A 54,948-nucleotide genomic window follows, 5' to 3' on the forward strand; every position below is an offset into this window, starting at 1 on the left:
GCCGTGTTTCTCGATCGGTATTTCGACGGCCGGGAACTCGATCGGAGCTTCGAGAACGCCGAACGACGGGTCGTCCCGACGGCGCTTGGCAAGGAGGTCAAAGAGCCGGGAAGCGAGGAGCCGTAGACGGCTCAAAAGACTTACCTACCGTGGCGGTCCCATATACCCATAATGGCTTTTGAGGAGCTACTCGAGGACCCTGTCATCCAGAAGTACCTCAACGAGTTGGTAGGGCCCAAGGGCATGCCCGTTGCCGCGGCCCCGCCGGACGGTGAGGTAACCGACGAGGAGCTTGCGGAGCGACTGGGACTCGAACTCAACGACGTTCGACGCGCCCTCTTTATCCTCTATGAGAACGATCTGGCGTCGTACCGACGCGTCCGGGACGAGGATTCCGGCTGGCTCACCTACCTCTGGACCTTCGAATACGAACACATCCCGGGCAACCTCCACGAGGAGATGGAGCGGCTCCTCGAGGCGCTCGAGGAACGCCGTGAATACGAGCTGAACAACGAGTTTTACCTCTGTCCGGAGTGCTCGATCCGTTTTGAGTTCGGCGAGGCGATGGATCTGGGCTTTTCGTGTCCGGAGTGTGGATCGCAGCTCGAAGCGATGGGTAACGACGAGTTGATCGGGGCCGTCGACGAGCGCATCGGCGAACTGAGAAACGAACTCGGGCTGGCGACATAATGGTCGTCCTCGCATCCAAGGTGTATGTCCACGGCGGGGCCCGGGAACGGGCGCTTGACTCACTCGAATCGCTCGTCGGCAACGCTATCGGCGACCTCGACGTGGAGTTCGAGGTCGGACTCAGACACGATGACTTTCCGACGGTGACCGTCGAGGGTCCCGACGCCGTCGTCGCCAGGAACCTTTTGCGGGAGGAGTGGGGCGAAATCGTGCCCGACCCCGAACCGGGCACCGTCGCGACGGGAACTCTCGAATCGTGGGACGAAGACGGCTTTACGCTTGATGCCGGTGACACGGTACGGATTCCGGCCACGGAGATCGACCTCGGCGGCGGCTCACCGTCACAGATCCGCAAGCGGTTCGGGCTGGTTCAACATCTTCCGATTCGCTATGAGGCGGGTGACACACCTCGAATCGCCGACGTGGAGCGTGATCGGCTGTACGACTGGCAGCGTGCAGAGACCGGGCGGGTCAACGTCAACAGCGCGACCCGGGCCGAAGTCCGTGCCACGGTGAACCGGGCCGGGCACGCCGGGGACATCATCACGGTCGAACGACTCGGCCTGCTCGAACAGAGCATCGTCTGCAAGTCGGGGACGGACCCGCCAGGCCTGCTCGCAAGCATCGGGTCGTACCTCGATTCGGAACTCCTCGCCGTCGTTCCATGAGACGTCTCCTCGCCGCGCTCGCACTGGTCGTTCTGGTCGGTCTGGCGGGCTGTACCGGCGGGGTCGTCGATCAAAACGCGCTCGAAGAACCGGCGACCTACGACTGGGACAGTTCTGCGGAGGTGTCAGTCAACGTTACCGGTGGGAGCTATCAGTCGGTGACCGCCCTCGGGAACCAGTCGAACGTGAGTCTCTTCGGGCCCGGTGAGTTCGGCGGCGAATCCGCAATTCCCGTGTCCGCAGTTCAGTACCAGTACCCGAACGGGACGGTAGTGAACGCCTCCGCGGTCGAGGTGGCCGAACGGGACGACCGTACCGTCCTCGAAGCGCCTCGAAGCGGCGGGAAAATCGCCTACAGAGCGACAGTACAGTCCAATCGCCTCTTCCTTCCGGTGACCGTGAACGGCAGTTACGCCGTCACGCTGCCCGAAGGGACGGACGTGAGCTTGCCAGTCATCGGCCGGGCGACGCCGGGTGATTACGAGGCCGACCGAACTGGTGAGCGGGTAACTCTCACCTGGTCGAACCCGGAGACCCAGGTCATTACTGTCGAGTATTATCAGGAGCGGAACCTCTACATCTTCGCCGGCCTGGTTGGCCTGCTTGGACTGGTCGCTGCCGCTGGCATGCTGTACTTCCGAACGCAGTTGCGGCAACTCGCGCGTCGCACCGGCGAGATCGGACCGGAAGACGGCCTAGAGTGACCGAGTATGACAGCGGAGACCGTTTCCGAATCGAAGACCGTCGCCCTGTTGACCGTCGGCGACGAGCTATTGGCGGGTGAGACGGAGAACACGAACGCGTCCTGGCTCGCACGGCGACTGCAGGATCGTGGTGCGAGCCTCCGACGGATCGTCGTCGTCCCCGACGAACTGACGGCGATCGCAGAAACGCTCTGCTCGCTTGTGGCCGAGCACGACGCGGTGATCGTCACTGGTGGGTTGGGACCGACCCACGACGACGTGACGATGGAAGCCGTTGCACAGGCCTTCGACAGTGAGATGGAACCACATTCGGACGCGATCGAGTGGTTCGAGCATGAAACCGAGTATGCTATCCCGGACCTGGTCGAGGGCACGACCCATCTGCCGGCCGGCGCCGAGTTCCTTCCGAACCCGGAGGGAGTGGCCCCCGGTGCGAAAATCGAGTCTGTGTACGTGCTGCCCGGTGTCCCGCGCGAAATGAAGGCGATGTTCGAACTGATCGCGCCGACGTTCGACGGACCGACGGCCACGACGAAAGTACTCACGTCCGAGAAGCCCGAAAGCCAACTGGTCGATGTCCTCGCCGAGACGACCCGACGGTTCGACGTGCAGGTCGGGAGCTATCCCGACGAGATGGTCACGATCCGGATTCAGGGGACCAACACGAAAGCGGTGGAGTCGGCGGCCGCGTGGCTCGATTCGCAGCTGTAACACAGTCTTGCAGGCTGCTGGGATCGGCGAGATTTTGAGGGTGCCTCCCCGACTAGTGGCCATGCGAACGATCGGTTTCGTCGTGAATCCAATCGCCGGAATGGGTGGTCGCGTCGGTCTCAAAGGAACCGACGGCAACGTCGAAGAAGCCCGGGAACGTGGGGCTGAACAGCGTGCGCCGGAACGTGGTGAGGTCGTGCTGAAGGCCCTCGCGGAGCAGGCCGATTCGGTGTCAGTGCTGACGTGGGGGGCCGAAATGGGGGCCGAAGAGGCCGCCCGGGTCGGTGTCGACGTCGAAGTCCTGGGAGAGCCTGCGGGCGAGGAGACGTCCCGGGCCGATACGATCGCGGCTGTCGAGGCCTTTCTCGACCGGGACGTAGATCTCGTTCTCTTCGTCGGTGGTGACGGCACTGCCGTGGACGTGTACGAAACCATCGCGGAGACGGACGGGGAGACACCGATGCTTGGCGCACCCGCTGGCGTCAAGGTGTACTCCTCGGTCTTTGCCGTCTCGCCGGAAGCGGCGGGGAAAATCGCGGCCTCGTTCGACCGAACCGAGACCCGCGAGGTCAACGACATCGACGAGGACGCGTACCGTGAGGGCGAGGTCCGGGCCGAACTCAGGGGATTGGCGACGGTGCCGGTCGCCGAGCAACTCCAGTCCTCGAAGCAGATCCTGGGTGGCGACGTCCAGGGACTCGCTACTGGGATCGCCGAGGAGGCCGACCCCGAAACGACCTACGTCCTGGGCCCTGGTGGGACCCTGGACGTCGTCAAATCTGCGTTCGGGATCGATGGAACCCCCCTGGGGGTCGATGTAATCCGGGATGGCGAACTCCTGGTCGCCGACGCTTCGGAGGACCAGATCCTGGATGCGCTTGGAGCGAAAAACGAGATCGTGGTTTCGCCGATCGGGGGGCAAGGGTTCATCTTCGGCCGTGGGAACGATCAGATCTCCCCGGCAGTCATCCGACAAGCCGACGTGACCGTCGTCGCGTCCGGTGAGAAAATGCAGTCGACGGACGTGTTGCGAGTCGACACCGGTGACACAGACCTGGACGAGTCCCTGCGGGGCTGGATACGCGTCCGGGTCGGTCGCGTCGAGGAACGGATGGTAAAGGTCGTCTAGGCGGATCAGCACCTGTTCCCGAACTATGGGTCAAGTATAAGGTCGCCAGCAAATGTATAAGGTGTATGGATACCAGGAAGGTCCAGCGACTCGGTCCCTCCACGCTCGCGATGACGCTCCCGGCGAAGTGGGCCCGGGAGAACGGGGTCGAGAAGGGCGATGAAGTCACGGTGCGGACGAGTGCCGAAGGAACACTCTCTGTCACCCCTGAATCGGCTCGGGGCGAGGAGACCGAGGCGACGATCACGGTCGGTGATTTCGACGCCGACGCCGTCGAACGAGCGATCATCGGCCAGTACGTCCTCGGTCGACGGGTCATCCACGTGACGGCCGAAGACACCCTCGAAGGCCCGCACATCAACGCAGTCTACGACGCGGAATCCCAGCTCATGGGACTGGGTGTAATCGAGGAGACACCCGAGCGAATCACCATTCGGTGTTCGGTCGACCCGGAAGACTTCGACCTCGCGAATCTGTTGACACGACTGGAGAACACCGGTCGAACCATGCGCAACGAGGCGATGAAGGCGCTGGCCAGGAACAACCACGAACTCGCCGAGCGGGCGCTGAACCGGGAGCGCCAGGCGAACAAGATCTTCGTCCTCCTCCTGCGACTGATCTTTACTGCCTACCGAAATCCCTCGCTGGCCCGCACGATGGGGCTCTCGGATGGCTTCCCTCTCATCGCCTACCGCTCGGTGGCGAAGAACCTGGAACTCATCGCCGACAACGCGGAGAACATGGCCGAGATCGTGTTGGACGCCGACGACGACCGGCTGGGGCTGGACGATCCGACGGTCCGACGCATTCGGGATCACACCGAACGGGTGGACGAACTCACGGAGATGGCCGTGGAGGCGATCGTTTCCCGGGACTTCGAGACCGCCAGGGAGGCCCAGGCCAAGTTTATGGAGCTCTCGGAACGCGAACTGGGTATCATGCGGGACCTCCCCGAACTGTCGAAAAAGCGCCTGTTGCAGATCCGCGAGGTGCTCGTGGCGCTGCAGCAGACGGCTGAACACGCCGTCAGAATCGTCGAAATCGCCTCGAACCTGGCGCTCAACGAGCCTTCCGAGTTCACGACCATCTCCTGACCCGTTCCGTCGACGGTTCTGAAAGGGTTTTACGCACTGAACGGGTACTCACAATCGATGAGCGACTTCACGGAGGACGAAAAGCGGATCTTGTCCTACCTCCGGGAGAAGGCCAGCCGGGGGCAGGAGTACTTCCGGGCCCGGAGCATAGCCGATTCACTGGGCCTCTCCTCGAAACAGGTCGGCGTTCGCCTGGCCCGACTGGGGGAGAAAGCCGAGGACGTACGGATCGAGAAGTGGGGTCGATCGCGGTCGACGACCTGGCGAGTCGAACGCGCTTGATCCCCGGAAGGGGGACGTTTTTGGGACCCGGCGTACAAGGACCCGTATGACCGCTCGGGTCGAACGGGAGTTTACCGTTTCCGCGTCGCCGGACGCCGTCTGGGAGTTCATCTCCGATCCCGGGAACCGGGCCCGGGCCATCAGCGTCGTCGATCGATTCGAGACCAGCGGTGAGACGACAACCTGGTTCATCGAACTGCCGATCCCGATGGTTCGAAAGACCTTCCGCGTGCGGACCCGGACCGTGGAGCTCACCCCGCCCGAGTACGTCCGCTTCGAGGGCAACTCCTCGGTGTTCGACGTGCTGGGTGAACACCGGATCGTGCCTGGCGAGGATGAAACGACCATCGTCAACACGTTCACGGTGGACGGCCACGCGCCCGGTGTCGAGGCCTTTTTCAAGCGTAACCTGGATGGGGAGATCCGCAATCTGGAGTCCGCACTGAAATCACATCTCGAGGAATGAAATTCGCCGCGCTCCAGATCGAAGTCGAGGGCGGTGACCCCGCAGGGAATCTCGAACGAGCGGAGCGAGCCATCGAAACCGCCGTCGACCGTGGCGCCGACTTGCTCTCGTTGCCGGAGCTCTGGAACGTGGGCTACTTCGCCACCGAGGCGTACGAACGCTTCGCGGAGCCACTTTCCGGGCCGACGCTCGACCGGATTGGGACGCTTGCCGACCGACACGACGTGGCAATCGTGGCTGGGAGCATCATCGAAGATTTGGAACAGACCGCTGGACAGACTCCGGCCGAAACTGGACTCGCCAATACCACGGTCCTGTTCGACGAGTCGGGCGAGCGACAGGCCACCTACCGCAAACACCACCTCTTCGGGTACGAATCGAAGGAAGCGGCACTTTTGACTCCCGGCGATTCCCTCGGCATCGCCGAGATTGGAGGGTTGACCGTCGGACTCACCACCTGCTATGATCTCCGATTCCCGGAACTCTACCGGAGACTCCTGGACGCCGGGGTAACGTTCGTCGTCGTTCCCAGTGCGTGGCCGTATCCTCGTGTCGAACACTGGATGACATTGACCCGTGCGCGTGCCGTAGAGAATTTGACCTATCTCGCTGGAGTGAACGGTGTGGGGGCGGCTGGCGGTCAGGAGTTGATCGGTCGCTCGCGTGTCATTGGCCCGTGGGGCACGATTCGTGGGAGTGCCGGGACCGAACCGGACATACTCCTCGTCGACCTGGACCCAAAACGCGTTCAAACGGTCCGGAACCGGTTTCCAGCCCTCGAAGATCGGCGGGATATGTGAAAGCGGCTCGAACAGGTTTATAACGACGGAGGTCCCAGTGTCCACTGCCGGTCACCGACGCTTTTCTCGTCGACGACCGGTATGCCCGCCACAGCCCGTCCTCCCCCCTCCCCGGGCCACAACGGGCTTCCCCTCCGCCTTCGGCTTCAGGATGGTCGATCCGAGGCGATCGTATTGATCTCGCCTTTCACAGCCGCCGCGTCGAAGTCGTGATCCGGGCGAATGTTGACGAAGTCGAGGAAGTCCACGGCTTGGAGCACGACTTCGATTCCGTACTCGGTTACGGCTCCATCGACCGCGTCGGCAGCTCCGACGAGGGGTTCCAGTGTCCCGAGTGCACACGCCAGATCGTAGGCCCGTGCCTGGGGGATCCCTCGTTTCCGGACGGCTGTCGCGTCGATGAAGTACACCTCGTCATCGAGAACGAGGACGTTCTCCGCCCGAAGATCGCCGTGTGTCAACTCGTTGTGATGCATGGCCGAGAGGGCCGCAAAGAGATCCGGAAGGACTTCTCGCACCCGGGCAGGTGAGAGCTCATCCAGCGTTTGGAACCCATCCAGATAGTCCAGAACGACGACCCCCACATCTCCGACTTCGAAGGCTTCGATTGGGGCCGGCGCGTTGACACCCGCCGCCCGCATCTGTCTCGTCGCGTCGAGTTCGTGACGCGCCATCGCACCCGGGTCCTCGAAGTGCTCGAAAAAGCCCTCGCTCCCGCTCGAAAACGCGCCGATGTTCCGCGCGCCGGTGAAAACAGCGTGCACGAACGCGTTCCGGGGTGTGATGATCTTGACGAACCACTGCCGGTCGACCACACAGGGGATCGACAGCCAGTTTTCGGCCTCGAGGAATTCGATCCTGACGTATTCCCGATCGTAGCGACTGGCGAGTTCCTGGCCGACCGCTTCCAGGGTATCCCAGCCGACAGTTCCTCGAACCAATTCGCGAACGCTCACGGACGAACTGACGAGGTGGGTTCCTAAAACGGTTTCCTGGAGCGGACTACTCGGACCCCCGCTGTTCGAGGATCCGTTCGATGATGGCCCCCGTCGAGAGGATTTCCTCGTCGTATCGCGGTTCACGACCCGTGACACGGTCGACCCGGCAGTCGATTCCCCGTTCGGCGAGTGCCTCGCGAATCCCGTCGGCGTCGTGGTGTTGATCGAACCCAAGCGCGATCACGTCGGGGTCAATCTCCTCGATCGGGGCAAAGATGTCGGTCTCGTGGCCGACGTGGGCGACGTCGACCGTTTCGAGGGCTGCGATCACGTCCCGCCGCTGCCGGTTCGACAACACCGGCGGTTCCTTGTGAGTGACGTTCTGTCGGCGGGCGACGATGACGTGAAGCTCATCGCCCATGGCCTTTGCTTCCTGAAGATAGTGGAGATGACCGGGATGGACGATATCGAACGTTCCCTGAGCGACGACTCGTGTCATGCTATGGCAATTTCCCCCTCATTGATAATCACGGCGTGGTCCGGCTGCTCGGCCGCCCCAGTCGTGATTTCGATACCGGAGCGGTATCGGACATGACGCGGTCTTGTAGGCGGGCCTTGCTAAGCGTACCGATTGAAGCGTGGAACCTCGAGCCCGATGTCCTTCCAGTCGGAGCCGCCAAACTGTCTCGGGGCCAGGATATCATGACATAGTATTAAGAAATAGCTGCGCCAAGATTGAGTCGTGGTATGATACCAATTCAACTCCGGTTCGCCGTCGAACCGTACGTACCGCTCCTATTGACCGCTCTCACGAGGGTTTTTCTGTTCCTGGTCGTCTTCGGGCTGCTGTATTGGCTGGGTAAACCCATCGTGACTCGGATGGTCCGATCGGCACTCGAGCAACGCGGGTTCGAAGAGACCCTCATCTCCCTCGCGGTTAGCGTGGCCAGCGGGGTCACAGTGGTATTCGCGATCGCGATCGCCGCGACCGTGGCCGGTTTCGGTGTCGTGCTCGCCGCGTTCGCGACTCTGGCTGGCGCCCTCGCCCTGGCTGTTGGGTTTGCGGCCCGGGATCTCATCGCCAACTTCGTCGCGGGGATTTTCATCCTCCAGGACAAGCCGTTCGTCGTCGGGGACTGGATCGAGTGGAACGACAAAAGTGCCGTCGTTCGGGACATCGAGCTCCGGGTGACGAAACTGGACACCTTCGATAACGAGCTGGTCACGGTCCCGAACAGCGAACTCGCTGGGAACGCCGTCTTCAACAACGTGGCGAACGACCGGCGCCGAATCGCAGTCGGTTTCGGGATCGGGTATGGCGACGATATTCAGGAAGCCCGTGCAGCTATCCTGGAGGAAGCTGCACAGATCGACGCCGTTCTCCAGGATCCGGAACCCAGTGCTCCGGTCGTAGAACTCGGAGACTCAGCCGTCGTTTTGTCGGGGCGGGTCTGGATCGATCCGCAGGAACACGGGTACGGTGGGGTGCGAGCGCAGTTCGTCGAGGCGGTCAAGGAGCGGTTCGACGAGGCGGGGATCGACATGCCCTATCCGACGAACGAACTTACCGGCGAGATCGACGTCAACGACGTCGGGGCTCCAGCCCCGAGTGACTGATCGAGTTTCGGTCCTCGTGGGGCATGTGATCGACCAGAGTAGTTCCCAGAGGGCGATCAAGAAAGCACGCACGAGAATTGCGCGGTAATAGATGTGCTCTCTGTCTGCCCCCTTCCTGGCCGAACGTTTCACTTCCCGGAAATTTTTGTACCCATCCTGCCGTTTCTTCCTGTAGAACGTGCCACATGATGACTCGCGGTTGCTGACGTGGATAAGAGAGTCCGGCCCCGTCCTGTTTGGAGCGCTCGCCGCGCTTGGACTCTTCCTTTTTGCCGTACAGTTGCTTGGGGCCTCGACCGAAGCCGCGGCGGGCCCCCTGGAACGACTCTTCAGACGAATCGTCAGCGGTGACGGTTCGGCACTCGGCGTGAGCTGGCTTGCAACGTACGTGGTGACAAACGGGTCGATCGTCGCTGCGATCTCGGTGTCACTCTTCGACGTATCAATTATTAGCAGTACGGAACTGTTTCTGATGGTGATTGGGTCGCGATTGGGGAGTGCGGCGATCGTCCTGTTTGTCGGGGCGATGGATTATTTCCAGAAACATCGGTATTCGCTGGGTCATGCAACGGAACTGGGGCTTTTGACCTTCATCGTCACGCACTCAATATACCTCCCGGCGACGGTGTTGGGCTACCTCGTATTGCCATCGCTGGAACACTCGGTCGGCGGTCTCATCGTCGGGAGCGTCACCGGATTTCAGTTGTTGGTCGTCTTTCAGCCCATTACTCGCGCCGTCGTTTCGTCGCTCGGCGTCTGGCCGGGGCTCGCTATCGCTGTCGGGGTCCTCTTTGCGAGTCTCACGTTGTTCGATCGGACACTCGGTCGGGTCAATACCACGTGGCTCCGTGAGGGACTTTTCGGTCGGTTTCGGAACCGCTGGGTGGCCTTCGGCATCGGCCTGTTGGTTACTGCTGTTACTACCAGCGTGGCGTTCTCCCTGGGTGTGATCGTCCCTCTGTACAATCGAGGCTACGTGAAACGCAGGGAGATCGTGCCGTATATCCTCGGTGCGAATATTGGGACGTTTGCCGACACCCTCGCGGTAGCTATTTTGCTGGAATCACCGGTGGCGCTACTGGTCATCATGACCGTTTTGGGTGCGGGAAGCCTCCTAATCACTGGGTTCCTGGTGTGGTATCCAGCGTACTACCGGCCCGTCGCGAATGTCCAAAACCATCTTGAAACTGATCGACGGGTGCTCGGAGCGTTTTTACTTGCTTTACTCCTCGTGCCCGTTTTGCTGGTGGTTCTGCCGATGTAGCTCAACGTTCGAGGCCCGAGTTACTTCTTGGGCCGGTTCGAATTGGGAGCTATGACCAGTATTGAACGCGTGCTCGTGGCTTTCGATGGGACACAACTTTCCCGGTAGGCCCTCGAGCATGCCCTCGACGTGTATCCCGAGGCATCGATTAGAGTGCTTCACGTGATCGATTACGTAGAAGAGAGTTACAGTGCCAAACTGTTGGTCGGGTCCGAACGGTTGCGCGAGCGGGCCCATGAACGCTCCGAGCGGTTACTCGAACAGGCAGAAGAAATCGCGAACGTAAAGAATCGGTCCATTAGCACCACGACTACAATTGGGCCGGCTCCCCGGGAGATTATCGAGTTCGCAGACAGCCACGACATCGATGTCATCGTTCTCGGGAGTCACGGTCGATCGGGCCTTTCACGGGTGCTTCTCGGATCGGTAGCTGATACGGTGACACGCCGTGCCTCGTCGGCAGTCTGTGTCGTTCGATAATTTGTGTTGCCGCTTCGATTTAGCGGATCCGGGCCGGCCCCAGTAATTTCAGGGGTCAGGCCGGTTCGGGCGTCGATTCGCCCGTCTGTTCCTCGGCCGTCGTGTTTAGTCGGTACAGGCTCTGCCTTGCATCTCGCAGGTACACGTCCTCGGTGATGTAGTTACACTCGTCGAGTCTGTCAAGGGCATAGCGGACCGTCCGGGCGGAGAGGTTCGTCTCCTCGACCAGGGCTTTCTGCGTGAGCGGGGCGTCGTACTCCAGGACCGTGTAGACCAGCTTTGCGCTCGGCGGGAGGTCGTTCAGACAGGGTTCGGGTGCCATATTCGGACAAAATTGCCGGTTATGGGTAAGCAGCGAGCCCAATTGTGTGGGCACCTCAGGAGCGATCCACATCGACTCCCGTGATCTCGAATCGAGCGCCGCCGGATTCGCTCTCGGTGACGGTTAGCGTCCAGTCATGTGCGTTCGTGACTTGCTCGACGATACTCAATCCGAGGCCGGTCCCGTCAGCCGCAGTCGAATACCCGATTTCGGTGATCGACTCTCGCTCGGGCGGTGGAATGCCTCGACCGTCGTCAGCGACGTAGAACCCGTCCTCGAGATTTCCGACGGTCACCGTGACAGCGGGTCCAGCGTGTTCGACGGCGTTCCCCAGGAGGTTCTCGAACAACTGTCGAAGCCGGCTGCGATCGGCGGCGATCGTTTTGTGTGTCGTAACCTCGATCGATGCCTCCCTGGTTTCGATGGTGTCCCAGCTCTGTTTGACTACCGTCTCGATATCGATGGCCTGCATCTCCCCGACGGAGTCGCCTCGACGAGCGAGTTCCAGGAGGTCCTCGATCAGGTCGTTCATGCGGGTCAGTGACTGTTCGATCGGATCGAGGTGATCGCTCTCACAGTCCGCTTCGAGTAGTTCCAGTCGGCCCTCCGCGACCATGAGTGGGTTCTTTAGGTCGTGGCTCACGACCGATGCGAAGCGTTCGAGTCGTTTCTCGCGGGTTTTTCGTTCCGTGATGTCTCTTGCGACGCTCAAAATCGCCTGTTCGCCCCTGTAAGTGATCAGGCTGGAACTGATTTCGACGGGAATCTCCCGGCCCGACTTCGTCCGGTGTTTCGTCTCGAAAACCTGTTGTTCGTCCTCGGGCATCCCCTCGATCAACGCGGCGATCTCATCGTCGGACAGTCCCGCGTCGATGTCTTCGGGTGACATGTCCCGAAGTTCGGTTTCGGTATAGCCGAGTGTCTCCACTGCGGTGTCGTTCGCGGTGATGAACTGGCCGTCCTGGCTGATTACCCAGACGCTGTCGTTCATCCCGTTGATCAGTTCCTCGTACTCGTCCCGAGCTTGCTCCAGTGCTCGTTCTCGCTCTTTCTGGGCCGAAATGTCCGTGTACCACACGTAGGAACCCTCGATCCCCGCCTCGTCCGCCCCGTACGGAATCAGTTGAAAGAGAAACTCCCGTGGCCCAGCTTTCGTCAGTCGAGTCACTTCCCCCGTGATCGATTCCCCGGATTCGGCTCGTTCTCTCCGCTCGACGTGGGTCTCGATCTCGTCTTCGGGGATGAGAACCTCGTTGACGGGTTCACCGATCAGATCTTCACGTGGATACCCGAACACGTCCTCGAATGCCGAATTCACGTCGGTAAAGCGATGTGTGTCGTCCTCGGCTGGCCGTGAGGCCGCAATCGGTGTCGGGGCGTTCTCGAAAAGGGCCGTCCGTCGGTCACGTTCCTCTCGCAACCTCTCCTGGATGGTTGCAGCGTGAATCGCGTGGCCGATGTCAGTTCCGAGTTCGGAAAGCAATTCTCGGGCCGGTCCTTCGAACGGCCACTGGAAGTCCGAATAGAGCACGAGCACGCCATACGTTCTGGATTCGGTGGCCAGCGGAACTGCCGCCATTGCCTCGAATCCCCGTTTTGAGGCGGCGGTCTCCCACGGTCCACCCGGATCAACTCCACCGGTTCGAACTTCGATCGTCCCTGTCCCGATAGCATCCTGGACGAGGCCCGCTCCGCTCGGGATCGACTCGGCGTCCGGGTCTGTCTCGGGAATCTGGATCGATTGACAGTCCCCACCGCTCGAACGGGGGCGGAGCTCGCGGGCATTCTCGACTGTCTCACCGGTCCAGACCACGTCGAACGGACTGTCGGCAGCCATCGATTCACAGATCCCCTCACTGATTTCCCGACGGGTTTGGGCTCGAATTAGCTGCTGATTGATTTCCCGTCGGATGGCTCGCAACCTGTCGAGTCGCTGTCGGTTGTCTTCGGCTCGTCGCTCGGCGACGGCGTTTTCGATCCGAGTGGCGAGTAACCCGTAATCGTCCGTGCCTGAACGTTTTTGCACGTAGGTGTTCGGCCCGGCTGTGAACGCCTCTTCGGCGACTGCTTCGGTCCCGTCATCGGTGTACAGGACGAAGGGAAGTTCGTCGTCCACGTTTCTGATGTCACGAAGCAACGCAAGTCCGTTCGATTCGGAGAGAGCATACACAGAGACCACACAGTCAAATTCGGTCCGTGAGAGTGCGTCCAGCGCTTCGGAGACGGTTGTCGCGATTGCAGTCTCGAAGGATGTGTCCGTCTGGGCGAGGCCAGCCACAGTTCGAGTCGCTAGATCACGGTTAGCGACGAGAAGGACACGGATGGGGTGAGACGTGTCATCCATTTTCTGGTAGCTGGTAGGTTCTGCTGGTATGCCTGTAGTACTTTCCCCAAACCGGGGGCTAGCGTGGAACAAGAAAAACTCCCGGAAGAGGGGGGAATCCCGGGAGCATGGCAGGCAAATGGGGGAGAGGGGGTGGGCTCGTCTGGGCGTTGAGCCCGTTCTTAACTAACCGTTCATTCAGCCATAAGTTTTCTGTTCACCCTGGGTTCCTCCTCTATCTGGTTCGCGGGCTTGTTCACATCGCAAGGCAATGTGAAATTGGCAATTGACTTTGGTTTGTTAGCCACAATGGAGGTGAGTGAGTACCTCCTCCTTTCATTCAGTCAGGAATGATTGATCGGCACCTTCTATTGGACGGGGCCCCGGCCGCTGAAAACAGTGAGACGGAGGTCTGTCGGGGGCCCACTCGACAGGCAACCCAGCGATTGGAGGGAGCAATCCATGCTCGGTAGCCTCCTCGTCATGCGGGGTGGCGGAATGGTCGGTCCGGGTGGGTTCTGGGTCCCAGTGGTTCTGCTCGTCGTTCTGGGGCTCTTTGCCTACGAATACCTGCGGTCCCCGAAACACGGGCGGGGTATGGCTCGGGACAAACAGCACTCGCGGCGTGGGCACTCGACAGGGGCACCCAAGACGGACGAAGAGCGGATCGAGGACCTCAAGGACCGATTCGTGGCTGGCGAACTCTCAAAAGAGGAGTACGAAAAACGCCTCGAAGTCCTTTACGACAGTTAGGCGGCCGAACGTACCCGAATATGTTCGTCGGACATCCTTTTCGGTCTGAGGCCCTCTGACCAGTATGGAACGATCTGACTGGGGTGGCGACCTGACAAAGACCACGACCGTGGCAGTTCGCTGTACCGGCCACGTTCGCGATGCCGTGGGGGCACACGAACTCACCTACTCCTTTGCCGGCGAGACACTCGGAGATTTTCTGGCTGCCTTTTTCGAGGCGTATGACGTCGAGGAGTTGGTGTTGGCAACGACTCCCGAAGAAGAGACCACCGATGGATGGGCGGACCCGCCGGAAGAACTCCCCGGGACCTGGAGTCGGAATCCACCGGGCGAACGAACCCGTCGGTTCGCCCGGATCACGATCAACGGGACGTTCAACGTCCACCTGGACGGGTTCCGGACGAAACTGGAAGACGGGGATCGGGTGGCGATGATGAATCCCTTCGTCTTTTGCTTCTAAGCCGAACCTCACTCGACTTCGACGGTGTCCATTCGGTTCCGAACTCGTTCGTCACTCGGGGGCGTTTTCCCGTGGTCGGCTTCGGCGTGTCGTTTCACCTGTGAGATGATCTCCGCTGGGTCTGCTGCCCGGATCAGGAACACACAATCGGGGGCCTGACACTCGAACTGATATGCCATGGTCGGGTTTTGGGGCGATAAGCGGTTACTTCTGCTCCCGAACATCTTCGACGGAACGACTTCCAAGGGCTGTTTTGGCTTTGTATGCTGTTCACGAAACCGCTTCGAGGCGACTCACGGGACTGTTACCCGGTGCCAAACCCAATCACATTCCCATCGGGCTTACCCACAAACTGGCCCAAACTGTTGATATGAAGCGCCCAGATTGTGTCGACGAGATGGCCCCGCACACACAGATGGTCTTCGAGACCCTCGCCAAAGAATCGCCCATGACCCAAGCGGAGCTCCTCGAAGCGACCCGGCTCCCATTTCGGGTTGGATGTGATGCGATTTCCGAACTGACCGAAGCGGACCTGATCACAGCGGAAATTCATGCACATGGAAGACGCCGTCTTTATCAGGTGCAGACGACCGATACTCGATCCGCCGACGAGCAAGTCGTGAGTGCCTGAAATACACAGTTGACGGCCGAAAACCACCCGGCTGTCAGATTTGTTCGGACACCAGTTTGGACCGCAAAACTCCTCGTTTTCCAGGGAAGTCCCACTCTTCTTCCGCACGTAGACTTTAGTATCGCCCGGCTGTTGGTATCTTAGGGCATACGCTAATGGCAAACGATACCCACAAGTTCGGAACGAGTGACTGGTGGCCGGAGCAGTTGAACCTGGAGATTCTGGATCAGAACGCACAGTCGGTCGACCCCTATGGCGAGGATTTCGATTACGGCGAGGCCTTTGCGGAACTCGATTTCCAGGCCGTGAAAGACGACCTCGAAGCGGTCATGAAAAACTCCCAGGAGTGGTGGCCGGCGGATTACGGTCACTATGGCCCGCTTTTCATCCGGATGGCGTGGCACAGCGCCGGCACCTATCGGACCTCCGACGGTCGTGGCGGCGCGGCCGGCGGCCGACAGCGGCTGCCACCGGTCGATAGCTGGCCGGACAACGTGAACCTCGATAAAGCTCGCCGGTTGCTCTGGCCGGTAAAACAGAAGTACGGTCGTAACCTTTCCTGGGCGGATCTGATCGTCCTGGCCGGCAACGTCGCCCTCGAATCGATGGGATTCGAGACCTTCGGATTCGCCGGGGGGCGCAAAGACGATTACCAGCCCGACGAAGCCGTCGACTGGGGACCGGAGGAGGAGTGGGAGGCGACCTCCGAGGAGCGGTTCGACGAGGAGGGGGACCTCAAGTGGCCCCTCGGGAACACCGTGATGGGGCTCATCTACGTGAACCCCGAGGGTCCAGACGGGGAACCTGACCCCGAGGCTTCTGCCAAGAACATCCGCGATTCGTTTGCGAAGATGGCGATGAACGACGAGGAGACCGTCGCACTCATCGCCGGCGGACACACCTTCGGGAAAGTTCACGGGGCAGCCGATCCAGAGGAGCACATCGGTCCCGAGCCTGCAGCGGCCCCAATCGAGAAACAGGGCATGGGGTGGGAGAACGACTACGGCGAGGGCAAGGGCCCGGACACGATCACGAGTGGCATCGAAGGTCCATGGAACACCACACCGACGCAGTGGGACATGAGCTACGTCGACAATCTGCTGGATTACACGTGGTGGCCGGAGAAGGGGCCCGGCGGCTCGTGGCAGTGGACCACCCAGAACGGCGAGCTAGATGATTCTGCACCGGGGGTCGCAGATCCCTCGGACACGGAGGACGTGATGATGCTGACGACCGACGTCGCGCTCAAGCGGGACCCCGAGTACCGGGCCGTCCTCGAACGCTTCCAGGAGAACCCCAAGCGTTTCCAGGAGGCCTTCGCGAAAGCGTGGTACAAGCTTATCCACCGCGACATGGGCCCACCGGAACGGTTCCTCGGACCGGAGGTTCCCGAGCCGGTGATGATCTGGCAGGATCCCACACCAGCGGCCGACTATGACCTGATCGGAGACCAGGAGATAAACGAGCTCAAAGCCGAACTCCTGGACTCGGAGCTCTCCATCTCTCAGCTGGTCAAAACCGCCTGGGCGTCGGCAGCGACGTACCGCGACAGCGACAAGCGAGGTGGCGCGGACGGCGCTCGCATCCGTCTCGAACCCCAGAAGAACTGGGAGGTCAACGAACCGGCGGCCCTGGAAACTGTCCTCCAGACTCTCGAAGGGATCCGGACGGATTTCAACGACTCGCGGTCGGACGATGTTCGGGTGTCGCTGGCCGATCTAATCGTCCTTGGCGGCAACACGGCCATCGAGCAGGCGGCTGCGAATGCCGGCTATGATCTGACCGTTCCGTTCGAACCAGGTCGGACCGACGCGTCACCGGAACAGACCGACGTCGAGTCCTTCGAGGCGCTTCGACCGACCGCCGATGGGTTCCGAAACTATCACGGGGACGGTGCCGAACGTAAACCCGAAGAACTGCTGATAGACCGGGCAGATCTGCTAAACCTGGCGGCCGACGAGATGACGGTCCTGGTGGGCGGCATGCGTGCGCTGGGGGCAAATTACGAGGATTCGGACCTGGGTGTCTTCACTGACGAACCGAGAACGTTGACGAACGATTTCTTCGTGAACCTGCTCAGCATGGATTACGAGTGGGTGCCCGTCTCCGAATCCGAGACCGAGTTCGAACTCCGTGACCGCGAAACGGGTGCGGTCGAGTGGCGTGGGTCTCGGGTGGACCTGATTTTCGGTTCAAATGCACGACTCCGGGCAATCGCGGAAGTGTATGGCAGTGACGACGGCGAGGGGAAATTCGTAGAGGACTTCGTGGACACCTGGCACAACGTGATGACCCTCGATCGGTTCGACCTGCAGTAGGCTCATTGACCTCCTCCCACGTTCACAAGACCTTCGGTCTTGTGTAGCCCACCAGAACGCGAAGCGTTCTGGGGACGGCTAAAGCCGTGGGATTCCCACGGTACCGCACCGCTGGAGTATTCCGAAATAGCCGGTTTTCGTGGCTAACGCAGCCCTTTAAATGTCGTGAGAGAGTTGCTCTCGTATGCCAAACCAGGGAGATTCCGACCTGTTCCAGTACGAGAAGGACCCCTCGTTGCCGAGCAACGAAGTCGTCCAGGGCGCCGAACGAGCACCGCACCGGGCGATGTTTCGGGCTATGGACTACGACGACGAGGACCTCGCGTCGCCGATGATCGGCATCGCGAATCCGGCCGCTGACATCACGCCGTGTAACGTCCACCTCGATGCCGTCGCCGAGAGCGCTCGGGAAGGCATCGATTCGGCGGGCGGAATGGCGATCGAGTTCGGGACAATCACCATCTCGGACGCCATCTCGATGGGCACAGAGGGGATGAAGGCATCGCTGATCTCCCGTGAGTTGATCGCGGATTCCGTCGAACTGGTCGCCTTCGGTGAGCGAATGGACGGCCTGGTCACGCTTGGTGGCTGTGATAAGAACATGCCGGGCATGATGATGGCCGCGATCAGAACGGATCTTCCAGCGGTCTTTCTCTATGGCGGCTCGATCATGCCGGGCGAACACGACGGTCGGGAAATCACGATCCAAAACATGTTCGAGAGCGTGGGTGCGGTCAGCTCCGGCGAGATGGAACCGGAGGAACTGGACCGAATGGAACGAGTGGCCTGTCCGGGACCGGGCTCGTGTGGCGGGATGTTCACCGCCAACACGATGGCCTCGATCGCGGAGACGCTGGGATTTGCACCGCTGGGGTCCGCCTCGCCACCAGCCGAACACGATTCCCGGTACCAGGAAGCCGACCGTGCCGGACGACTGGCCGTGGAGGTCGTCTCGGAACGCCGTCGACCCTCCGACTTTCTCACCCGGGAATCCTTCGAAAACGCCATCGCACTCCAGGTTGCGGTCGGTGGGTCGACCAACGCCGTGCTGCACTTGCTCGCGATGGCCGCCGAGGCCGGTGTGGATCTCGACATCGAGACGTTCAACGAGGTGAGCGCTCGCACACCGAAGATCGCTCACCTCCAGCCAGGTGGGAGTCGCGTCATGAACGACTTGCACGAAATCGGTGGCGTGCCAGTGGTACTATCAGCCCTTCACGAGGCCGGACTGCTCCACGGTGACGCCATGACCGTGACGGGTCGGAGCCTCGCGGCGGAACTCGATCGGATCGATCCACCGTCGATCGACACACTCGACGTTTCCTTCTTGCACCCCGTCGAGAATCCGATTCACGAGCGGGGAGCGATTCGAATTCTCACGGGCAACCTCGCGCCGGACGGTGCGGTCATCAAAATCACCGGGAAGGACCACCTCGCCCACGAGGGTCCGGTCCGGGTTTTCGAGTCGGAGGAACCGGCCATGGAGTACGTCGAGGCGGGTCGCGTCGAATCTGGGGACGTCATCTGCATCCGCAACGAGGGACCGCGAGGCGGCCCGGGAATGCGTGAAATGCTCGGGGTTACCTCGGCCGTCGCCGGCCAGGGCCACGCCGAAGACGTCGCCCTGTTTACTGACGGTCGGTTCTCCGGCGCAACCCGGGGACTCTCGATCGGGCACGTGGCACCCGAGGCGTTCGTCGGGGGCCCGATCGCCGCGCTCGAAGACGGTGATCAGGTCCGGATCGACATCGACGAACTCGAACTATCGGTGGACCTGACACCGGCGGAGATCGAGGACCGACTCGACGATCACGATCCGGAGCCGACCTACGAGAACGGCGTCCTGGCGAAGTACCATCGCGACTTCGGGTCGGCGGCCAACGGAGCCGTCTCGAATCCTGGCGTCCAGTGGGAATAGCCGTCGAGACTAGCGTGGCCCGGGTTTCGCCACCAGTTTGAACGTGTTGTACCGTTCTTCGGCCTCGAGGACGTCGAAGAACTCGGAGACGACCTCGGCGGCACTTTCTGCGGAGTAAAGCTTCTCGCGTGGCGGAATGTCATCTGTCGCGGCGTTCTGGCTCCAGTCGATGACGAACAGTTTCCCCCCAGGTTCGAGTACCTCCTGAAAGGTTTCGAGTGCCTTCTCGAGGTCGATTTCGTGAAGGGAGAGGATCGAGAAGATCACATCGGCCTGCTCGATTTCGATCTCAGAAGCGCGTGAGTGGACGAGTTCGACGTTCTCCGGCACGCCTTTCTCCCGGTAGAACTCGTGCATTCCTTCCTGGAAGTCCACGGCATAGACTTTCCGGGCACGAGTCGCCATGTCGTCCGTGAAAAACCCAGTTCCCGAACCGATATCGACTACCGTGTCTCCGTCGTCAATAGCACCTAATAGCTCCTCCTGGGACACGATTCGACACCTGGTTTTGTCCTCTAACTGTGCTGCTTTTTCTGAATCGAGGATATGCTCGTCCATCGCGGTCACTGTGTCGTCTACCGGCGTCTCGTATTTCACCCTTGAGGAGTCGGCACGACCGGCCCGGCGAATGAAACTCGACACGAACGGACTCACCAGGGTAGTTGAATTCCCACTGCCGCCGCCACGATGACGAGACTGAGCCCGCTGACTATCGCTCCGTACGCGGCGGTGACGATCACGGCCAATCGCGATGCTGCCTGTTGGTCTCCGGATCGGGCCCCAGTAACAGGGCCCCAGCCGATGAGACAGACGCCAACCGCAACGACGAGCCCGATCATCCCGGCACCAGGGAGGATTTGCTCTAGTGCCCACACTCCAGCGGCACCCCCCAGGAGAAACGCCACGAGCCCGATGTGGACGACGCGCCGGGCACCCAGTCGAACCGCCAGGGTTCGTTTGCCGGTTCGGCGATCACCGTCGATATCCGGAAGCGTCGTCGCGACATTCATCCCGAAGGTAAGTGGGACGAGGGTCCCGAGAATGGGCAGGATGTTCCGCGTGACAGCCCCGTCTTGAAGGAGGAATCCGAACAGGGGGACCAGAACTCCGGCCAAGACGACGACTGTCAGTTCTCCGAGCCCCCTGGCGACGAATCTGGCTGGTGGCGAGGAGTAGGCCCACCCCAAAGCGATGGCGAGAAAGACGACGCCGAGTAGCAGGGGCCTGCACGCAATCATGGCAAGCACGCAAGTCAACCCAAGGGCTACCAACACGGCGGCACGGCCCAGCCACCTCGCGAACTCGTCGGGGATATCGTATTCCACGAGCGCTCCACTGCCGCCTGTGAGCAGTGAGGGGGCCGCCGTCTGATCGGTCTCGCGGTCGTGATACTCGTTGTAAAAGTGAGTCTGCAATTGGATCGTCAAGACGACCGCCAGCCCGATGAAAAACGGGACGGCGGCTAGTGCCCGTGGGTCCCGGGCGGCCCCCAGCGCACCGACGAGATAGAGTGGGATCGTCCCGAGCAGAAAATACGGGCGAGCCATGGCGATTGCTGCCCGGACGGAAATACGGGTCCGTGTCCACAGGTCCGTGGCGGTCCCGGTTGACGAGTTCGACACTGTGGAACACTGTTCGCTATTGACTGTATTGATCCTTTCACTGGCGGTCGGAGGGATGCTACGGGGCTTGACTCCAACAGGTAACGATACGGGCAATTGGTTACCAAGCGCGATCCAAACGGAAGATTTCAGCCGGGGGAACCGGTTTCAGTGCGGGAACCCAACACCACGTATGCCTGACTCGAACCGCGAATGGGTGTTTGTCCAGCGGCCGTCTGGTGAACCTGGCATGAACAGCTTCGAACTCCGAGAGGGTGAGGTACCGGAAACTCAACCCGGCGAACTCCTCGTCCACGTTCACTATCTCTCCGTCGATCCCTACATGCGGGGGCGAATGCGAGACACCGAGTCGTACGCTGAACCCTGGAACATTGGCGAGCCGATGGAAGGCGCCGTCGTGGGCGAAGTCATCGAGAGTAACAGCGACGCATACGACGTCGGTGACCTCGTGACTGGCATGGGAACCTGGGCGGACTACAGCGTTCTCGACGCCCAGAGTGTCACTTCTGTCGATTCTTCGGTCGCGGACTTGCCGGCGTACCTCGGGGTACTCGGAATGCCCGGTCGGACCGCGTACTTCGGGCTACTTGAGGTCGGTGACCCCAAACCCGGAGATACCGTCGTCGTCTCCGGTGCCGCTGGCGCAGTCGGGTCCGTCGTCGGCCAAATCGCGAACTTAAACGGGTGTCACACCGTCGGCTTTGCGGGTTCCGACGAGAAAGTAAAGTGGCTCACCGAGGCCCTCGGTTTCGACGCTGCAATCAATTACAAGGCGGTCGATGATTACCGTGCAGCACTCGATGAAGCAGCCCCTGACGGGGTCGACGTCTACTTCGACAACGTCGGCGGGCCGATTACGGACGCAGTATTCACGAAACTGAATCTCGATGCCCGTGTCGCGGTCTGCGGACAGATCGCTCACTACAACGACGAGGGCGTGCCGACTGGCCCGCGAAAACTTCCGCAGCTCATCCCCGTGCGTGCGAAAGTCCAAGGTTTGCTCGTCCACGACTATCTGAATCGGTTCGAAACGGCCGACGAGCAACTCCTCGAGTGGGTAGCCGCCGGCGAAATCGACCACCGGGAAAGTATCGTTGATGGGCTCGAAAACGCACCGAACGCCTTCCTCGGGCTTTTCTCCGGGGAAAACATCGGCAAACAGGTCGTCGCGGTTTCCGAACCCGCGAGCCGGTAATTAATCATGCTTCGCGTGGGTTTTCGCAAAGCCCACTGTGCACGGCGGCATTAATTACTCGATCGACGGAGCGGATTGAGGGGCTGAAATTTTGAGTTGACGCGGGCTGGTTGTGTCCACCTGTTCGCGATGCCCTGTTACCGTGCTCTTTGTGATCTCACAGACGAAATTGACGGGCCAAAGAAGGGGGGGGGGGAGTTTAGACTGGATTTCGAATCGCTCGAATCCCCTATGGGACTGGTATGCAAGCGGGCCCGCTCCCCGTTTAGACAAATACCTAACATTTCCTAACATTCATATAATTTGTCCAATACTATTCTCACGGGAGGAAGTGATATGAAAGCATTTGTCATGACGGAGATCGGGGAGACAGACATCATCGAAAAAGAGCGGCCGGAACCGGGGCCGATGGACGCGATTTTGAAGCCGACCAAGGGGCTCATCTGCACGTCGGACACCCACACCGTTCACGGTGCGATCGGCGAGCGCGAAGATCTCACACTCGGCCACGAGATCGTCGGCGTCGTCGACGAAGTCGGGGAGGAGGTCACGGACTTCGAACCGGGGGACCGGGTCGCCGTGGGTGCGATCACACCCGACTGGAACTCGGAGGCCGCCCAGGCCGGGCATCCATCCCAGTCGAACCAGGCACTCGGCGGGTGGAAGTTTGCTAACGTCAAGGACGGCACGTTCGCGGAGTACGTCCACGTCAACGACGCCGATGGCAATCTTGCGCACATTCCCGACGGCGTCACGGATCACGAGGCGGTATACACCACGGACATGATGTCCACCGGGTTCAGGGGCGCCGAAAACGCCGATATCCCGATTGGCGGTACCGTTGCTGTCTTCGCGCAGGGCCCTGTTGGTCTCATGGCCACCAAAGGGGCCGTGCTCCAGGGCGCAGGCGAGATTATTGCCGTGGAAACCGTTCCGGAGCGACAAGAACTGGCCCGTGAATACGGTGCCGACCATGTCGTCGACTTCGCAGAAGAGGATGCGGTCGAGGCCATCATGGAATTGACTGATGGCAAAGGCGTCGACTCGGCCATCGAGGCTCTTGGGGCTGACCAGACCTTCCAGGACGCCATCAAGGTCACGAAGCCTGGAGGCACCGTCTCGAACATTGGATACCACGGCGATGGGGAGTTCCGCCACGTCCCGCGTGAGGAGTGGGGCGTCGGCATGGCCGAGATATCGATCGTCACCGACCTCTGTCCCGGGGGCCGCCTCCGCCTCAAGCGCCTTCTCCGACTTCTCGATCAGGGCGTTGTCGATCCCACGAAGATGACGACCCACGAGTTCGACTTCGACGACATCGAGGAGGCATTTTGGATCATGGACGGGAAAGAGGACAACGTCATCAAGCCCCTCGTCAACTTCGAGTGAAACTGTAAGGGGCGGCTCGTACGGGTAATCATACTACGTTTTTGACAAACCCGATGGTCATGTGTGGCCACGTATCGGGACGTATTTGAACCGCGCAAAACGCTCGCTTCGCTCACGTTTCTCTACTTTAAATCCTTCGTGCGTTTCGCTCAGGCCAAAACAACGGCCTTCGCTGTAATGCTCGCGGTTACACCGCTCGCAAAATCGAGACACTCACTTCGTTCGTGTCTCGCATGCTCCGACAGGGATTTGAACCCGATGGCAAATCCTCCCTGTTGGTCGGATTTGCGCGGCTCAAATCCCTTTCTATCGCATTTTCTCACTACGTTCGAAAAGTGCTCCGACAGGGATTTGAACCCTGGTCATTGCCTCGAGAGGGCAATATGATTGGCCGGACTACACTATCGGAGCGTGTGCACTCAACCATATTCCCCTGCTGTGTTTAACGGTTATGTTTCGAGTGAGCCGTGTGAGGGGCTACCGGGGCCCGGTGGCTCGGGTGTCTTCGCGAGTTCACTCCGTAGCGAGCCCATAGTAACCCGGCTCGTCGTCCGCACGCGGTTCCGCGACGACCAGATCGTCCGCGTGCACCATGATCCACGGGATCGCCCAGTCGAGGAGAATCGCCTCGGTCTCCTGGTCGATCTCCGCGTCCGGATCGAGTTCTTGGAGGAGTCGGGCGATCTCGTAGACCGTGTACATCTGATCTGCCGCCAGCAGATCAGCAGGTTCGTAGAAAGTCGCGGGGTGAATAGTCTCGAAGTCGGTTTTTGGCACCGGCATACAGAGTGAGCCGGCGCTCTCGCTTGTAAGATTGGCGGTCGTTACTCGACCCGAGAGCTGACCTTCTCGAAGTTCTCGGCGACGTCGTCCCAGTCGATTACCTCGAAGAAGGCATCGACGAAGTCGCCGCGGGCGGGCCCGTAGTCGAAGTAGTAGGAGTGCTCCCACACGTCGAGGGCCAGGATGGGGTGAGCACCCCACAGCGCGCCGTCGTTGTGCTTCTGGACGGCCAGGTTGCGAAGCTGTTTTGCGACTGGGTCATAGACCAGCAGCGCCCAGCCACCGGCTGAATACCCGGCTGCCTCTTCGAATTCCTGCCGCCAGGCCTCATACGAGCCGAAGTCCTCCTCGATTCGCTCTCGCAGTGCGCCTTCGGGTTCGCCGCCACCGTTCGGGGACATGTTGTCCCAGAACATGGTGTGGAGATAGTGGCCCGAGCCGTTGTGGCTCACCGATCTGAGGGCTGCCTGCGTGCCGTGGGTCTCTCCGGTTTCGCGGGCCTCGGCGAGGGCCTCCTCGGCACTGTCCAGGCCGTTGACATAGCCCTGATGGTGGGTATCGTGGTGCCACTCGAGTACCTGTTCGGAGATATGTGGTTCGAGGGCGTCGTAGTCGTAAGGCAACTCCGGCAGTTCGGGGTGCGAACGCTCGCTCATTGGGAATACACCACATGAGTCAATGGTTGGAATCCGGATAAACGTTTGTGAGGGGGCACACAGGGACCCTTTACAAACTGGCATGGAGCCCTTGGTGGGTGCAATTCACCCGCCGCGGGCCCGTTCGAACATCTCGATCGTCTGTTCGCGGCGCTCGGCGTGGTCTACGATCGGATCCGGATAGTCGGGGGCCAACTCGTCCCGACGGTCCGTGTCGACGTCCGGCCAGGAATGAATGGTTTCGGGATCAACGTTCTGAAGCTCCGGTACGTAGGTTTTGATGTACTCGGCATCGGGGTCGTGACGCTCGCCCTGGGTCATCGGGTTGAAGATCCGGAAGTACGGCTGGGCGTCGGTTCCGGTCGAGGCAGCCCACTGCCACCCCCCGACGTCGTTTGCGGTCTCGTGATCCAGGAGTTGTTTGCGGAACCAGGCATACCCTTCTCGCCAATCGATCTGAAGGTCTTTCGTCAGAAACGAGGCGACGATCATCCGTAACCGGTTATGCATGAACGATTCTGCCTGTAACTGACGCATGCCGGCGTCGACGATCGGATAGCCCGTTTCGCCCTGGGTCCAGGCCCGAAACGCCGCCGGGTCCGCCCGCCACTCGATCGGGTGCTCGAAGTCCTTGAAGTTCTCCGTGACCGTCTCGGGATGGGCGTCGAGTACCTGTATGTAGAAATCCCGCCATGCAAGCTGACGGCGATACTCCTCGACAGAATCGATGGCTGTCTCTGTGGGCGCCGTCGCATCTGCCTCGTCGACGGCGTTCCGGAGTTCCCGAATCCCGAGCAGACCAAAGGCGAGGTCCTGGGAGAGTCGCGAGGTGCCGTCTGCGGCCGGGAGATCGCGGGTTTCGGCATACTCGTAAATCGGACCGTCCAGAAATCGCTCCATTCGATCTTCTGCAGCCTGCCGACCAGCGGGGAGTGGGAGGCTGTCGACTGGCGAGGCCTGTATCTCGTCAATATCACGCGCCTGCCGGTCGGAAAATACCTCCGGCGACGGCTGGGGAGCGGGTGCGGGAACGTCCCGATCGATCCACTTCTTGTAGTAATACGAAAACACCGAGTAGTGATCCCCAGCCGAAGTCAGGATCGAACCGGGTTCGTAGAGGGTCATGTCCGAAATTTCGAGTGTCGACACCTCCTCGGGAAGACGGTCTCGAACGGTCCCGTCTCGCTTTGTCGCCAATTTGGAGTAATCCGTGTTCCAGACGACTCGGTCGGCCTCCGTCTCCGCGGCCAATTCGGGGAGCGCAGTCCGAGGATCGCCCTGGCGGATTTCCAGATCAGTCCCGAGCGTGCGATAGGTTTGCTGTAACGACGCCAGTGATGCATGATAGAACCCACGTCGAGCGGGGCCGGCATACGTCTGGACTGCTGGATCGACGACAACGACAGGAATGACCTGGCCGTACTCACTCGCCGCCTCCAGGCCACGATTGTCGACGGTGCGGAGATCGCGACGATGCCAGAACAGCGTGGGTCCCGAGTCGGTCATACCGACCCCTCGCAGGCCTGGATCCTCAACGTTTGGCTCGGGGAAGGAGGAAAGTCAGTGGGGTGCCGTAAAACGGCAGGGTGTCAGGGGTGCCAAAAAGGCGGGGTTGAGGGTGTCGTGTAGCCTAGCGGTCGCGAAGGGTGAACCACCAATCTTTCGCGTCGTAGCCCTTCTCCGCTGCTTCCTCCAGGCGGGCCGCGGCGTCCTCGTCAGTTCCGGGCGGCGGCAGAAGGACCTTGTCACCGAAGAGGTCGTTCTCGGGCCAGTCGGCCGGGGTCGCGACGCCTTCGGCGTCGCTGAACTGCAGCGCTTCGAGCGAGCGGATGATCTCGTCGATGTTGCGGCCGATCTCCTTGGGGTAGTAGAGGATCTGACGGATGACGCCCTCAGGGTCGACGAGGAACACGGCCCGAACCGTGCTGGTCCCGTCGCCGGGGTGAATCATGCCCAGTTCGGTGCCGACCGTCCCGGTCTCGTCCGCGATGATCGGGAAGCCGATGTCGATGTCGAGTTCCTCCTCGATCCAGTCGGTCCACTTGATGTGTGAGTGGATGCGATCGACCGAGAGGCCGATGAGGTTCGCGTTGAGCTCCTCGAACTCCTCGCGGCGCTGTTCGAATGCGGCGAACTCGGTCGTACAGACCGGGGTGAAGTCTCCCGGGTGGCTGAACAGGACGAACCACTCGTCCTCGTAGTCGTCAGGGAGTCGCTTGGCCCCGTGGGTCGTTTCGACCGTCAGGTCGGGGAATCGGTCCCCGATCAGGGAAAGCCGTGGGGTGTCGGATTCGGTGTCTTCTGCCATTGCAATCCATCGTTGCAGGTGGACAATGAAAAACTTTGCTAATCACAATGCAAGTTTTGGGATCTAGCAGATTATTTTGGTTTGCCACGGCCATCAGGCTCACAACCGGACCACAAGAACTGTCTGACAGGCCACCGAGATCGAGCCATGTTCGATATCGAGCCGATCGGCACCGTTCACACGCCGATCGAGACCTCACAGGAGGCGCCGAGCCAGGGATTGAAAGACGACATCGAGGGGACCATCGAGATCGACCCGGCGTACGAACGGGCGCTGCAGGGAATCGAGGTCGGAGACGAAATCGTCGTCGTCTGGTTCGCCGACGAGGCGGACCGATCGTTGCTCGAACTCGACAAGGTTCCGGGTCGAGGGGTGTTCAACTCCCGATCTCCCGCACGCCCCAACCCCATCGTCATTACGCCCTGTACGGTGACCGAGGTGTCAGGAACCGAAATCGGGGTTCGTGGGGTCGACATGATCGACGGGTCTCCCGTGCTGGATCTCAAATCGACGCTCCATCGGGACCTCAACCAGCCCTGATCAGGCCCGTGCGCTGAGTGCGACGAACGAGCCCTCGCCCGTTCCCTCTCGAACGGGATCAGGCTCGTCCAATTGGTCCGGCAGGTCGAAGATCGTCTGTCGGGTCTCGAAGTGATCGAAGCCGGCCGTCTGGAGCGCCGATTCGATCTCTTCGGTGGTATAAAAGGTCGCGTCGCGGTAGAACGGACTCTCGTCTTTGATCGCCTGGTATTGCTTGCCGACCTTGCTTTCCCGGTCGATGAACCCGAGGAGCAACTGTCCACCGTCGGTGAGGACCCGGTTCGCCTCAGCCAGTGCGGCCGGAAGGTCCTCGAAGAAACACACGGTCGTAACCATGAGCACGGACTGGATGCTATTACTGGCAATCGGGAGCTGTTCGCCAACGCCACGCAGACACTTGATCCCCCGAGCGACGGCGTGTTCGAGCATCTCGGGCGCCGGCTCGACGCCGTACGTTACGTCCAGGGGCCCAGCAAATTGACCAGTCCCAACCCCCACCTCTAGGGACCGGGTGCCCGGCTCCCAGAGCGCCTCGAGGGCAGCCACCTCTGATTGATAGGCCGCTTCGAAGGTCTCGAACCAGGCCTCGTACTGCTCAGTGTGTTCGCGAAACGGGGCCGTCCTCATCTTATCGGGCTACCGAACCCAATGACAAAATCTTGTTGCCAATTTGCCAACCCGTCACAATGCTTATTTTCGCGCTGGGCCTTCGCTCGTCCATGACTGATCCATTCGTCGTCATTGGTGGGGACGCTGCCGGAATGAGTGCGGCCAGCAAGGCGAGACGGGAGGCTCCGGACCGGGATATCGTCGTCTTCGAACGCGACGAGTGGGTCTCGTATGGGGCCTGTGGGCTGCCCTACTATGTCAAGGGCGAAATCGACTCGCTCGACGAACTGGTCTCCGTGACGCCAACGGAATTCCGGGAGGAACGGAACATCGATCTTCGGACCAATCACGAGGCGACGGCGATCGATCCCGAGAACCAGGTCGTAATCGTCGATGGGCCGGACGGAGTCATCGAGCAGCCCTATGGCGAGTTACTGATTGCGACCGGGGCCAGTGCGATCGTCCCCCCGATCGACGGGATCGAACTGGCTGGGGTCTATACGCTTCACGACATGGCGCACGGGAAAGCGATCAAAGACCGCCTCGAATCCGACGACAGCGTCGACCGAGTCGGAATCGTTGGTGGTGGGTACGTCGGCATCGAGATGGCAGAAGCCTTCCACGCCCACGGGCTCGATGTCCACCTCTTCGAGATGCTGGAACACGTGCTGGCCCCGTTTGGTGAAACGGTGGGGACGCGTGTCGAAGAACACCTTCGGGAGCAAACCGTCTCGCTTTACCTCGATACGACCGTCGAGGGATTCGAAGGGGCGGAATCTGTCACGGCGGTCGAGACACCGGATGGTTCGGTCCCGGTAGACATGGTACTGGTTGGCGCTGGCGTGACTCCCAATACCGCGCTGGCCGACTCGGCCGGGATCGAAATCGGCGAGAGCGGGGCAATTGCAACCGACGAGCACGGGCGCACCTCGGTGCCGAACGTCTACGCAGCCGGTGATTGTGCGGAGATGACCCATACGGTGACGGGCGAACCGACACACGTTCCACTCGCCCTGACGGCAAATCGGGCTGGCCGAGCCGTGGGCCAGACGGTAGCAGACGATCCGGCTCCGGTCGGAGAGATCGCCGGAACGGCGTCGGTCAAAGCCTTCGACCTGCAGGCAGCCCGGACCGGGCTGTTGGACGAGACGCGAGCGGCGGAGGCCGGGTTCGATTTGGTCTCCCGGACGATCACCACACGGTCCAGGGCGGGGTACTACCCCGGCGGGTTTCCGATCGACGTGACGCTTACAGCGGATCGCTTGACGGGGCGTGTTCTCGGCGCGAGTATGGTGGGGGAGGAAGGAGTTCCAAAGCGTATCGACACCGTCGCGACTGCCCTGCATGCGGGCATGACCGTCGAGGAACTGGAATCTCTCGATCTCTCCTATGCGCCGCCGTTCGGACCGACCTGGGATCCCGTCCTCACGGCTGCGAAGGTCCTCTCGGGATCGATCGAAAACTGAGTCGCTGTGTGTAATATTGGATGTACCGAGCAAGACTTTTGACCCTCGACCGAGAAGGTCCGATTGAATGGTCGAGGCGTTGAACCGTCATCTCGAGCGGGACCTCGAGTGTGAGACCCTCCTCGAGTGTCTCTACGATCTCAACGAACTGGATCGGCACTGTTTCCGTGTCCTATCGAAGGCCGAGGACCCGCTCACCGTCGACGAACTGGCCGATTCGGTCGACCGTGAGCGGTCGACCGTCTACCGGTCCGTCCAGCGCCTGCTACAGTTCGGACTCGTCAGAAAAGAGCAGGTCAACTACGACCGCGGTGGATACTACCACGTCTACCGGATCACGGATCCTGACGAGATCGCCGACGAGATGCAGGCCAAACTCAACGACTGGTACGCCCAGATCGGCTATCTCATCGGACGGTTCCGCGAGAAGTACGGGGAGGGATCGGACGACACCGCTTCACCGCCGCCCGTGACGTAATCGACTTCGATTTCAGGCCGCGCCTTCCCGTTCGAGCAGCCGGCGAATGTCGCTCTTCTCCCGGACGCCGACGATCCGCTCGGCAACCTCACCGTCGACGAAGAGGATCATCGTCGGCACGCCCTGGACGCGATGCTGCTGGGCGAGTTGTTGCAGTTCGTCGACATCCACTTTCGCCATCGTGGCATCCGTTTCGGCTGCGAGTTCCTCGACGATCGGGGCGAGCATCTTGCACGGTCCACACCAATCCGCGTGGAAGTCCGTGAGCACGACATCGTGGGACTCGAGTACCTCGTTGAAGTGATCCGGCGAACGGATATGAATCGGCTCGTCGGGAGAGCCCGCAGTGGTCCCCGTCTCGTCGGTGGTCTCACCCATCTCCGACTTGATCTCCGTCCGTTTTTGTTCGCGTATCGATTCGAGTTTGTCCGATGTCTCGCTCATGGTACTCCCAGGTATCCGACGGGGCTACTTTAGGGTTATGTAATAGGCGCACAATACCACTGTTGGACCGTGCATCGACCCGCTAGTCCCTCTCAGGTTGTGTCCAAGGCATCGAGGACGCGGTCGACGTCTCGCGTGCTGTTGACGGCATGGAACGAAAGGCGAATTGACTCGGGTAACGGGACGGCCCGGAGGGTAATCGAGTCCTCGGCCAGCCGTTCGACGGTCCGTTCCGGATCCGGGTCACGAACGGTCACCAGCCCGGAACGGCCATCCTCGGGACTTCGAAGGCGGGCCGGCTCGATTCCCGCCACGAACCGGTCGCGGTGCTCGCGGATCCGGTCGTGAATGGTCTCCGCGCCGATCCTCTCGATTGTCTCGATCGCCCGCCGGAGACCGGCAAAGGGGGCGGGACTCATCGTTCCGAGTTCGAATCGTGTGGCGTCGGGGTGGAACTCGTATGTCCCACCCGAAGACGAGGCGACGCTTCGATACCCGATCTGGGTCGGCTCCAGATCGTCGACGACTGCCGTCGAGACGTAGAGGAACCCGGCACCCCAGGGCCCCAGAAGCCACTTGTGGCCCGCCCCAGCGACGATGTCGGCGCCCCAGGCCGACACGTCGATCGGGTGCTGGCCAGGCACCTGGACGGCATCAACCAGTGCGAGGGCATTTTGTTCGTGTGCCAGGTCGGTCAACTCCGAAACGGGATGAACACGACCGTACAGCCAGTCGATCGCGCTGAAACAGAACAGTTGGGCATCCTCGAGGGCGTCTGCGGCTGCCGACTGGTCGATCCGACCGTCTTCGGTCTCGATCACTCGAATCTCGATATCGGCCCGTTCCGCGAGCCGCGTCCAGGGAAGCCGACCGGCGGCGTGTTCCAGATCCGTCGTGACGACGACAGCACCGGGTTCGAAATCGATGGCCGAGGCGATTCGGTTGATTCCCGCCGTCGTACTCTGAGTCAGTGCGATCTCCGTTGCATCGGCACCGACGAAGTTCGCGATTCGGTCTCGCGTCACGTCGAAAATTTCGTCGGCGACGGTGTACATACCGTCACCGGCGGCCTCGTACTCGTGATACTCCAGGGCGGATTCGGTGGCCTCGACGACAGTTCGTGGGCTGGGGCCGCTCGCCCCCCAGTTGAGATAGGTGTGATCCGCGAGGGCAGGAATCGATTCGCGGAGCGTCTCGATCGTCGCTGGCGGTTCGGCCGCTGGTCGCCAGGGGTGGTCGGCCATACTGACACAGCGAATGGCAAGCCCTTGAATCCACCTAGAGCAGGCGGTCGATAGCAGGCGCGAGGTGTCGGTATCGGGGCGACTCCGGTCGCTCCCCGTTCACGAACACTGTCGGGGTCTTGGAGACGTCTCGCTCGTCGCCGAGGTCCCTGTCAGCTTCCAGACGCGAGCGGTACTGCTCTTCCCGAGCCGCCTTTTCGACCGTCTCCGGGTCGGCCCCCACAGCCGCGGCCAGGGTCCCGAACAACTCGACTGAGAAGTCCTCTTCGGTTTCGTAGAGCCGGTCGGCGTAGTCGAAAAACGTCTCCGAACCGTGTTCGGCCTGGACTGCTCGGGCCGCACTCGCTGCCTTCCAGGACCACTCCTCGTCCAGAAACGGGTAATCGTACCGTTCGAATCGAACCTGCCCGGATTCGACGTACTCGCTCTCGATCCGGGGGCGGATCTCCAGGGCGAATTGCTTGCAGTATCCACAGGTGAAATCTTCAAAGGACTGGACGACAACGGGTGCGTCAGTCGACCCGAGTGACGGTGTCGGGAGTGAATCGTCCGATTCTGGAACTGGTGGGCTCACACACCCGGCGATCGCGCCGAGTCCCACTGCCGAGCCACTGCGAAGCAACGCACGACGCGTCAGGCGCATACTCGCTGGGGGCAGTCACCTCCATATAAAGGACCCGGTCTCGGACAGGCAGGTCATTCGAGTGTCGCCGAGACGTAGCCGACGACCGAGTCCGGTTCACCTGCCGTGTCTCCACTCGTGGCGTACTGGCGAATTGTTCCTGTCTCCGCGCTCAAATCCGCACTTGCCTGGAGGACCGAAGCCGTCGGGCCCCAGCCACACATGGTGTGTCCGGATCGGGCAGCCTGCACGATGGGATCCGCATTCAGGCTGCTGATCGCGTCGAGAATAGGCCCGTCCTGCTCCCGGGCGACTGGAGCGGGTTCGTAGTGTGTAAGGTCCGTCGACGCGAGAAGGACCGCGTTCCGGTCGGCAGTGAGTGCGTTCGAGAGTGCCGCTCTCAGTTGCTCGATCGTCGCCTCGTTCTGCCTGGACATGACGATCGGGAGAATCGGAACCGGGTCGTCGTAGAGATACTGGAGGAACGGCACCTGCACTTCCAGAGAGTGTTCGCCTGCGTGAGTCGCTTCGTCAATTGTGAGGCCGGGGAAATCGGCCAGTTTGTCCCGGAGCGAATCGCTGACGGGGGCCGTCCCGAGCGGCGTCTCCCAGGCTGAAGCCCCGCTGATAGCGAGCGGTGCGCCGGCGGCACTGTGGTTCGGCCCGATCAGCACGACCACGTCCGGGCGTCCAGACGCCGCCAGCCTGGAGAACCCGTGGGCTGCGATGGGACCCGAATATGGGTACCCTGCGTGGGGCGAAACCAGCCCCACGAGCGAGGCTTCGCGGTCAGTGACATCCGGAGGGGCGCCCGGTCCCACCGAATGTTCGAAAGCCGATTGGATCTGCTCACGCAAGCCAGGCGCAGTGCCGGCGTAGAACTGCCCGGCGACGGAGGGGGATCTGACCCTTGACATGCAATCTAGTCCCCCGCGGAGATTCTGACGGCTTCGATCTCACCTCTGGGTTCACGTTCCTGGAATACCTGGGCACTGAACCGTTCGACCTCGGTTGGCGTGTCCCGCCAGCAATCGGTGGGCAATCCCGCCTTGCGACAGGTCTGTGCCAGGAAGGTCCTTGCGTCCCAGCCCTGGTCGACGGCGACCTGCGGCAGGAGCAGCCCACGGTCTCCGTCCCGCCCCACGATCAGGCCGTCCCGGCCGACTTCGATAGCCGAGGGGTCGGGAGATTCAATGGGCTCGGGCGGCGTCAGCACGCTCACTTCGACCGTGAGGGGGGCCAGTTCCGACTCCACGACGGGAGGGAACCGCGGATCGTCGGTCGCGGCGCCGATTGCCGCCGCGTGAATGGCCTCGATTGCCGGTTGACTGGCTGACGGTCTGCCAATACACCCCCGGAGATCCCCTGCTTTCTCAAGTGTGACGAACGCACCGCGATTTACCTCGAATACCGGGTCCACTGCGTCCGCTCGCTCGGGCGTGCGATCCTCGCGAACAGCGTCTTCGACGACCTGTCGGGCGTATTCGACGGCCCAGGCCCCCTGCGAGTGGTTCAAGTACTGGGCGGACCGCTGGTTCATATCGAATGAAACGGGCCGGTCACCGAAAAACGCTACTCCCCAGATCTAGGGAGGTTACTCCGCAGAGATGACGTCGTCGATACGGACGATCATCGTCGCGGCCTCGGTGGCCGAACTCAGCACTTCACGCTTGACTGCGACGGGATCGAGGACGCCGTATTCGACGGGATCCTCGACGGTCCCGCGTTCGGATTCGGCCAGAATGCCGCCGCGGCCGCTCTCGTTTGCGGCCCGGACCTCGACGAGGGCGTCGATCGGGTCCATGCCAGTGTTCTCGGCGATCGTTCGCGGGATCGAGTCGAGCGCGTCGGCGAAGGCTTCGACGGCGAGCTGTTCGCGGCCCTCGATGCCTGCTGCGGCCGACCGAACGGCGTTAGCGATTCGAACCTCGGTGCAGCCCGCACCGGGAACGACGCCGCCGGATTCGGCTGCAGCCAGGACGGCGTCGACGCCGTCGTTGACGGCGCGTTCGAGTTCGTCGAGCACGTGGGCCGTTCCCGCGCGAACGAACAGGGTCACGGCTTCGGCTTCGGCACCGCCGGAGACAAAGAGGAGTTCGTCGTCGCCGAACCGCTCGACGGAGAGGCTCTCGGCGGAACCGAGATCAGCCGCGTCGATGTCCTCGACAGTTGCGAGGCGACTTGCACCCGTCGTCCGGCTGATCGCGTCGGCGTCGTCGGAGCTGAGCGAGTCGAAGGCGAGAATGCCGGCGTTCGCGAGGAAGCCCGCAGTCATGTCTGCGACGTCGCCCGTGACGAAGGCCGCGTCGACGCCAGCCTCGGCCAGGGCGTCGGCGTACTGACGGAGTTCTTGCTGTTCGGCCTCGATGGCCGTGTCGAGCTGAGAGGCGCTCTGTACGTTGTACTCAACGTCGGCTTCGGCTTCGCGAGTGTCAAGGTCGGTGTCGACGACGGCCACGGTGGCGTCCTCGACGAGCCGGGGCATGTCCTCGCGAAGCGGCTCCTCGTCGATGACGACACCATCAACGACCTCGGTCGCGCTGGAGGACTCCCCGGCCTGGGTTACGATCTGGATGTTCTCGTCGTGGACGGTTCCCCCGGACTCCACCTGGCGGACGGCATGAACGATACTCTCGGCCAGGGTTTCGGCCGTGATGCCGCCGGTCCCCTTGCCAGTCATCGAGGAGCGGGCGACCTTCGTCAGCAGATCGTCGTCGAGATCGACGTCGAGTACCTCCTCGTCCAGGGCGTCGAGAGCGATGTCGCGTGCCTGGGAGAAGCCTTCGACGATGGTCGTCGGGTGAATCTCGTCTTCGATGAAGTCCTCGGCCTCGGAGAGCAGTTGGCCGGCGAGGATTGCGGCGCTGGTCGTGCCATCGCCGACAGCCTCCTCCTGGGACTCGGCGACCTCGACGAGCATCTGGGCGGCCGGATGCTCGATGTCCATCTCATCGAGGATCGTCGCCCCGTCGTTCGTGATGACGACGTCCCCCGAGTCGCTGACGAGCATCTTGTCCATCCCCTTCGGTCCGAGGGTGGTCCGGACCGATTCGGCGATGGCCTTGCCCGCCGTGATATTCGTCGTACGGGCGTCTTTGCCCTGTGTTCGCTCTGCGTCTTCGTTGAGGATGAAGACTGGCTGTCCTCCACCCATTCGCTGAGATCCGGACATGGTTCACCGGAAGGTAGAATTGTGGTACAATATATACGTTTTGGTACCGACCGGCCTTCACTGGTCTCGTTGGCCGGCAATCAAGCTGGTGAGGAGGAGGGCAATCAACCCAACTGCGTGGGTGAATCCTGGTGTCTCTGTCGGAGTTGTCTGGTGTGTTTCGGTGTATTCGGCGACGTTGATCGTAACGGAGCGGTCACCTGTAGTTATCGTGTGCTCGCCTGTATCCTCCAGGGTTATCTGCTGGGTCCGTTCTGCCGTCTCGTTCACATCCAGGTCGAGGTCTATCGGCTCTAATGCGGTGCCATCAAGCCGTGGCGTCACTGTTCCCGTCGCAGGTCGGTCACCTTGATTCGCGATGGCGACGGTGAGCGTCACTGACTCACCCGGTCGAATCGTCGCGGGTGTGGCCCCCAAATCTGTCACCACAGGGGTTTCCGGTTCCGCGACTTTGACAGTCCAGCTCTTCGTTCCAACCACGAGCTGGCTCGTGCCAATTTGCTCGACCGTGTACGAGAGTCGATGATCCGCGCTCTCACCACTATCGAGTGTGCCAGTTGCGTTGGCGACTGGAACGCCGTCCACAGTTAGCGGCACCTCGTAGGCCCCCGTCGTTCCCCCGTCGTTCGTGATCGTGACCGGAATCGAGATCCGTTCACCGGGGACGAGCGTGGGCATCGATCCAGTGACCGACGTGTTCCGGTAGGGCCCGCTAATCTCGATCGGAGCGTTCACGTCGGTCAGGAACACGGATGGGGAAGCCCCAAACGCAGTCTCGTGGTCCTGTGCGGACCACATCGATGGTGTCCGCGTGGTCGTTATGAACCGGTCGAGTTCCCCCGCCATCGTCTCCCCGCCGAGTTCAGCGAGTTCGGCGTCGAGAAACGCCTGATCGATCAGCCCATCGCGGGCGTTCATCGCCGTGAAGAGGTGGCGAGCAGAACGAGTTCGATCCGTGGTGGCCCGAATCCGGTAATCGATCGTTCCGTAAACGAGTGCTCCTTTGACGTAATTGGCCAGCGACCCCCAGGTATCCGGCTGGGAGAGAACCGTCTCGTCGTATCGGGCGTTTGTCCCTCGTTCGAGGTGTTCGGCAAAGGTCTCGAAGTCGATCCGCCCTTGATCCAGCGTCAGGGCGGCGGCGTAGTACTCGGGCATCGCCTCCCGGATCCACCGCGTGTCAGTCGTCGTTTCGAAATCCTGGCGAAGGTGGACGAACTCGTGGACCCAGACGTTGTTCGGGTCCGAAACCGACTGATCGGCCCGGACCCAGGCGTCCGTCTGCTGGGCCAACCCGTAGGGACCCCACTCGACGCTCGTCGGGGCGGCGATGAGGAGGCTCCGTTCGACCGGACTGGGTGGCAACGCTTGCTCGCCGGCTTCGATCGTATCGAGAATGGATTCGGGTTCGGACTCCAGGGTCGCGGCGTCCGGAACCACCAGCGAGACGGTCTGATCGCCGATATCCCGGGTCGTCGTCGAGTGCGGGCCGAGATAGACCATTCGATCACCGGCCACCCCAGAACCGGCGACCTCAGTTCGGGTCTCGAAAGTGGGCCTGGTGGTCCCCCGATAACGCCACCAGACGCTCGTGCTGGGAACCGAAACTAACGCCCAGTCGCCCGTGTCCACGAACATCAAGCCGCTCTCCGTATCGGGTTCCGCGCGGCCGGGTTTGTAGTGATACTGCCCGGTTCGGTTCGCATCGAGTGCCAGCGAGATAGAGGGGCTTGCCGTCTCGCCGTCCCAGGTGTAATTGCCCGTGCCGTCCGCGCTGAACCCATTCGTGTCGGTCACGGTGGCTCGCTCCGGCACGGACGTTTCGAGTTCGAAGACCTGGTCCGGAACCGCAAATTGCATGCGGACGTCGACGACACCCGGTTCCCCAGGAGTGAGCGAGAAGGTGAACGTCCGAACGATTTCGTCCTCCGAGGCGGTAAGTGCTGACTGAGCCGCCTGGTCCGTTCCTGTCGCGGGAGTGCTTGCGCCAACTGGGGCGACGACCAGGGACCCAACGAGCAGGAGTACAAGTACCAAGACACCCACGGAACGACGCATATCTTCCAGGTTGGGACCGGTTGCCTTAGTCACCACGCTCCGGGAACCGACAGTTGTCCGTCAACGTTTACCCGCTGGGCGGGGTAGCTTCCCCCAAATGGTCGAGAACATCATCTGGCCGGCCTACTTCGACGCGGATCTCTCCCGCAGCGAGGGGCGACGCGTTCCGAGCGCAATGGCGGTGGCAGACCCAACCCCCGAGGAGATCGCCGAGGCGGTCAAACAGGTCGGGTACGACGCGACGATCGAACCGGACCTCGCCTATCCCCGCCAGTCCCGGGACCGGACGGGCCGAGTGGCCGTGGCAAACGCCGACGACGCCGGGAAGAGTGACCTCCTGCAGGCCGTCGCCGCCTACGTGCAGGCACTCAGGGACTGATGCAGCGACTCGGAACCGTCACCCGGGTCACCGGCAGTCTGCTGGTCCTCGAATCGGCGACCGACGATCCCCCGCAGATCGGGACCATGGCCCTCGACGAAACGCTCGAAACGGTCGGGCGCGTGGTCGACGTGTTTGGCCCGGTAGCGGCCCCCTATCTGGCGGTTACCCCGGACGATTCGGTCAGGCCCGCGAGCTTGCTCCAGCAACCGCTTTACTGGCGACCGGACTGACAAAACACAAGGGCCAAGGGTCAGACCGGGGTAACTCAGTCCATGCATTCTCGTGGCCGGATCGCGATCGTGATCCTCGGTGCCGTCGGATTCTTCCTCGCCGTGCAGCTCGGGGCGCTGTTTCTCCAGGGGCCGTTTTCGGCAGCTGGGTTCCAGGCCGTCGAAGACCCGAGTGACCCGGCGAATGCGGCCTTCTACGTCGGCGTCCTCCTCGTGGCGACGGTCGGCATGCTGGCGCTCCTGAAGTACGATTTGACGGCACTCCTGCGGGCGTTTGTCGTCCTGACGAGCGGGCTGATCTCGGCGTACGTCTTCTCGGTCGTTCTCCCGCCCATCATTGACTTCCCTGGGTTGTTCCATCTGGGGGCGGTCATCGGGGCGGCAGCGGTAATCGTCGGCCTCGCAGTCTACCCGGAATGGTGGGTCATCGACGCCTCGGGACTGGTCATGGGAATGGGCGCTGCAGCGCTGTTCGGTATCAGCCTGGACATTCTGCCCGTCCTTCTCTTGCTTACAGTGCTGGCTGTCTACGACGCCATCAGCGTATACGGCACCGAACACATGCTGACCCTGGCGACGGGTGTGATGGAACTCCGGGTGCCTGTGCTGATCGTCCTCCCGACCACACGCTCGTTCTCGTTTCGGGAGATGGTCGCCGAGATGAAAGCCGAGACGGACCCCGAAACGGAAGAGTCAGCGGATCCGTTCGAGCGGGACGCCTTCTTCATCGGCCTCGGGGACGTGGTCATTCCGACGATCCTGGTCGTCAGCGGGACGGTATTTCTCGAAACCCCGCTTTTGTTCGGGCTCGAAGTGGCCGCGCTCGGGGCAATGGTCGGCACGCTGCTCGGGCTGCTCGGGCTCCTAGCGATGGTCGTGAAGGGGCGACCCCACGCTGGTCTGCCCCTGCTCAACGGCGGCGCGATCACGGGGTACCTGGTTGGCGCACTCGCTGGCGGCGTTCCGATCGTGGAGGCACTGGGTCTGGCCCCGTATCTCTAGGGCGAATCCACCCGGCCGACCATCGTGTAGACGAAGCCGGTTTCCAGTGTCTGGACCGTGAAGCCCGCGGCTTCGAGAGCCGCCGAAATCGACGAGGCGGACACGAACGTCGACTCGAACCCAACCAGTCGCTCGCCCAGTGCCAATCCGCGGCCCCGGATGGTCGTTGGATCGAAATCTCTGAGAACGAAGACGCCTCCGGGCCGCAGGATTCGGTGTACCTCGCCCAGGACCGCCTCGATCGACGGCAGGTGGTGGAGGGCGTCGACTGAAACCACGGCGTCGACGCTCTCGGCCGGGAGGGGGATGGACCGGGCATCACCACGGACTGTCTCGAACCCGTTCTCCCGGGCCTGTTCGAGCATGGGCCGACTGGCGTCGAAGATGATCGTCTCCGGGCTGACGGCCCGGCCGGCCCGGCCCGTCCCGCCGCCCAGATCGAGCACACGCTGGACCGGCCGCTCGGCGAGTTCCAACCCCGCGGCGAGTGGCGCGGCATCGGTCCCCGGCAGGAACAGGTCGTAGACGGGGGCGAACCGGTCGAATATCGGGACGTCGTGCACGGTCGACCCAGGGGCGGGTTCCTTAAGCCTGCCACGCTAACGGCGAGGTATGGAGTACGCGGTCCTGGGGGTCCCGCCGGATGGCCCCTCGCTCACACTGGACTGGCAGACCTTCGCCTATGCCGGAAAATTCGAGATGACCAACACGGGAAAGGCCGTGCTTCGCGAGGCAGAATCGGTCCTGGCGGCAGCGGCGTTCAACGGCGACCGGGAGGACGACGACCAGGCGTGGATTCGCTATCTCACGGTTCGGTCGGACCGACGTGGCGAGGGACTCGGCCCTCGACTGGTCTGTAATCTTCGTGAAACGCTGCTCGAACTGGGCTATGAGCGCATTGCGATCGCCGTCAACAATCCGATCGCGTATCGCGCGCTCTATCGCGCCGGTTTCGGTTTCACAGGCCAAGAAACCGGAATCGCGGAACTGGTGCTTACCTGGCCCGCCGACCGGAGTGGAGAGCGCTACCGGGCCGGCTTAGATCGCTTCACAGACCGTGACCTACCCGAAGGGCAGGCACAACTCCTCGACCGGTGGATACAAGATGAGAGCCCACCCGAACCGATGAACGGTATCCCTTAGGCCCCCTCGGCCGAAGGAACTCACGATGGGGCTCGCAGATCTCAGACAGCTGGCGGTGCTCTCGGAGGTGGCCTACGAGGATCTGGATGGTGACGTAGTGGCCGTCGACGCGCACAACTGGCTCTACCGCTATCTCACGACCACGGTGAAGTTCACCCGCGATTCGGTCTACACGACGGGTGAGGGCGAAGAAGTCGCCAACCTCATCGGGGTCGTCCAGGGGCTGCCGAAGTTCTTCGAACACGATCTGACGCCGGTCTTCGTCTTCGACGGCGGCGTCACAGAGCTCAAGACCGAGGAGGTGACACGCCGACGCGAGAAACGCGAGGAAGCCGAAAAGCGAATGGAAGCAGCCAGGGAAGCCGGCGAACGAATCGAAGCCGCCAGATTGGAGTCACGAACCCAGCGGCTGACCGACGTGATCCACCGGACGACACGCGAACTCCTTGTCCATCTCGACATTCCGATCGTCGAGGCCCCGGCCGAAGGTGAGGCCCAGGCCGCCGCGATGGCCCGAAACGATCCCGACGTGGATTATGCCGGCAGCGAGGACTACGACACGCTCCTGCTGGGGGCCCCCTATACGCTTCGCAAACTCACTACCAGTGACGACCCGGAACTCATGGACTTCGAGGCGACCCTTTCGGAACACGACATCACGTGGTCCCAGCTGGTCGATATCGGCATCCTCTGCGGGACGGACTTCAACGAGGGGCTTCGAGGCTACGGTCCCAAAACGGCCCTCAGCGCGGTCAAGGAACACGGCGACCTCTGGGGCGTGCTTGAGGCCGAGGACGAGTACATCGAGTACGCCGATCAGATCCGGAACCTGTTCCTCGAACCGGACGTGACGACCGAGTACGATCTCGACCTCTCGATCGATCCGGATATCGACGCCGCCAGGGCCTACGTCACCGAAACCTGGGAGATCCCACCCGAGGAAGTCGCCCGTGGCTTCGAGCGGATCGAGGATTCGGTCGCCCAGACCGGGCTCGATCAGTTCACGTAAGAAAGGGGATGTTTTACGGGGCCGGACACGAATCGCCTCCATGACCGTGGGAGACGACGAGCGAATCGAAGTCGACAGCCTCGGCGAGATCAGCGTCCCGGCCGACGCCTACTGGGGAGCCCAGACCCAGCGCGCGATCGAGAACTTCCCGATCAGCGACGAACGAATGGACCGGCGGTTCATCAGGGCACTTGGCATCGTCAAGCGAGCCGCAGCGGCGGCGAACGCCCAGCTTGGGATGATTCCCGAGGAGATCGCCGAAGCGATCCAGGCGGCGGCCACGGAGGTCATCGAGGGTGACCTCGACGAGCACTTCCCGGTCGACGTGTTCCAGACCGGCTCTGGGACCTCGACGAACATGAACGCAAACGAGGTGATCGCGAACCGGGCCGCCGAGATCATGGGCGAACCGATTGGCAGCAAGGCGGTCCACCCGAACGATCACGTGAACTTCGGGCAGTCCTCGAACGACGTGATTCCCACGGCCATGCACGTTGCGGCTCTCGAAACCATCGAGGACGACGTGGAACCCGCCCTCCGCACGCTCCGGGATGCACTCGCCGAGAAGGAAGCGGCCTTCGACGGGGTCGTCAAGACCGGTCGGACCCATCTGCAGGACGCGACCCCAGTTCGGCTGGGCCAGGAGTTCGGCGGCTATCGCAGCCAGATCGAGAAAGGTATGGAGCGGATCGAAGCGACCAAAGCCGAACTCCGGGAACTGGCCCTGGGCGGGACCGCCGTCGGCACCGGGCTCAACACCCATCCGGAGTTCGCGGAGCTGGCAGCCGCAGAGATCAGCGACGTGGCTGGAACGGAGTTCAGCGAAGCGGACAACCACTTCGAGGCCCAGGCCGCTCACGACGCGATGGCATCCGTCCACGGGGCGCTCCGGACCGTCTCCGGTTCGCTCGACAAGATCGCCCACGACCTCCGACTTCTTTCCTCCGGGCCTCGAAACGGCCTCGGTGAGATCGAACAACCCGAGAACCAGCCCGGGTCCTCGATCATGCCCGGGAAGATCAACCCGGTCGTCGCCGAGTCGGTCAATCAAATTCACGCCCGAATCGTGGGCAACGACGCCACCGTCTCGAAAGGCGGAGCGGGCGGTCAGCTCGATTTGAACCTCTACAAACCGGTGATCGCCACCGACTTCCTTCAGTCCGCTCGCCTGCTTGCGAACGGCGCGGAGACCTTCGCGATACGATTTGTGGCCAACCTCGAAGCGAACGAGGAGGCTTGCGCCGAACAGGTCGAACGAAGCCTGGCGCTGACCACGGCGCTGAATCCAGCCATCGGCTACGATGCCGCCGCGGAGGTCGCCAAAGCAGCGCTCGAAGAGGGAAAGACCGTTCGGGAGGTTGCCGTCGAGCGGGGCTACCTCACCGAGGCAGAAGCCGAGGAGGTCATCGACCCCGAGGCAATGACCGAACCCGGGATCCTGACCGACTAGGGTCACCCAGTCTTTCAAGAGGGTGGGAATCCCAGTTCGCCCATGGAACGTCTCACACCCCGCGTACAGATCTTGTGGGGAGTCGTCGCGGTTCTCCTCGCTGCGGTACTGGCAGGTGTTCTCGCCGGCGTGACCTTCTGGTTCGAGTGGCGATTCCCGACGGCGGCGATCGGTGCCTTCCTCCTCTTGGCGGTCCTCCTACTCGGCCATGCCCATCTCAGATTTCGGCTCTGGCGTTACGAACTGCAGGACGATGCACTCTTCCTGCATCGGGGCGTGTTCACCCGCGTTCGGACGGTCGTCCCGTACGTGCGGGTCCAGCACGTCGACACCCAGCGAAACCCCTTCGAGCGGGCACTCGGCCTGAGCCGAGTCGTCGTCTACACGGCGGGCTCCAGGGGGGCGGACGTGAGGATTCCGGGACTCAAACCGGATCGAGCGGAGTCACTCCAGGAACGGCTTCGGGCACTCGCCGGCGAACACGAAGCAGACGATGGCGTCTAAGCTCCACCCTCTGACCGTTCCGGTTCGTGGTGCCAGCCGAGCGCTCGGGCTGGCGATTGCCGGATCGGTCCTCGGCTCGATGATTCAGGAACCGTTGCGTGCAGCAGGGCTGCTCCCGTTCTGGATGCCTTCCCTCGGGATGGTGTTGGCCGTGCTGTTCGTCATTGGAGCACTCGCATACGAGATACTGCGGTACCGGTTTTTCACCTACGAACTGACCGACGATTCCCTGTACATTCACTCGGGCGTGCTCTTCAGGCGTGAACGGGACATCCCCCTGGGTCGCATTCAGAACGTGGACATCACCCGGTCGATATTCCAGCGGGCCCTCGGGATCGGGGCCGTCGGGATCGAGACCGCCGGTGGCAGTTCGACGGAAGCGGCCCTCAATTTCGTTTCCCGGGCCGAGGCAACTCGACTCCAGGAAGGGATCAGAACCCGAAAGCGCAGTCTCGACGAGTCCGAATCCGTTAGCGCGGACACCGAAGACACGACTGCGGAGTCCCACGAACGTCTCTTCGAGCTTTCGGACGAGGATCTGGTGCTTTACAGTCTCCTCTCCTTCGACCCGCGGCTGTTCTCGATCGTCTTCGTCCTCGTGCCAACTGTGGCCCCATTTGCAACCGAGTATCTCGCCGGCCGGGCGGCTGCAGTCGTCTTCGTCCTCGGTCTGTTCGGACTTGTGCTTGCAGGGCTGGCCGTCTGGATCCTCGGCGGATTCAGTCGATTCGTCGGCTACTACGGGTTCACGCTCACGCGCGTGGGCGACGAACTCCGGTACGAACGAGGCCTCCTCCAGCGGTACGACGGCTCGATCCCCGCGGGCAAGATCCAGACGATCGTGATCGAGGAGAACGTGCTCATGCGGCACTTCGGCTACGCCTCGCTCACGATCGAGACGGCTGGCTACGGCCCGGGCTCGGAGTCCGGGGCCGAATCGGCCGTGCCCCTCGCGAAACGGGACCGACTCCTCGAACTCGCTCGCGATGTCGAGGAGTTCGGCGCGGTGGAATTCGACCGGCCGGCCCCGGAGGCCCGTCGGCGCTACACCGTCCGGTACGCTATCGTCGTCACGGCGCTGTTGGGGGCTGGCTTCCTGGGGAGCTGGCTCGTGGGACCGGTCCCCTGGTATGGCCTCGTGGCGCTTTACGCGGCGGTCCCGATCGCGGCCCGAAAGAAATGGGCCCATCGAGGCTGGGACATCGTCGACGGATACGTAATCACGCGGACCGGATTTTGGCGGCGACGGACACACGTGGTGCCTGACGACCGCGTCCAGACCGTGATCGACCGCCGGACGCTCTTCCAGCGACGCTGGGGGCTTGGGACGGTCGTGATCGATACCGCCAGTTCCGGTGGCTTCGGCTCCCAGGAGGCCAGCGTCATCGACGTTCGCACGACAACGGCCGATGCGGTGCGGACGGCCGTCACCGAGAAACTGCTGTATGCGGTTGGGATCCTTGCGGAGCCACCCGAACCGAGAGACTGAACGGTTTTAACCCTCCCACACGGACCAGTCCACAATGACCGAGTTCGATTACGAGGAGCTGGGCCTCGTCGCGGGACTGGAGATCCATCAGCAACTCGATACCGAGACGAAGCTGTTCTGTAACTGTCCGACGACCCAACGGGAGGCTGCGGAGTCGGTCCGGTCGTTCACGCGTTATCTACACCCCACGCCGAGTGAACTCGGCGAAGTCGACGAGGCCGCCCTGGAGGAGAGCCAGGTCGAACGGGAGTTCGAGTACCTGGGATACGACTCGACCTGTCTGGTCGAGGAGGACGACGAACCCCCACATCCCATGGACGACGAGGCGCTGGAGCTCAGCCTGGAGATCGCCCAACTGCTCTCGATGACGCCCGTCGATCAGGCCCACGTCATGCGCAAGGTCGTCATCGACGGGTCGAACACCTCCGGCTTCCAGCGAACCTCGCTGATCGCGACCGACGGCGAGATCCAGACCGACGCTGGCCCGGTGGGTATCGAGGACCTGATGCTCGAAGAGGAGTCGGCCCGGCGGGTCGAGGAGACCGATTCGGGGGTCGTATTCTCCCTCGATCGGCTCGGGGTACCACTCGTCGAGATCGGAACGGACCCCGACATCACCAGCCCCGAACAGGCCCGCGAGGCGGCGGGTCGACTCGGGATGATTCTCCGCTCCACCGGCGGCGTCAAACGCGGCCTGGGAACGATTCGACAGGACGTGAACGTCTCCATCGAGGAGGGTGCCCGGGTCGAGGTCAAGGGCGTCCAGGACCTGGAGGGCATCGAGAACATCGTCCGCGGGGAAGTCCGACGGCAGGCCGAGCTCCTTGAGATCGCCGAGGAACTGCAGGATCGAAACGCCTCGATCGGCGACGTTCAGGACGTCAGTGACGTCTTTGCGGACACCGACTCCGGTGTCATTCGTGGCGCACTCGACGCAGGCGGGGCCGTCAAAGCGGTCCCTCTCTTCGGATTCGACGGTCTCGTGGGGCGTGAGATTCAGCCCGACCGACGGCTGGGAACCGAACTTTCGGATCACGCCAAACGTCATGGTGCGGGCGGAATCTTCCACACGGACGAACTCCCGGCCTACGGCGTGACCGAGGCAGAAGTGGGGGCACTCAGAGAAGCGGTCGACGCTGGCGAGGAGGACGCCGTCGCGATCGTCGCGGCGGACACGGAAACCGCAGAGCTCGCGATCGAGGCTGCGGCCAATCGAGCCGCGGTCGCGATCGCGAGGGTCCCCGAAGAGACTCGGGACGCGAACGAGGACGGCACGACCTCGTATCTCCGCCCGCTTCCAGGGGCCGCTCGCATGTATCCCGAGACGGACGTGCCGCCGGTCGAGATCGATCCGGCGGCCGTGGAGACACCTGAACTCCTCGACGAGAAGGTCGATCGGTACGTCAAGTCCTACGATCTCGACCCCGGACTCGCCGAACAGGTGGCCTTCGGCCGGCGGTTCACGACGTTCGAGCAGGCGGTCGAACAGGGCGTAGACCCCGCCCTCGCCGCGACGACGGTCGAGTCGACGATTACCGAACTTCGTCGGGATGACGTCCCAGTCGAGAATCTCACCGACGAACACTTTCTCGACGTACTCGAACAGGTCGACGCCGGTGACCTGGCGAAGGAGGGCGTCGGCGAGGTGCTGACGGTTCTCGCGAAGCAACCCGAACTCTCTGCGGCGACGGCGATCGAGGAAGCCGGCCTCGGCGGCGTCGACGAGGCGGCGGTTCGCGAGGCGGTACGGGAGGTCGTCGAGCGGAACGCCACCCAGGTCGAGGACGAGGGCATGGAAGCGTTCTCGGCGCTGATGGGCGAGGCGATGGGCGCGCTTCGGGGCAAAGCCGACGGCGAGGTCGTCTCCTCGGTGCTCCGCGAGGAGATCCAGGCCAAACTGTAGGCCGCGACCCGCAGATTTAGGGCATCGGGGGCCGTTGGTCGTGGTGACAAATGTCACAGGGAGCCGGCGAGGGATCCGGGAACCCGGAGACTGGAGAGATGGCGGGTCAGATCTCCAGGCACATCAGTCAGTTCGTCCAGGCCGTCGAACTCGCCGCCGCCGGGCTCTTTGCGCTCCTCTTCGGCATCGGCGTGGTCGATCTGGCCCTCCAGATCGCGATGACGGTCCCTACGGGCGGCATCACCGACCCCCTGGTGGTCATCGGATTCATCGAAACTGGCCTGCTCTTGCTCATCATTGTCGAGGTGTACCAGACCGTCGTGGCCTATGTCCGACAGACTGATACCAGGCAGATCGTTCGACTCGTGATCTACACCGGCGTGATCGCGATGGTCCGAAAGGTGATCATCTTCCGGACTTCCGAGTACACGACCGTTCAGGATGCCCTTCTCGCGGCGATGGCCTACACCGTAATTATTCTCGGGTTGGTGAGTCTGTTGTACGTCGAGCGAAAACTCGCTGTCCCCCTGGATTAGTCCACGAGCGCGTCAGTCAGTGTCTCCAGATCGTAGGTGGCGGGCGCCCGACTCTCGTCTCGCAGGGTCGAGACGACGAACGTGGAGTTGGTCCGGTCGACCTCCGGGATCGACTCGAAGTCCGCGATCAAGCGTTCGACGCTGTCCGAATCCGGGAGCCGAGCCAGCACGATGAAATCGGTCTCGCCCATGGTGAAAAAGACCTGTGTCACCCCTTCGATGTCGAACAGCGCGTCTTTGACCTCGTCGGCCGAGCCCTCGTACTCGGCGAGGACCTCGACGATGATGGTCACTCCCAGTCCCAGTTTCTCGTGATCGAAGTCATAGAGGTCGTTCGTGATGATCCCTTCTTCTCGGAGGTTGTTCAACCGGTAGTGGATGGTCGAGACCGGAATCCCGGTCTCCTCGTGTAACTGGTCGGGGCTCCCGGTTCCGAGATCCGAGATCGCCTTGAGAATGGCGACGTCGCGCTCGTCCATGCGTAGGGAGACACGACCCGTCCACTTACCAGTTCGTCTCCAGACGGCGACGGGCTTCGACTATTCGTTGGAGTCCGTTCGGTCTGTGACCGATTTTGTGAACTGTGTCCAAAGTTTTCTATCACTATAATTCATATAGTCGCTAGTGAAGCGGGAATATAGGGAAAGTTTGTAGAAAGACTTTAATCACCCCGACTATTTCGTAGATACCAATGACACATTCGGATCTCCTCTCCGGTCCGCGGGCGACAGCGTCACTGTTCGTCCTGCTGGGCCTGCTCTGGGGCAGTTCGTTCGTCGCGATCGAGATCGGTCTCCACGTCTTCCCGCCGCTTTACTTCGCCGGCATCCGGTACCTGCTGGCTGGGGGGCTACTCATGGCCTGGGCGGTCATGTCGGCGCCTGAAATCATGCCACAGCGGCGGACCGATTACCTGGCAATCGGCGTGGTCGCGCTGTTTCTCATCTTCGCGAACCACGCCTTCCTCTACCTGGGCGAACAGATCGTCTCCGGAGCGATCGCCTCGATCATCATCAGCCTGTCTCCGGTGCTGACGGTGCTGTTTGCAAGTCTGACCCTGGAGCGCGGGCTCCCCCGAATGAACGAAATTATCGGTTTCATCCTTGGGATCGCCGGCGTGGTGGTCGTCGCCCAGCCGAATCCGGCCTCCCTCGATCAGGGGCATCTCTTCGGGATCGGTCTCGTCCTCCTCGCCGCCGCGAGTTTCGCCGCTGGTGGAGTTCTCTCACGAACCGTTCGGTCCGGCCTTCCGCTCAAGAGCCTGCAGGCCTGGGCGATGCTCATTGGGTCGGGCATGCTCTTTGGGGTTGGCTCCCTGCGAGGCGAGTCCTGGGCCGGCGTCGAAGTCACGACGACTGGTCTGCTCTCGCTGAGCTATCTGGTCGTCTTCTCGGGGATCATCGCGTTTATGGTGTACTTCACCCTCCTCGATCGAGTCGGACCGTCACAGCTCAATCTGGTGAGCTATCTCGAACCCATCGCCGCCGCCCTGGTCGCCTGGCTTCTGCTGGGTGAGATGATCACGCTCACGACCGTGGTTGGCTTCCTCCTGGTCATGGCCGGATTCACCGCGATCCGCCGCGATCTGGTCGTCCGGATATTGGACGCCCCATACGGGCGCGCCGTCGAGACGATCCAGGAGATCGCCGCGACGCTCGAGGAGCATCGCCCGTTCCGCACTGAGACAGAGTTCACCGACGCACGGAAGAAGTAGTTCACTCTCGATTTCGGTTGACTGCCTGTCGCATAACTCCCCGCAGTGTCACCAGTTCTTGGCCCGTGGGCTTTGCCCGGCCAAGGAGCCGACGCACGAGCCGTTGTGTCTTGGCCCGTTTTTCCGGGCCGTACTCGATCGATTCGAGGAACTGACCGACGTGTTCGTGGAATCGCTCGACGTCTGCGGGGTCGGCGACTGAGCCGGTGCGGTCCGGGAGCTGTGTCTCCCCGAGTGTCACATTCCGGAGTTCGTAGAGCGCGATCGTCGCTGCCTGCCCGAGGTTCAACACCGGATAGGATTCGCTGGCTGGAATCGCACAGATCTCGTCAAGCTGGGCAAGCTCCTCGTTGTGCAGCCCGGTCGGTTCCCGACCGAACACGAGTGCCGTCGGCCCCGACCGCTCCGTGAGTGATTCTGCAAGCTCTCGTGGCGTTTTGAAGGGAAACCTGACGTGACTGGTTTCATCCTCGTTCGTGACCGCCGTGAAGCCGACCGTGTGATACGCTTCGAGAACCGCCTCGAAGGTCGTCTCACGGGCGTTCGGTAGCACGTCCTCGCGAGCCTGGCCCGCGAACCCGTATGCTTCGCCGTCCGGATCGAGTGCAGGCGGATCGACCAGGAGCAACTCGCTGAACCCGAAATTCTTCATCGATCTGGCGATCGTTCCCACGTTGCCCGGCGTCTGGGCGTCCACGATCACCACGACGGGCGTCTGCTCCGACATGGCCGTATCTCATCGTGAGTGGGCAAAAAGCCCCTGACACAGTCAGAAGAACTCGCCTACCTGTTCGCTGATTGTCTCCGGGGGCACGTCGATCACGCTCTCGTCGTGAATCGTCTCGAAGAAGGTGGCGTCACTCCAGGCGTACTCCTGGAAGACCGACCGGGCGACGATGTCCAGGTGAGGCCGCACTGCATCGTCGTCAACGACGTGGAGCCCGAAGTTGAAACTGTTCAGTCCCTGATCCGCGTAGTGGGCCAACACGTTCTCGATCCCGTGCGCGAAAGACTCGATTACTGCGGAGTCGGGGTCTAAACGCCCGGTGTCGGGTGCGATTCCACGGACGTGACGGTGGTGGCGTGGTGCAAACGGGGCGAGCCATTCGACGGTCCCGGTCGAGCCGATATAGCGGTCGCCGGCCCGAGCCGCGCCGATTGAATCGCCGAAATAGTCCGTCTCAGCGTCGGTCTGATACTCACGAGCCCCCTCGATCCGGGCTTGCTGGCTGTTTGTCCCCCGGTCGTCGACCAGTGCCTGGACGTGGGGATGGACGATACTCGACCCCGCCGAGGGGAGGAAGTTCATGTTGACCGAGGCTACGGAAGTTGTCTCCTCGCCCTCGAAAACGGCCTCGACGTACTCGAGTGCCGCCTGGAGGCCATCAGCGAAGCGTTCGGCGGCAAGTTCGTCGATCGGAACGTAATGGTCGGCCGTGAGAACTACGACATTGGAGTGACTGCCATAGGGGTTCAGGTTGGGAAAGGAGGTCGCCTCGCCGACTGAGCCCCGGTCGAACCCGACGAAATCGGGGTACTCAGGGGTCGCCTCCCCGACCATATCCGGACAGAAGAAACAGCCCTCCCCGTCGGTCACCGATTCGTCGAGTTCCACCTCGCCCGCCGGTTCGACGAAGGCATCCGGGACGATCCGGGTCTGTCGACCGGTGAGTGGGTCCTCGCGAATCTCAACCTCGACTGCCGTCTCCGCGAAATCCTCCAACGGATTGTAAAAGGTGGCCGTCTGCACCTCGTGTTCGAACTCGATTGCCATGGGTGCTCCACGGCCGCCCGTTCAAAAAATATTCGGCCCGACAACCGCCTGACTCCCCCGCGATGGGTCGCAAATAACAAGAAAGCTTATACCGGATGGGAATAAACCGAGGGATTGGAGGCCGGACCCCTTGGGTAGGGGTACTCGCGGTCGGGGTCTCCGGCTCGAACCAGGGTTCCTACATATTTTGACCCCGTAGCGACGGCCATGGACTACGCCGCCTGGGAACCGATCTACGAACGGATCGTCGCCGACTTCGGGTATGACTCCACCGAGGACCGGGCGGCACGTGACGTGCTCTCTGATCTCGTCGAACCCTTCGATTTCGACCGCCTGGATTTCCGTGGGCGAACTGTCGCCGTTGCCGGGGGCAGCGACACGCTCGAATCCGAACTCGACAGACTCCGTGATGCCGACCGGACGATCGCCGCCTCGGGCGCCGCGGCTGTGATGGAAGCCGCCGACCTTCGGCCGGATCTGGTCGTGACGGATCTCGATAAGACACCGGAAACAGCAATTTCGTTGAGTCGGGCCGGCGTTCCGGTCGCCGCCCATGCTCATGGGGATAACGTGCCGGCAGTCCGGAAGTACGTCCCCCGCTTCGACGACGAACGGGTCTTCGGGACGACACAGGTCGAACCGCTCGAAAACGTCTACAACTTCGGCGGGTTCACGGACGGCGATCGGGCGGCGTTCCTCGCGGATCACCTGGGTGCCGACACCCTCTGGTTCCCGGGCTGGGATTTCGACGACCCGACCGTATCCTCGGAAAAGGCTCGCAAACTCCGCTGGGCGGCCCGGTTGCTGGGATGTCTCGAACGCCGGCGAAACGAGCAGTTTTCGATCCTCGACGGGCGGCGGGAATCGATCGCCGACTTCCCGCACGACGTATCCGAGGGTTGTGACTGATCGGTCGACCGCGAAAGAAAAATCGGTCGCTGAACCGGCTTACCCGAAGAGGTCGCCGAGGCCTTCACCGGAGGCCTCTTCTTCCTCGTCCTCGTCGCCTTCGTCTTCAGCTTCGGCTTCCTCCTCTGCTTCCTCCTCGTCGGCCTCCTCGGCCTCGGCCTCGGCCTCCGCGCCACCGCTCGCGGCGGGGGCGGCGGGGGCAGCTGCGGCCTGCTCGACGGCCTCCTCGATGTCGACGTCTTCGAGGGCGGCCACCAGGGCCTTGACGCGGGACTCTTCCACGTCCACGCCCGCGGCGTCCAGCACGTCGGTCAGGTTGTCTTCGTTGATCTCTGCGTCGGTCTCGTTCAGGATGAGTGCAGCGTATACGTATTCCATGGGTGTTATCCGAACATCGCTCCGAGGCCCTCGCCACCGGCGTCTTCGTCCTCGTCGTCATCGTCGTCTTCGGCGTCTTCCGGTTCGGCGTCTGCCTCTGGTTGGTCGTCGGTCGATTCCTCGGTGTCGGTGGTTTTGGCCCCACCGGGGGCTTCGAGGTCACGGAGCTCCTCGGGGAGCGCCTCGTCGTCCTCGATCTGTGCGGCCAGGGCCTTGACCTGGGCGTCCGCGGTCGAAACCAGATCGTCCATCAGGTCCGGGCTCTCGATCGAGGCCTGCAGGCCGAGACTCTTGGCCTCGCCCTCGGCTTTCGCGAGGAGCGCGGGCATCGACTCGGTGGTCGGGATCGCGGCGTTGACCGCGAGGTTTCGGCCGGCCGCTGCGGCGGCCTGGAAGTCGGCCCGGTATTCCTCGACGTCGATCTCGAGTTCTTCGGCCTCGAAGAGCACGCCGTCGGCGAAGACAGCACGGAGGTCGATACCAACCTCCTTGGGCTCGATGCCGAGTTCGCCGAGGACGCCGGCCAGATCCTGGCTGACGACGTCGCCGGCTTCCGCGACGACGCTGTCCTCGAGGACCTTGATCGATCCCTCGTCGATGCGAGCGGCAGCCCCGACGTTCTGCAGATCACCGACGAAGGGACCGGGGTCCATCCCCGTGTCGCCTTCCTCGATAACGATGTCATTCGGAGCAGTCTCGCCCGCGCTGATGGGCGCGGCCGTCTTGGACTGTTCGAGACGCCGGTAGAGCGCGAAGGGGTTGTCGTTCGTTCCGACCAGGCCGACGTGGCCCGAGAGGAACGGAACGAGGTCTTCGAGTCCTTCATCAACCTGCTCCAGCGCTCGTTCCAGGAGCGTGTTCCGGCTCATCCGGAGCGTGGCCGACCCGTACAGGTCCGCCCGCATCTCCTGGAGCTGTCGGCTCGGAATCCCCTGCACGTCGACGATGCCGACGCTGTCGTAGGATTCGATGACCGAAACGAGGTCCTCGACCTCCTGCTGTTTCCATTCGGGGACGTGTTCGGTCGTGTGTTCGGCTTCAGCCGTCATTTATGCCACCTCGACGGCGGGTCCCATCGTGGTCTTCACGTACACGGAGTCCACGTTGAGCGGCCCTTTCTCCAGATCCGCGTGGAGTCGGCGGAGGATGACGTCGATGTTCTCGGCGATCTCCTCTGCAGTCATGTCCGCTGCACCCACACGAGTGTGGAAGGTGCGGCGGTCGCCACTGCGGAGCTGAATGCTGTTTTTCATGCGGTTCACTACTTCGACGACGTCGTCGTCGGGCTGCAGGGGTGTCGGCATTTTCCCCCGGGGACCGAGAACGGTCCCGAGGTAGCGACCGATGTCCTGCATCATCGCTGCCTCGGCGATGAAGAAGTCAGTCTCATCGGCGAGGTCCTTTGCTGCATCGTCGTCGTCGCCGAGGTCCTCGAGATCGTCGTCGTCGAGCACCTGATCGGCGACGTCCCCGGCCTGGATGGCCGTTTCGCCGGTCGCGAACACCACGATCGAGGTGTCCTGGCCGGTCCCCTCCGGGAGGACGACGCTTTCGTCGATACGATTCGATGGGTCATTGAGGTCGATGTCACGCAGGTTGACGGCGAGGTCTACCGTTTCGCGGAACGCCCGCTCAGGTGCCTCCTCCAGTGCGCGATTGACGGCCTCTTCGATAGCAGAGTCTGCCATTTTTCACCTCCGTAGTCCACGACCCTCTCAGGTCAGATCTCCTACGGGTCAGTGAAACAGGCGATGCCTGTCTCGCTCGGAGAAAGGTGTCGAAGCCAACTTAAACCCGTCGAAGCGCCCGCCCGTTCAGGCTTCGAGAACGTCGTCGTACTCGCCGTCGTCAACACGCTGTTTGAACGTCCGTGCGTCCTCGCCCTCGATCGTCACGCCCAGCGAGACACAGGTGCCGGCGACTTCCTTTGCCGCGGCCTTGACCTCGTAGGAGAGCAGATCGGAGACCTTCTGCTCGGCGATCTTCTTGACCTGTTCGATGGAGAGGTCGGCGACGAAGTTCGTCTCGGGATCACCACTGCCCGTCTCGAAGCCCGCTTCGTCCTTGATGAGCGCCGCCGTCGGGGGAACCCCGACCTCGATGGTAAAGGAGCCGTCCTCCTCGTACTCGATAGTGACCGGGACCTCAGTGCCGTCGAATGCGGCAGTCTCGTCGTTGATCTCCTGGACGACCGCCTGCACGTCGACTGGGGTCGGACCCAGTTCCGGTCCCAGCGGCGGGCCCGGATCAGCCTGGCCGCCAGAAACGAGGATTTCGATCGTATCAGCCATATTGGAGGCCAGTCGATGATCGGGTTTAACCCTTGTCTTTTCCGGGCAACCGCAGGCCCCGACTCGGATGGGACAAGCTT

The 54,948-nt window shown here is 62.1% G+C and carries 61 protein-coding genes, 1 tRNA gene and 1 pseudogene (1 of these 63 only partly in view); 35 read left to right on the forward strand and 28 right to left on the reverse strand.

Translation table 11 applies throughout. The features are described from left to right. The 10 genes from RH831_RS07880 to RH831_RS07925 all read left to right on the forward strand — a co-directional run. Positions 1–126, forward strand: partial view of a tRNA (cytidine(56)-2'-O)-methyltransferase gene (locus RH831_RS07880; RefSeq protein WP_310553664.1) — the final stretch only. The gene continues 423 nt to the left of window position 1, outside the view; the window shows 126 of its 549 coding nt (coding positions 424–549); the start codon falls outside the window, past its left edge; it ends in the stop codon at positions 124–126. 45 nt (positions 127–171) lie between these two features. After that, positions 172–690, forward strand: coding sequence for a transcription factor E (gene tfe, locus RH831_RS07885; RefSeq protein ID WP_310553665.1), 519 nt, complete (start codon positions 172–174; stop codon positions 688–690). Then, positions 690–1,358: a DUF2110 family protein gene (locus tag RH831_RS07890; RefSeq protein ID WP_310553666.1), complete on the forward strand. Its 669-nt coding sequence runs from the start codon at positions 690–692 to the stop codon at positions 1,356–1,358. The genes tfe and RH831_RS07890 overlap by 1 nt, the downstream gene beginning before the upstream one ends. Next, positions 1,355–2,062, forward strand: coding sequence for a DUF5803 family protein (locus tag RH831_RS07895; RefSeq protein ID WP_310553667.1), 708 nt, complete (start codon positions 1,355–1,357; stop codon positions 2,060–2,062). The genes RH831_RS07890 and RH831_RS07895 overlap by 4 nt, the downstream gene beginning before the upstream one ends. Before the next feature lie 6 nt (positions 2,063–2,068). Then, positions 2,069–2,773, forward strand: coding sequence for a molybdopterin-binding protein (locus tag RH831_RS07900; protein WP_310553668.1), 705 nt, complete (start codon positions 2,069–2,071; stop codon positions 2,771–2,773). A gap of 61 nt (positions 2,774–2,834) precedes the next feature. Continuing rightward, entirely contained in the window at positions 2,835–3,902 is a 1,068-nt protein-coding gene (locus RH831_RS07905; protein WP_310553669.1) for an ATP-NAD kinase family protein, read from the forward strand. Between the two features lie 65 nt (positions 3,903–3,967). Beyond that, positions 3,968–4,996, forward strand: a complete 1,029-nt coding sequence (locus RH831_RS07910) for a PhoU domain-containing protein (RefSeq protein ID WP_310553670.1) — start codon at positions 3,968–3,970, stop codon at positions 4,994–4,996. Between the two features lie 57 nt (positions 4,997–5,053). Next, positions 5,054–5,278, forward strand: coding sequence for a hypothetical protein (locus RH831_RS07915; protein ID WP_070365003.1), 225 nt, complete (start codon positions 5,054–5,056; stop codon positions 5,276–5,278). Between the two features lie 46 nt (positions 5,279–5,324). Continuing rightward, positions 5,325–5,744 carry an SRPBCC family protein gene (locus RH831_RS07920; protein WP_310553671.1) on the forward strand — a complete coding sequence of 140 codons (420 nt, stop codon included), beginning with the start codon at positions 5,325–5,327 and terminating at the stop codon, positions 5,742–5,744. Continuing rightward, positions 5,741–6,544, forward strand: coding sequence for a nitrilase-related carbon-nitrogen hydrolase (locus tag RH831_RS07925; RefSeq protein WP_310553672.1), 804 nt, complete (start codon positions 5,741–5,743; stop codon positions 6,542–6,544). The genes RH831_RS07920 and RH831_RS07925 overlap by 4 nt, the downstream gene beginning before the upstream one ends. Positions 6,545–6,690: 146 nt before the next feature. Here the strand turns inward: RH831_RS07925 and RH831_RS07930 are convergent, their stop codons facing one another. Both RH831_RS07930 and RH831_RS07935 read right to left on the reverse strand, forming a co-directional pair. Beyond that, a complete protein-coding gene (locus RH831_RS07930) occupies positions 6,691–7,500 on the reverse strand; it encodes an RIO1 family regulatory kinase/ATPase (RefSeq protein ID WP_310553673.1) in 810 nt (269 codons plus the stop codon). 46 nt (positions 7,501–7,546) lie between these two features. Then, positions 7,547–7,981: an adenylyltransferase/cytidyltransferase family protein gene (locus RH831_RS07935; RefSeq protein WP_310553674.1), complete on the reverse strand. Its 435-nt coding sequence runs from the start codon at positions 7,979–7,981 to the stop codon at positions 7,547–7,549. A gap of 248 nt (positions 7,982–8,229) precedes the next feature. On the opposite strand from RH831_RS07935, the gene RH831_RS07940 reads away from it, so the two are divergent. The 3 genes and pseudogenes from RH831_RS07940 to RH831_RS07950 all read left to right on the forward strand — a co-directional run. After that, positions 8,230–9,099, forward strand: coding sequence for a mechanosensitive ion channel family protein (locus RH831_RS07940; RefSeq protein ID WP_310553675.1), 870 nt, complete (start codon positions 8,230–8,232; stop codon positions 9,097–9,099). Positions 9,100–9,523: 424 nt separating this feature from the next. Next, positions 9,524–10,363 (forward strand): sodium:phosphate symporter, encoded by an 840-nt coding sequence (locus tag RH831_RS07945; protein WP_310553676.1) that lies wholly within the window; start codon positions 9,524–9,526, stop codon positions 10,361–10,363. 120 nt (positions 10,364–10,483) lie between these two features. Further along, positions 10,484–10,843, forward strand: a pseudogene (locus tag RH831_RS07950) (universal stress protein); the annotation flags it as partial. 55 nt (positions 10,844–10,898) lie between these two features. Here RH831_RS07950 and RH831_RS07955 read toward each other — a convergent pair. Together RH831_RS07955 and RH831_RS07960 are read right to left on the reverse strand one after the other, a co-directional pair. Beyond that, a complete protein-coding gene (locus tag RH831_RS07955; protein WP_071933083.1) occupies positions 10,899–11,165 on the reverse strand; it encodes a helix-turn-helix domain-containing protein in 267 nt (88 codons plus the stop codon). A gap of 55 nt (positions 11,166–11,220) precedes the next feature. Further along, positions 11,221–13,509: a PAS domain S-box protein gene (locus tag RH831_RS07960; protein ID WP_310553677.1), complete on the reverse strand. Its 2,289-nt coding sequence runs from the start codon at positions 13,507–13,509 to the stop codon at positions 11,221–11,223. Positions 13,510–13,950: 441 nt separating this feature from the next. Between RH831_RS07960 and RH831_RS07965 the strand changes: the two genes are divergently transcribed. Both RH831_RS07965 and RH831_RS07970 read left to right on the forward strand, forming a co-directional pair. Continuing rightward, positions 13,951–14,241, forward strand: coding sequence for an SHOCT domain-containing protein (locus RH831_RS07965; RefSeq protein WP_310553678.1), 291 nt, complete (start codon positions 13,951–13,953; stop codon positions 14,239–14,241). A gap of 64 nt (positions 14,242–14,305) precedes the next feature. Then, positions 14,306–14,701, forward strand: coding sequence for a pterin cluster protein (locus RH831_RS07970; RefSeq protein WP_310553679.1), 396 nt, complete (start codon positions 14,306–14,308; stop codon positions 14,699–14,701). 8 nt (positions 14,702–14,709) lie between these two features. Here the strand turns inward: RH831_RS07970 and RH831_RS07975 are convergent, their stop codons facing one another. Beyond that, positions 14,710–14,880 (reverse strand): DUF1059 domain-containing protein, encoded by a 171-nt coding sequence (locus RH831_RS07975; protein WP_310553680.1) that lies wholly within the window; start codon positions 14,878–14,880, stop codon positions 14,710–14,712. Between the two features lie 191 nt (positions 14,881–15,071). Between RH831_RS07975 and RH831_RS07980 the strand changes: the two genes are divergently transcribed. From RH831_RS07980 to ilvD, 3 genes are all read left to right on the forward strand, one after another. Next, on the forward strand, positions 15,072–15,332 hold the full coding sequence (locus RH831_RS07980; protein ID WP_310553681.1) for a hypothetical protein: 261 nt from the start codon (positions 15,072–15,074) through the stop codon (positions 15,330–15,332). Between the two features lie 155 nt (positions 15,333–15,487). Continuing rightward, positions 15,488–17,650: a catalase/peroxidase HPI gene (katG, locus tag RH831_RS07985; protein WP_310553682.1), complete on the forward strand. Its 2,163-nt coding sequence runs from the start codon at positions 15,488–15,490 to the stop codon at positions 17,648–17,650. A 184-nt stretch (positions 17,651–17,834) separates the two neighbouring features. Continuing rightward, the gene (gene ilvD, locus RH831_RS07990; protein WP_310553683.1) at positions 17,835–19,568 is read left to right on the forward strand and encodes a dihydroxy-acid dehydratase; all 1,734 of its coding nucleotides are present in this window, start codon (positions 17,835–17,837) and stop codon (positions 19,566–19,568) included. A 9-nt stretch (positions 19,569–19,577) separates the two neighbouring features. Here ilvD and RH831_RS07995 read toward each other — a convergent pair whose 3' ends face one another. Both RH831_RS07995 and RH831_RS08000 read right to left on the reverse strand, forming a co-directional pair. Further along, positions 19,578–20,126, reverse strand: a complete 549-nt coding sequence (locus RH831_RS07995) for a class I SAM-dependent methyltransferase (protein WP_310554143.1) — start codon at positions 20,124–20,126, stop codon at positions 19,578–19,580. 92 nt (positions 20,127–20,218) lie between these two features. After that, a complete protein-coding gene (locus RH831_RS08000; protein WP_310553684.1) occupies positions 20,219–21,115 on the reverse strand; it encodes a prenyltransferase in 897 nt (298 codons plus the stop codon). A gap of 247 nt (positions 21,116–21,362) precedes the next feature. Between RH831_RS08000 and RH831_RS08005 the strand changes: the two genes are divergently transcribed. Together RH831_RS08005 and RH831_RS08010 are read left to right on the forward strand one after the other, a co-directional pair. Beyond that, complete coding sequence (locus RH831_RS08005) at positions 21,363–22,385, forward strand: NADP-dependent oxidoreductase (RefSeq protein WP_310553685.1); 1,023 nt, start codon at positions 21,363–21,365, stop codon at positions 22,383–22,385. Between the two features lie 336 nt (positions 22,386–22,721). Then, entirely contained in the window at positions 22,722–23,774 is a 1,053-nt protein-coding gene (locus tag RH831_RS08010; protein ID WP_310553686.1) for an NAD(P)-dependent alcohol dehydrogenase, read from the forward strand. A 336-nt stretch (positions 23,775–24,110) separates the two neighbouring features. Here the strand turns inward: RH831_RS08010 and RH831_RS08015 are convergent. The 5 genes from RH831_RS08015 to RH831_RS08035 all read right to left on the reverse strand — a co-directional run bounded on the left by RH831_RS08015 (position 24,111) and on the right by RH831_RS08035 (position 27,521). Continuing rightward, positions 24,111–24,185 (reverse strand) — tRNA-Glu (locus tag RH831_RS08015). 102 nt (positions 24,186–24,287) lie between these two features. Next, entirely contained in the window at positions 24,288–24,557 is a 270-nt protein-coding gene (locus RH831_RS08020; protein WP_310553687.1) for a DUF5827 family protein, read from the reverse strand. A 41-nt stretch (positions 24,558–24,598) separates the two neighbouring features. Beyond that, a complete protein-coding gene (sod, locus tag RH831_RS08025; RefSeq protein WP_310553688.1) occupies positions 24,599–25,213 on the reverse strand; it encodes a superoxide dismutase in 615 nt (204 codons plus the stop codon). Between the two features lie 105 nt (positions 25,214–25,318). Beyond that, a complete protein-coding gene (locus tag RH831_RS08030) occupies positions 25,319–26,719 on the reverse strand; it encodes a deoxyribodipyrimidine photo-lyase (protein WP_310553689.1) in 1,401 nt (466 codons plus the stop codon). A 124-nt stretch (positions 26,720–26,843) separates the two neighbouring features. Continuing rightward, complete coding sequence (locus RH831_RS08035) at positions 26,844–27,521, reverse strand: peroxiredoxin (protein WP_310553690.1); 678 nt, start codon at positions 27,519–27,521, stop codon at positions 26,844–26,846. 147 nt (positions 27,522–27,668) lie between these two features. Between RH831_RS08035 and RH831_RS08040 the strand changes: the two genes are divergently transcribed. Continuing rightward, the gene (locus tag RH831_RS08040; RefSeq protein ID WP_310553691.1) at positions 27,669–28,061 is read left to right on the forward strand and encodes an SAM-dependent methyltransferase; all 393 of its coding nucleotides are present in this window, start codon (positions 27,669–27,671) and stop codon (positions 28,059–28,061) included. On the opposite strand, the gene RH831_RS08045 is transcribed toward RH831_RS08040, so the two are convergent. Next, positions 28,062–28,688 (reverse strand): class I SAM-dependent methyltransferase, encoded by a 627-nt coding sequence (locus RH831_RS08045; protein ID WP_310553692.1) that lies wholly within the window; start codon positions 28,686–28,688, stop codon positions 28,062–28,064. A gap of 92 nt (positions 28,689–28,780) precedes the next feature. Here RH831_RS08045 and RH831_RS08050 point away from each other — a divergent pair, with 92 nt between their 5' ends. Both RH831_RS08050 and RH831_RS08055 read left to right on the forward strand, forming a co-directional pair. Next, positions 28,781–30,136 carry an FAD-dependent oxidoreductase gene (locus RH831_RS08050; protein ID WP_310553693.1) on the forward strand — a complete coding sequence of 452 codons (1,356 nt, stop codon included), beginning with the start codon at positions 28,781–28,783 and terminating at the stop codon, positions 30,134–30,136. A 67-nt stretch (positions 30,137–30,203) separates the two neighbouring features. Then, complete coding sequence (locus RH831_RS08055) at positions 30,204–30,614, forward strand: helix-turn-helix domain-containing protein (protein WP_310553694.1); 411 nt, start codon at positions 30,204–30,206, stop codon at positions 30,612–30,614. A gap of 12 nt (positions 30,615–30,626) precedes the next feature. Here the strand turns inward: RH831_RS08055 and trxA are convergent, their stop codons facing one another. The 7 genes from trxA to RH831_RS08090 form a co-directional block, all read right to left on the reverse strand. Then, positions 30,627–31,058 (reverse strand): thioredoxin, encoded by a 432-nt coding sequence (trxA, locus tag RH831_RS08060; protein WP_310553695.1) that lies wholly within the window; start codon positions 31,056–31,058, stop codon positions 30,627–30,629. 92 nt (positions 31,059–31,150) lie between these two features. Then, the gene (locus RH831_RS08065) at positions 31,151–32,302 is read right to left on the reverse strand and encodes an aminotransferase class V-fold PLP-dependent enzyme (RefSeq protein WP_310553696.1); all 1,152 of its coding nucleotides are present in this window, start codon (positions 32,300–32,302) and stop codon (positions 31,151–31,153) included. A 34-nt stretch (positions 32,303–32,336) separates the two neighbouring features. Then, positions 32,337–32,945: a thioredoxin domain-containing protein gene (locus RH831_RS08070; protein ID WP_310553697.1), complete on the reverse strand. Its 609-nt coding sequence runs from the start codon at positions 32,943–32,945 to the stop codon at positions 32,337–32,339. A 53-nt stretch (positions 32,946–32,998) separates the two neighbouring features. Then, on the reverse strand, positions 32,999–33,841 hold the full coding sequence (amrB, locus tag RH831_RS08075) for an AmmeMemoRadiSam system protein B (RefSeq protein WP_310553698.1): 843 nt from the start codon (positions 33,839–33,841) through the stop codon (positions 32,999–33,001). A gap of 5 nt (positions 33,842–33,846) precedes the next feature. Beyond that, on the reverse strand, positions 33,847–34,464 hold the full coding sequence (locus RH831_RS08080; RefSeq protein WP_310553699.1) for a TIGR00296 family protein: 618 nt from the start codon (positions 34,462–34,464) through the stop codon (positions 33,847–33,849). A 54-nt stretch (positions 34,465–34,518) separates the two neighbouring features. Further along, complete coding sequence (gene thsA, locus RH831_RS08085) at positions 34,519–36,096, reverse strand: thermosome subunit alpha (protein ID WP_310553700.1); 1,578 nt, start codon at positions 36,094–36,096, stop codon at positions 34,519–34,521. A 57-nt stretch (positions 36,097–36,153) separates the two neighbouring features. Next, positions 36,154–38,154, reverse strand: a complete 2,001-nt coding sequence (locus RH831_RS08090) for a hypothetical protein (RefSeq protein ID WP_310553701.1) — start codon at positions 38,152–38,154, stop codon at positions 36,154–36,156. A 97-nt stretch (positions 38,155–38,251) separates the two neighbouring features. Between RH831_RS08090 and srp19 the strand changes: the two genes are divergently transcribed. Genes srp19 through RH831_RS08105 form a run of 3 tightly spaced genes read left to right on the forward strand, consistent with a single transcriptional unit; the run spans position 38,252 to position 39,768 of the window. Beyond that, positions 38,252–38,533 carry a signal recognition particle subunit SRP19 gene (srp19, locus tag RH831_RS08095; RefSeq protein ID WP_310553702.1) on the forward strand — a complete coding sequence of 94 codons (282 nt, stop codon included), beginning with the start codon at positions 38,252–38,254 and terminating at the stop codon, positions 38,531–38,533. After that, on the forward strand, positions 38,533–38,766 hold the full coding sequence (locus RH831_RS08100; RefSeq protein ID WP_310553703.1) for a Gar1/Naf1 family protein: 234 nt from the start codon (positions 38,533–38,535) through the stop codon (positions 38,764–38,766). The genes srp19 and RH831_RS08100 overlap by 1 nt, the downstream gene beginning before the upstream one ends. A gap of 42 nt (positions 38,767–38,808) precedes the next feature. Beyond that, positions 38,809–39,768 (forward strand): presenilin family intramembrane aspartyl protease PSH, encoded by a 960-nt coding sequence (locus RH831_RS08105; protein ID WP_310553704.1) that lies wholly within the window; start codon positions 38,809–38,811, stop codon positions 39,766–39,768. Here RH831_RS08105 and RH831_RS08110 read toward each other — a convergent pair. Continuing rightward, positions 39,765–40,331, reverse strand: a complete 567-nt coding sequence (locus tag RH831_RS08110) for a class I SAM-dependent methyltransferase (RefSeq protein ID WP_310553705.1) — start codon at positions 40,329–40,331, stop codon at positions 39,765–39,767. The two genes, RH831_RS08105 and RH831_RS08110, sit on opposite strands and share 4 nt — an antisense overlap. A 49-nt stretch (positions 40,332–40,380) precedes the next feature. Here RH831_RS08110 and RH831_RS08115 point away from each other — a divergent pair, with 49 nt between their 5' ends. From RH831_RS08115 to RH831_RS08145, 7 genes are all read left to right on the forward strand, one after another. Continuing rightward, positions 40,381–40,911 carry a GNAT family N-acetyltransferase gene (locus RH831_RS08115; RefSeq protein ID WP_310553706.1) on the forward strand — a complete coding sequence of 177 codons (531 nt, stop codon included), beginning with the start codon at positions 40,381–40,383 and terminating at the stop codon, positions 40,909–40,911. 25 nt (positions 40,912–40,936) lie between these two features. Further along, positions 40,937–41,920 (forward strand): flap endonuclease-1, encoded by a 984-nt coding sequence (gene fen, locus RH831_RS08120; RefSeq protein ID WP_310553707.1) that lies wholly within the window; start codon positions 40,937–40,939, stop codon positions 41,918–41,920. A 46-nt stretch (positions 41,921–41,966) separates the two neighbouring features. After that, complete coding sequence (locus RH831_RS08125) at positions 41,967–43,370, forward strand: class II fumarate hydratase (RefSeq protein ID WP_310554144.1); 1,404 nt, start codon at positions 41,967–41,969, stop codon at positions 43,368–43,370. Positions 43,371–43,412: 42 nt separating this feature from the next. Then, on the forward strand, positions 43,413–43,874 hold the full coding sequence (locus tag RH831_RS08130) for a PH domain-containing protein (RefSeq protein ID WP_310553708.1): 462 nt from the start codon (positions 43,413–43,415) through the stop codon (positions 43,872–43,874). Beyond that, on the forward strand, positions 43,864–45,363 hold the full coding sequence (locus RH831_RS08135; RefSeq protein WP_310553709.1) for a PH domain-containing protein: 1,500 nt from the start codon (positions 43,864–43,866) through the stop codon (positions 45,361–45,363). The genes RH831_RS08130 and RH831_RS08135 overlap by 11 nt, the downstream gene beginning before the upstream one ends. Before the next feature lie 34 nt (positions 45,364–45,397). Next, positions 45,398–47,266: a Glu-tRNA(Gln) amidotransferase subunit GatE gene (gene gatE, locus RH831_RS08140; RefSeq protein WP_310553710.1), complete on the forward strand. Its 1,869-nt coding sequence runs from the start codon at positions 45,398–45,400 to the stop codon at positions 47,264–47,266. A gap of 98 nt (positions 47,267–47,364) precedes the next feature. After that, on the forward strand, positions 47,365–47,802 hold the full coding sequence (locus tag RH831_RS08145) for a phosphate-starvation-inducible PsiE family protein (RefSeq protein WP_310554145.1): 438 nt from the start codon (positions 47,365–47,367) through the stop codon (positions 47,800–47,802). On the opposite strand, the gene RH831_RS08150 is transcribed toward RH831_RS08145, so the two are convergent. Further along, entirely contained in the window at positions 47,799–48,281 is a 483-nt protein-coding gene (locus RH831_RS08150; protein ID WP_310553711.1) for an Lrp/AsnC family transcriptional regulator, read from the reverse strand. The two genes, RH831_RS08145 and RH831_RS08150, sit on opposite strands and share 4 nt — an antisense overlap. 212 nt (positions 48,282–48,493) lie before the next feature. On the opposite strand from RH831_RS08150, the gene RH831_RS08155 reads away from it, so the two are divergent. After that, a complete protein-coding gene (locus RH831_RS08155) occupies positions 48,494–49,516 on the forward strand; it encodes an EamA family transporter (protein ID WP_310553712.1) in 1,023 nt (340 codons plus the stop codon). Between the two features lies 1 nt (position 49,517). On the opposite strand, the gene RH831_RS08160 is transcribed toward RH831_RS08155, so the two are convergent. Continuing rightward, complete coding sequence (locus RH831_RS08160) at positions 49,518–50,243, reverse strand: RNA methyltransferase (RefSeq protein WP_310553713.1); 726 nt, start codon at positions 50,241–50,243, stop codon at positions 49,518–49,520. 42 nt (positions 50,244–50,285) lie between these two features. Further along, a complete protein-coding gene (locus RH831_RS08165) occupies positions 50,286–51,290 on the reverse strand; it encodes a hypothetical protein (protein ID WP_310553714.1) in 1,005 nt (334 codons plus the stop codon). A gap of 207 nt (positions 51,291–51,497) precedes the next feature. Between RH831_RS08165 and RH831_RS08170 the strand changes: the two genes are divergently transcribed. Further along, entirely contained in the window at positions 51,498–52,199 is a 702-nt protein-coding gene (locus tag RH831_RS08170) for a 6-hydroxymethylpterin diphosphokinase MptE-like protein (RefSeq protein WP_310553715.1), read from the forward strand. Between the two features lie 39 nt (positions 52,200–52,238). Here the strand turns inward: RH831_RS08170 and rpl12p are convergent, their stop codons facing one another. The 4 genes from rpl12p to RH831_RS08190 all read right to left on the reverse strand — a co-directional run bounded on the left by rpl12p (position 52,239) and on the right by RH831_RS08190 (position 54,868). Beyond that, positions 52,239–52,577, reverse strand: a complete 339-nt coding sequence (rpl12p, locus tag RH831_RS08175) for a 50S ribosomal protein P1 (RefSeq protein WP_310553716.1) — start codon at positions 52,575–52,577, stop codon at positions 52,239–52,241. 5 nt (positions 52,578–52,582) lie between these two features. Then, positions 52,583–53,626, reverse strand: coding sequence for a 50S ribosomal protein L10 (locus tag RH831_RS08180; RefSeq protein ID WP_310553717.1), 1,044 nt, complete (start codon positions 53,624–53,626; stop codon positions 52,583–52,585). Beyond that, on the reverse strand, positions 53,627–54,265 hold the full coding sequence (locus tag RH831_RS08185; RefSeq protein WP_310553718.1) for a 50S ribosomal protein L1: 639 nt from the start codon (positions 54,263–54,265) through the stop codon (positions 53,627–53,629). It lies immediately after the preceding gene. A gap of 126 nt (positions 54,266–54,391) precedes the next feature. Then, positions 54,392–54,868 (reverse strand): 50S ribosomal protein L11, encoded by a 477-nt coding sequence (locus tag RH831_RS08190; RefSeq protein WP_070364952.1) that lies wholly within the window; start codon positions 54,866–54,868, stop codon positions 54,392–54,394. Positions 54,869–54,948 lie beyond the last annotated feature (80 nt).

The sequence above is a fragment of the Halodesulfurarchaeum sp. HSR-GB genome, assembly GCF_031432215.1.
In the GTDB taxonomy this organism is placed as follows: Archaea; Halobacteriota; Halobacteria; order Halobacteriales; family Halobacteriaceae; genus Halodesulfurarchaeum.

Bases quoted from the DNA above. Each gene is read 5' to 3' on its own strand.
- tfe (WP_310553665.1), top strand. From the start codon at position 172: ATGGCTTTTGAGGAGCTACTCGAGGACCCTGTCATCCAGAAGTACCTC.
- RH831_RS07890 (WP_310553666.1), top strand. From the start codon at position 690: ATGGTCGTCCTCGCATCCAAGGTGTATGTCCACGGCGGGGCCCGGGAA.
- RH831_RS07895 (WP_310553667.1), top strand. From the start codon at position 1,355: ATGAGACGTCTCCTCGCCGCGCTCGCACTGGTCGTTCTGGTCGGTCTG.
- RH831_RS07900 (WP_310553668.1), top strand. From the start codon at position 2,069: ATGACAGCGGAGACCGTTTCCGAATCGAAGACCGTCGCCCTGTTGACC.
- RH831_RS07905 (WP_310553669.1), top strand. From the start codon at position 2,835: ATGCGAACGATCGGTTTCGTCGTGAATCCAATCGCCGGAATGGGTGGT.
- RH831_RS07910 (WP_310553670.1), top strand. From the start codon at position 3,968: ATGGATACCAGGAAGGTCCAGCGACTCGGTCCCTCCACGCTCGCGATG.
- RH831_RS07915 (WP_070365003.1), top strand. From the start codon at position 5,054: ATGAGCGACTTCACGGAGGACGAAAAGCGGATCTTGTCCTACCTCCGG.
- RH831_RS07920 (WP_310553671.1), top strand. From the start codon at position 5,325: ATGACCGCTCGGGTCGAACGGGAGTTTACCGTTTCCGCGTCGCCGGAC.
- RH831_RS07925 (WP_310553672.1), top strand. From the start codon at position 5,741: ATGAAATTCGCCGCGCTCCAGATCGAAGTCGAGGGCGGTGACCCCGCA.
- RH831_RS07935 (WP_310553674.1), bottom strand. From the start codon at position 7,981: ATGACACGAGTCGTCGCTCAGGGAACGTTCGATATCGTCCATCCCGGT.
- RH831_RS07940 (WP_310553675.1), top strand. From the start codon at position 8,230: ATGATACCAATTCAACTCCGGTTCGCCGTCGAACCGTACGTACCGCTC.
- RH831_RS07955 (WP_071933083.1), bottom strand. From the start codon at position 11,165: ATGGCACCCGAACCCTGTCTGAACGACCTCCCGCCGAGCGCAAAGCTG.
- RH831_RS07960 (WP_310553677.1), bottom strand. From the start codon at position 13,509: ATGGATGACACGTCTCACCCCATCCGTGTCCTTCTCGTCGCTAACCGT.
- RH831_RS07965 (WP_310553678.1), top strand. From the start codon at position 13,951: ATGCTCGGTAGCCTCCTCGTCATGCGGGGTGGCGGAATGGTCGGTCCG.
- RH831_RS07970 (WP_310553679.1), top strand. From the start codon at position 14,306: ATGGAACGATCTGACTGGGGTGGCGACCTGACAAAGACCACGACCGTG.
- RH831_RS07975 (WP_310553680.1), bottom strand. From the start codon at position 14,880: ATGGCATATCAGTTCGAGTGTCAGGCCCCCGATTGTGTGTTCCTGATC.
- RH831_RS07980 (WP_310553681.1), top strand. From the start codon at position 15,072: ATGAAGCGCCCAGATTGTGTCGACGAGATGGCCCCGCACACACAGATG.
- katG (WP_310553682.1), top strand. From the start codon at position 15,488: ATGGCAAACGATACCCACAAGTTCGGAACGAGTGACTGGTGGCCGGAG.
- ilvD (WP_310553683.1), top strand. From the start codon at position 17,835: ATGCCAAACCAGGGAGATTCCGACCTGTTCCAGTACGAGAAGGACCCC.
- RH831_RS07995 (WP_310554143.1), bottom strand. From the start codon at position 20,126: ATGGACGAGCATATCCTCGATTCAGAAAAAGCAGCACAGTTAGAGGAC.
- RH831_RS08000 (WP_310553684.1), bottom strand. From the start codon at position 21,115: ATGGCTCGCCCGTATTTTCTGCTCGGGACGATCCCACTCTATCTCGTC.
- RH831_RS08005 (WP_310553685.1), top strand. From the start codon at position 21,363: ATGCCTGACTCGAACCGCGAATGGGTGTTTGTCCAGCGGCCGTCTGGT.
- RH831_RS08010 (WP_310553686.1), top strand. From the start codon at position 22,722: ATGAAAGCATTTGTCATGACGGAGATCGGGGAGACAGACATCATCGAA.
- RH831_RS08020 (WP_310553687.1), bottom strand. From the start codon at position 24,557: ATGCCGGTGCCAAAAACCGACTTCGAGACTATTCACCCCGCGACTTTC.
- sod (WP_310553688.1), bottom strand. From the start codon at position 25,213: ATGAGCGAGCGTTCGCACCCCGAACTGCCGGAGTTGCCTTACGACTAC.
- RH831_RS08030 (WP_310553689.1), bottom strand. From the start codon at position 26,719: ATGACCGACTCGGGACCCACGCTGTTCTGGCATCGTCGCGATCTCCGC.
- RH831_RS08035 (WP_310553690.1), bottom strand. From the start codon at position 27,521: ATGGCAGAAGACACCGAATCCGACACCCCACGGCTTTCCCTGATCGGG.
- RH831_RS08040 (WP_310553691.1), top strand. From the start codon at position 27,669: ATGTTCGATATCGAGCCGATCGGCACCGTTCACACGCCGATCGAGACC.
- RH831_RS08045 (WP_310553692.1), bottom strand. From the start codon at position 28,688: ATGAGGACGGCCCCGTTTCGCGAACACACTGAGCAGTACGAGGCCTGG.
- RH831_RS08050 (WP_310553693.1), top strand. From the start codon at position 28,781: ATGACTGATCCATTCGTCGTCATTGGTGGGGACGCTGCCGGAATGAGT.
- RH831_RS08055 (WP_310553694.1), top strand. From the start codon at position 30,204: ATGGTCGAGGCGTTGAACCGTCATCTCGAGCGGGACCTCGAGTGTGAG.
- trxA (WP_310553695.1), bottom strand. From the start codon at position 31,058: ATGAGCGAGACATCGGACAAACTCGAATCGATACGCGAACAAAAACGG.
- RH831_RS08065 (WP_310553696.1), bottom strand. From the start codon at position 32,302: ATGGCCGACCACCCCTGGCGACCAGCGGCCGAACCGCCAGCGACGATC.
- RH831_RS08070 (WP_310553697.1), bottom strand. From the start codon at position 32,945: ATGCGCCTGACGCGTCGTGCGTTGCTTCGCAGTGGCTCGGCAGTGGGA.
- amrB (WP_310553698.1), bottom strand. From the start codon at position 33,841: ATGTCAAGGGTCAGATCCCCCTCCGTCGCCGGGCAGTTCTACGCCGGC.
- RH831_RS08080 (WP_310553699.1), bottom strand. From the start codon at position 34,464: ATGAACCAGCGGTCCGCCCAGTACTTGAACCACTCGCAGGGGGCCTGG.
- thsA (WP_310553700.1), bottom strand. From the start codon at position 36,096: ATGTCCGGATCTCAGCGAATGGGTGGAGGACAGCCAGTCTTCATCCTC.
- RH831_RS08090 (WP_310553701.1), bottom strand. From the start codon at position 38,154: ATGCGTCGTTCCGTGGGTGTCTTGGTACTTGTACTCCTGCTCGTTGGG.
- srp19 (WP_310553702.1), top strand. From the start codon at position 38,252: ATGGTCGAGAACATCATCTGGCCGGCCTACTTCGACGCGGATCTCTCC.
- RH831_RS08100 (WP_310553703.1), top strand. From the start codon at position 38,533: ATGCAGCGACTCGGAACCGTCACCCGGGTCACCGGCAGTCTGCTGGTC.
- RH831_RS08105 (WP_310553704.1), top strand. From the start codon at position 38,809: ATGCATTCTCGTGGCCGGATCGCGATCGTGATCCTCGGTGCCGTCGGA.
- RH831_RS08115 (WP_310553706.1), top strand. From the start codon at position 40,381: ATGGAGTACGCGGTCCTGGGGGTCCCGCCGGATGGCCCCTCGCTCACA.
- fen (WP_310553707.1), top strand. From the start codon at position 40,937: ATGGGGCTCGCAGATCTCAGACAGCTGGCGGTGCTCTCGGAGGTGGCC.
- RH831_RS08130 (WP_310553708.1), top strand. From the start codon at position 43,413: ATGGAACGTCTCACACCCCGCGTACAGATCTTGTGGGGAGTCGTCGCG.
- RH831_RS08135 (WP_310553709.1), top strand. From the start codon at position 43,864: ATGGCGTCTAAGCTCCACCCTCTGACCGTTCCGGTTCGTGGTGCCAGC.
- gatE (WP_310553710.1), top strand. From the start codon at position 45,398: ATGACCGAGTTCGATTACGAGGAGCTGGGCCTCGTCGCGGGACTGGAG.
- RH831_RS08145 (WP_310554145.1), top strand. From the start codon at position 47,365: ATGGCGGGTCAGATCTCCAGGCACATCAGTCAGTTCGTCCAGGCCGTC.
- RH831_RS08150 (WP_310553711.1), bottom strand. From the start codon at position 48,281: ATGGACGAGCGCGACGTCGCCATTCTCAAGGCGATCTCGGATCTCGGA.
- RH831_RS08155 (WP_310553712.1), top strand. From the start codon at position 48,494: ATGACACATTCGGATCTCCTCTCCGGTCCGCGGGCGACAGCGTCACTG.
- RH831_RS08160 (WP_310553713.1), bottom strand. From the start codon at position 50,243: ATGTCGGAGCAGACGCCCGTCGTGGTGATCGTGGACGCCCAGACGCCG.
- RH831_RS08165 (WP_310553714.1), bottom strand. From the start codon at position 51,290: ATGGCAATCGAGTTCGAACACGAGGTGCAGACGGCCACCTTTTACAAT.
- RH831_RS08170 (WP_310553715.1), top strand. From the start codon at position 51,498: ATGGACTACGCCGCCTGGGAACCGATCTACGAACGGATCGTCGCCGAC.
- rpl12p (WP_310553716.1), bottom strand. From the start codon at position 52,577: ATGGAATACGTATACGCTGCACTCATCCTGAACGAGACCGACGCAGAG.
- RH831_RS08180 (WP_310553717.1), bottom strand. From the start codon at position 53,626: ATGACGGCTGAAGCCGAACACACGACCGAACACGTCCCCGAATGGAAA.
- RH831_RS08185 (WP_310553718.1), bottom strand. From the start codon at position 54,265: ATGGCAGACTCTGCTATCGAAGAGGCCGTCAATCGCGCACTGGAGGAG.
- RH831_RS08190 (WP_070364952.1), bottom strand. From the start codon at position 54,868: ATGGCTGATACGATCGAAATCCTCGTTTCTGGCGGCCAGGCTGATCCG.